A 57,671-nucleotide genomic window follows, 5' to 3' on the forward strand; every position below is an offset into this window, starting at 1 on the left:
CGCGGCCCGGTGGTCCGGGGGCCCGGTGGTCCGGGGGCCCGCGACCCGGGGGCTCAGCCCTCCGTGGCCCGGTGGCCCGGTGGTCCGAGGGCCCCGCGGCCCCGCGGCCCGGTGGTCCGGGGGCCCGGTGGTCCGGGGGCCCGCGACCCGGGGGCTCAGCCCTCCGTGGCCCGGCGCTCGGCGGCCGCGGACTCGACGTCCGTGGCCAGCGTGCCGAGGTAGAGCTCGATCACCTTCGGGTCGTGCATCAGCTCGCGCCCGGGGCCGGAGTAGGCGTTGGCGCCCTGGTCGAGGACGTAGGCCCGGTCGCAGATCTGCAGGCAGCGGCGGGCGTTCTGCTCGACGATCACCACCGAGACGCCGGCCTTGTTGATCCGCCGGGTGCGCAGGAAGGTCTCGTCCTGGCGCACGGGGGACAGTCCGGCGCTGGGCTCGTCCAGCAGCAGGACCTGGGGATCCATCATCAGCGCCCGGGCCATCGCGACCATCTGCCGCTCACCGCCGGACAGCGACCCGGCGCGTTGGCGTCGTCGTTCGCCGAGCACCGGGAACAGGTCGACGATGAACTCGAACCGCTCGGCGAACCGCTTCGGCGACTGGAACAGCCCCATCTCCAGGTTCTCCTGGATGGACAGCGACGGGAACACGTTGTTGGTCTGCGGCACGAAGCCGACACCCCGGCGGACCAGCGAGTCGGCGCGGTGGTTGGTGATGTCCTCCCCGGCGAGCACCACGCTGCCGGACCGGATGGTGACCAGGCCGAACAGTGCCTTGAGCAGCGTCGACTTGCCGGCACCGTTCGGGCCGATGATCCCGACCAGCTCGCCGGGGTGCACGACCAGGTTGCACTCGTTGAGGATGTTCACGCCGGGCAGGTACCCGGCGACCAGGTCGGTGGCGGCCAGCAGGGGTTCGCCCTCGGGCGCGCCGCGGTGCACGAGCTCGGTCATCACAGGCCCTCCAGCAGTGCGTCGTCGCCCAGGTCGGTGTCGTGGTGGGCGCCCAGGTAGGCGTCGATCACCGCCTGGTCGGCCATCACGTCCTCGGGTGGGCCCTCGGCGACGATCCGGCCCTCGGCCATCACCACCACCCAGTCGGAGATGTGCCGGACCATGTGCATGTCGTGCTCGACGAACAGCACCGTGGTGCCCTCCTCGCGCAGTGCCTGGATGTGGCCGAGCAGCGACTGGGTCAGTGCCGGGTTCACCCCGGCCATCGGCTCGTCCAGCATCACCATGGTCGGCCGGCTCATCAGTGCCCGGGCCATCTCCAGCAGCTTGCGCTGTCCGCCGGACAGCGACCCGGCGTAGTCGTCGCGCTTGGTCTCCAGCTTGAACCGGACCAGCAGTTCCTCGGCCTGCTCGGTGATCTCCCGCTCCCGGGCCCGCCACAGCGGGGGGACCAGCGCGGTGAACAGGTTCTCCCCGGGCTGCTGCCGCGCGCCGAGCCGCATGTTCTCGATCACGGTCATCCGGCTGAGCGCCTTGGTGAGCTGGAACGTCCGCACCATGCCCGAGCGCGCGACCCGGGCGGCGGACACCCCGGACAGTGACGTCCCGTCGAAGGACCAGGTGCCGGTCGAGGGCCGGTCGAAGCCGGTGAGCAGGTTGAACAGGGTGGTCTTGCCGGCACCGTTGGGTCCGATCAGTGCGGTGATCGCGCCGCGCTGGACCTCCAGGTGCCCGACGTCGACGGCGGTCATCCCACCGAAGTGCCGGGTGACCGAGTCGGCCACCACGATCGCGTCGGGTTTCGGCACCCCGGGGGTGTGCTCGACGAAGGCGAGATCGGCGGTGACCCGGTCCCGCCCGTTGGTGGTGGTCGCGAAGGGCACGGGCCGGTCAGCGGACATCGATCGCCAACTCCTTCTTGTCGCCGAGGATCCCTTGTGGCCGGAAGATCACCAGCAGCATCAGCGTCACGCCGACGATCACCCAGCCGAACTGCTCGATCTGCTCGGTGCGCATCACGGACTCGGGCACCCCGGCGCGCATCACCGACTTGATCAGCATCAGCGACACCCAGAAGATGATCGATCCGAGCACCGGCCCGAACACGGTGGCCGCCCCGCCGAGCAGCAGGATCGTCCAGACGAAGAACGTCATCGGCCGGCCCATCGAGTCGGGCTGCACGGCGCGGGGGAGCACGTACACGATCCCGGCCAGCGCGCCGATCACCCCGCCGAGCACCAGCGCCTGCATCTTGTACGAGTAGACGTTCTTGCCCAGCGACCGCACCGCGTCCTCGTCCTCCCGGATGCCCTTGAGCACCCGGCCCCAGGGCGAGCGGATCAGCAGCCAGACCAGCAGGCAGGCCAGGCCGACCAGCGCCCAGCCGACGATCCGGACCCACCACGAGTTCGACGAGTTCAGCGAGTACTCGAACGGCCCGATCGCCAGGTTGCCGTCCGGGAACGGCGAGGCGGCGGTGAAGGTGTGTTTGTAGCTGTTGCCGCGCAGCCCGGAGGACGCCCCGGTCAGGTCGGTGAGTGCGGTGGACCGGCCGACCAGCCGGACGATCTCCGCGGCGGCGATGGTGACGATCGCCAGGTAGTCGCCGCGCAGCTTGAGGGTCGGGATGCCGAGCAGCAGCCCGAACAGCGCCGCCGCGGCCAGCGCGACCAGCACCGCGGCCCACAGCGGCCAGCCGGCGATGGTCGAGATCGCGAAGCCGTAGGCGCCGATCAGCATGAAGCCGGCCTGGCCCATGTTGAGCAGCCCGGTCAGCCCGAAGTGCACGTTCAGCCCGATCGCGGCCAGGGCGTAGGCGGCGGTGGTCGGGGCGAAGATCTCGCCCGCGGTGTTCACCAGGATGCGTGTCCAGTCCATCGTCGGGCTCCTAACCGATCCGCTCGGCGCGGCCGAGGATGCCCTGCGGCCGCAGCAGCAGGACGAGGATGAGGATGAGCAGCGCGCCGGCGTAGCGCATGTCGCTCGGGATCACCAGGTTCGACAGTTCGACGACCAGCCCGATCACGATCGAGCCGACCAGGGCGCCGAAGGCCTGGCCCAGCCCGCCGAGGGTCACCGCCGCGAACATCAGCAGCAGCAGCGCCCCGCCCATGTTCCAGTTGGTCGCGTTCAGGTACAGGCCCATCAGGACGCCGCCGAGGGCCGCCAGCGCCCCGCCGAGCACCCAGACCAGCCGGATGATCCGGTTCACCGTGATGCCGGAGGCGGCGGCCAGCGCCGGGTTGTCCGACACCGCGCGGGTGGCCCGGCCGATCCGGGTGCCGAGCAGGAAGTACGCCACCGCCCCGAGCACCAGCACCGCGAGCAGCAGGGACACCAGGGAGGTCAGCGTCATCCGGACCGGCCCGAGGGTGAGCATGGTCGGGTTGGTGGTGACGATCCGCAGCTGCCCGCCGCCCAGGAAGAACTGGAAGGTGTACTGCAGCGCCATCGACAGCCCGATGGTGACGATCATCTGCTGGGTGGTGCCGACCCGGCGGCGGCGCAGCGGGGCCCAGAGCCCGGCGTCCTGCAACCAGCCCGAGGCGGCGCCGAGCAACACCGCGATCACCCCGGAGGCCAGCAGCGGCAGGTGCAGCAGCTGGCAGCCGACGTAGGCCAGGATCGCGCCCAGCGTGACCTGCTCGCCGTGGGCGAAGTTGCTCAGCCCGGTGGTGCCGTAGATCAGGGACAGCCCGACCGAGGCGAGGGCGAGCAGCAGGCCGAAGACCAGCCCGTTGGTCGCCTGCTGCGCCAGCCGGCTGCCGGAGAACGACGGGGTGGACGACTCCTCGGTGTCGTCCGGTGCTGCGGAGGCCGACGGTTCGGGCGAGGCGGTTGCCGGCTCACCGAGGGCGAACAGCGCGCCGGCCGAGGACCCGAGCGCCACGGTCACGGTGCGCGGGTTGCCGTCCGGGTCCCGGAGCTGTTCACCGGCCGGCAGGGTGGTCACGTCCAGGGTCACCGTGTACTGGCCCGGCTCGGTCACCGCGACGGACCACTTACCGTCCGGGCCGGTGGTGGCCTGCTGGGTGCCGCCCGGGCCGGCGACCTCCAGCACCACCCCGGCGGCCGGTTGCCGGTCGGCGGTGGTCAGCGTGCCGTTGACGCAGCCGGTGGCCGGGTCGGTCACGCAGCCGGCGGTGGCCGCGCGGGCGGTGCCGGGGGTCAGCAGGAGCAGGGCCACCAGGGTGAGGGCGAACAGCGACAGCGTGGCGAGGATGCGGTTCCGGGTCGCGGCTGGGCGCACCTGGTCCTCCGTCCGGTCGGGTCGGCCACGGTGGGCCTGTGAACCCGGCAGACGCTAGGGACGGTGTGTGTCCATGGCGTTTCCGTCGTGTTGAGGGCGATGAGTTTCTGGTCATGCCCGCGTTGACTCGTAGTGCACCCGGTTGAGTCCACTCAGGTGACTAGGCAGGGGGCCCCGACGTTTGTCATGATGCCGGGGCACCACGCGGGGGGATCCGTGGTGGACCCGGCCTGCCCCTGCTGCGCCGGTGTCCGCCCGCCGCATCGAGGAGGTCGTGGAACCGTGCGCTCTGCCGCCGTCGTTCGCCCCGCCCGTCCACAGGACGTGGACCAGGTGATCGACCTCTGTCTCGCCGCCCGCGCCGAGAACCTGCTCGGATCCCAGCTGTGCACCGACGACCCGGAACGGCTCCGGCACCAGGTCGGTGCGCTGGTCGCCGAACCGGGTGCGGTCGCCCTGGTCGGGGAGCTCGACGACCAGGTGCATGGCCTGATCCTGGCCCGGGTCACCGGCCCCAGTGTGTTCACCGACGAGGTGTCGGTGGCGATCGAGGCGGTGTACGTCGCGGAGACCGCGCGCCGCCGCGGGATCGGGCACGCACTGCTGGCCGGGATCGCCGAGCGGGCGGAGGAGGTCGGCGCGGTGGAGGTGTACGCGGTGCCGCTGCCGGGCGCCCGCGGGGTGCTGCGCTTCCTGTCCCGGCTCGGCTTCGCCCCGGCGGCCGCGCACCGGGTGGTCAGCGTGGAGACCCTGCAGCGCCGGCTCAGCGGTGAGCAGACCGGCCCGCGCACCCGGGGGATCGACGACCTGGTCGCCCGCCGCCGGGCCGCCCGGGCCGGCCGCGCGGAGTATCAGCTCTCCGGGCTGGCCTCGATCAGCATGCAGGTCAGCCGGGCGGTGCAGACCCGGCGGCCGCGCGGGTCCTCGACCACCACCTCGTAGGTCGCCAGCGACCGGCCGCGGTGCACGGCGGTGGCGGTGCCGATCACCTCGCCGTCGGTCGCCGACCGGTGGTGGGTGGCGCTCAGTTCGATCCCGACCGCACGGCGGCCGTACTGCTCGGCGTGCACATTGGCCGCGTAGGACCCGAGCGTCTCCGCCAGCGCGGCGCTCGCCCCACCGTGCAGCAGGCCGAAGGGCTGGGTGTTCCCGGCCACCGGCATCCGCCCGACCGTGCGGTCGGCGCCGACCTCGTCCAGCGTCATGCCCATCCGGGTCATCAGCGTGTGGTCGGGGAACGCGGGGGCGGGGGGCGTGGTGGGTGCGCTGTCAGCCATGGCGGATAGGTTGTCACCCGTGACTGCTGCGACGCGACCACGACTCCTGCTGGTGGACGGCCACTCGATGGCCTACCGCGCCTTCTTCGCCCTCCCGGTGGAGAACTTCGCCACCGTGACCGGACAGCCGACCAACGCGGTCTTCGGCTTCGCGTCCATGCTGGCGAACCTGCTGCGCGACGAGGAGCCCACCCACGTCGCGGTGGCCTTCGACCTGGGGCGGGTCACGTTCCGCACCGAGCGCTACCCCGAGTACAAGGCCACCCGGGACGCTTCTCCGGAGCCGTTCCGCGGCCAGGTCGACGTGATCCGGACCCTGCTGGACGCGATGCACATCCCGGTGCTGACCAAGCCCGACTACGAGGCCGACGACATCCTGGCCACGCTGTCCCGGCAGGGCGCGAACGCCGGGATGCAGGTGCTGGTCTGCACCGGCGACCGCGACGCGCTGCAGGTGGTCACCGAGGACGTCACCGTGCTCTACCCGGTGCGCGGCGTCTCCGAGCTGGCCCGGATGACCCCGGAGGCGGTGGAGGCCAAGTACGGCGTGCCGCCCGCGCGCTACCCGGACATCGCCGCCCTGGTCGGGGAGTCCTCGGACAACCTGCCGGGCGTGCCGGGGGTCGGCCCGAAGACCGCCGCGAAGTGGGTCACCGCCTACGACGGCCTGGACGGGGTGGTCGCGCACGCCGGTGACATCAAGGGCAAGGCGGGGGAGTCGCTGCGGGCGAACCTGGACCAGGTGGTGCTGAACCGGGAGCTGAACCGCCTGGTCGACGACCTGGAACTGCCGCTCGGCCCGGAGGACCTGATCCGCCGGCCCTGGGACCGGCCCGCCGTGCTGGAGCTGCTGGAGGAGCTGGAGTTCCGCGGTCAGCTGCGCGAGCGGCTGCTGGCGGTGGCCCCGGGCGACGACGGCGGACCGGCCGGGCCGGTGGACGAGCCGCTCGGCAGCGCGGGACCGGAGCTGGTCACCCCGGCCGACGGTGGCCTGGCGCAGTGGCTGGCCACACATGCCGGGCAGCGCACCGGTGTCGACGTCCAGGGCTCGCACGCCCCGGCCGGCGGCGACGCCTGGGGGATCGCGCTGTCCGCGGGCGGCGAGGCGGTGGCCTACGACCTGCTGCGGATCGACCCGGCGGACGAGTCGGCGCTCACCGCGTGGCTGGCGGACGAGGCCCAGCCGAAGGTGGTGCACGCCGCCAAGGAGGCCTGGCACGCGCTGATCTCGCGCGGCATGACGCTGTCCGGCGTGGTCTTCGACACCGAGCTCGGCGCGTACCTGTGCCAGCCGGAACGGCGCGGCTACGACCTGGCCGACTTGGCGATGGCCTACCTGCACCGCGAGCTGACCCCGGCGGAGAAGGACGAGCCGCAGGGCGCCCTGGACCTGGGCCTGGACGGCAACCAGGAGCACGAGCGCGGGGCGATCCGGGCCGCGGCGGTGCTCGACCTGGCCGAGGTGCTGCAGCGCGAGCTCGACGACCGCGGGGCCACCCACCTGCTTGCCGACGTCGAGCTGCCGCTGGAGCGGGTGCTGGCCGGGATGGAGCACGTCGGCATCGCGGTGGACACCGGCTACCTCGGCGAGCTGGAGCAGCAGTACGACGCGGTGGTCCAGCGCGCGGCCGGTGAGGCCTACGACGCGATCGGCCGTGAGGTGAACCTCGGTTCGCCCAAGCAGCTGCAGGAGGTCCTGTTCGAGCAGCTGGACATGCCGAAGACCAAGAAGACCAAGACCGGATACACCACCGACGCCGCTGCACTGGCCGACCTGTTCACCAAGACCCAGCACCCGTTCCTGGCCGCCCTGCTGGCGCACCGGGACGCGATCAAGCTGCGCCAGACGGTCGAGGGCCTGCTCCGCTCGGTCGCCCCGGACGGCCGGATCCACACCACCTTCCAGCAGACCATCGCCGCCACCGGCCGGTTGTCCTCCACCGACCCGAACCTGCAGAACATCCCGATCCGCACCGAGGCCGGCCGCCAGATCCGGCGGGCCTTCGTGGTCGGCGAGGGCTACGAGACGCTGCTCACCGCGGACTACTCGCAGATCGAGATGCGGATCATGGCGCACCTGTCCGGCGACGAGGGACTGATCGAGGCGTTCCGCGGCGGCGAGGACCTGCACAGCTACGTCGGCTCGCGGGTGTTCGGCGTCCCCACCGACCAGGTCACCAGCGCCCAGCGGTCCAAGATCAAGGCGATGAGCTATGGGCTGGCCTACGGGCTGTCGTCCTTCGGGCTGTCCCAGCAGCTCAACATCGCCGTCGGCGAGGCGGCGGCGTTGATGGAGGACTACTTCCACCGGTTCGGCGGCGTGCGCGACTACCTGGGCACCGTGGCGCAGGAGGCCCGTGGGGTCGGTTACACCGCCACCATCCTGGGCCGGCGCCGCTACCTGCCCGACCTGACCAGCGACAACCGGATCCGCCGCGAGTCCGCCGAGCGGATGGCGCTGAACGCCCCGATCCAGGGGTCGGCCGCCGACATCATCAAGCTCGCCATGCTCGGCGTGCAGCGTGAGCTCACCGAGCAGAAGCTGGCCAGCCGGATGCTGCTCCAGGTGCACGACGAGCTGGTGCTGGAGGTCGCCCCCGGCGAGCGGGACGCGGTCGAGGCGCTGGTCCGGGAACAGATGGGCAGCGCCTACCAGCTCGACGTGCCGTTGGACGTCTCGGTCGGCGTGGGGGACAGCTGGCACAGCGCCGGTCACTAGCCGGTCCCTAGCTGGTCACTAGCTGGTCACTAGGGGGAGTGCCGTCGGGCCCTGGCCCAGCTTGACACCGTCGTCGAGCCGGGCGGACCGTGTCCGGTATGCCCGTCGTCGCCCGCGCGTCCCGTCGTCGCCGCTGCGGCGTCGCCCTGACTGTCGGCGCGGCGGGGGTGCTGGCCGTGGCAGCGGCGCTCCCGGCATCGGCTGCCGTCGGTGACCTGGAGCTGGACTACGCGTTCACCGGCGCGGCCGAGGTGGTCGAAGTCCCGGCGGGCTACTGCTCCCTGAGCATCACCGCCGTGGGTGCGAGCGGCGGCGACGGTGTCGACCCGGACGTCAGCACCGGGGGACTGGGCGCCGTGGTCACCGCCACCGTCACCGTGGCCGAGGGTGACGTGCTCGGCATCGACGTCGGTGGGCAGGGCAGCCCGGCGAACGGCGACGGGGCCGGTGGCTACGGCGGCGGGGGCGATGCGGGCGCGTACGACCCCGGCGATCCCGACTCCCGAGGGAACGCGGCCGGTGCCGGTGGCGGCCGCACCACCGTCACCCTCAACGGTGCCGAGCTGGTGATCGCAGGCGGTGGCGGCGGGGCGGCCTTCTCCTTCTTCGACGACCCGGCCTCCGGTGGCGACGCGGGTCTGACCGGCGATCCGGGCGAGACCAGCCCGCTCTACGACGGCCTCTTTCCCGGCGGGGCCGGCGGGCTGTCCGGTGGTCAGGGCGGGCTCGGTGGTGTCAATGCCCCGGTGGTCACCGACCCCGGGCCGAACGGCGAGGACGGCGGCGACGCACAGGGCTCCGTGGGGGGTGCCGGCGGCGACACCACGGGTGACCCGCACGGCGGCTCCGGTGGTGGCGGCGGCGCGGGTGCGGTCGGCGGTGGCGGCGGAGCCGCCGCACCCCGAGAGGCGAATGGCGGCGGTGGGGGCGGTGGCGGTTCCAGCCTGACGCCCGCCGGTGGTGCGGTCAGCGTGGCGCAGGCCCCCGGCGACGGCTCGGCGCAGCTGGTGTTCGTCGCCGGTGGGTGCCCGACCCAGACCCCGACCCCGCCGGTGCCGGCCGACCCCGGTACGCCGGTGGTCCCTCAGGCCCCGGCAGCACCCGTCGCAGCGCCGGAGTCCACCGCCGGCGGCGCCCGCCTGGCAGACAGTGGCAGCAACTCCCGCCGCGGGCTGGCCCTCGCTCTGCTCATGCTCGGGACGGGCGGGTTGCTCGCGTTCGGCGCCCGGCGCGAACCGCGGGACCGGACCCGGTAGCGCCACCCTGCCCGCGGGTGCTCTGCCGGTCACCCCGGTTCCGCGCCGCACCCCCCACCGTGAGCGCCGCCCAGCGGTTCCCGCGGGTTACCCGGGCCGGTGCGCCACCAGGATCGCCGTGCCGGGAATCCGCTCGCCGCGGATCCGGCTCCAGCCGCCCCAGGTGCGGTCGTGCCCGGCCGGCCACTCGGGTTCCACCAGCCGGTCCAGCACGAAGCCCGCGCCGACCAGCTCGGCCACGTGGTCACCGAGCGTGCGGTGGTACTCGGCGTAGAGCACCCGGCCGGCCGCGTCCAGCTCGACGTACGGTCGCCGGTCGAAGTAGGACCGGTCGGCGGTCAGCCCACGCTCGGAGGGGTCGTCCGGGAAGGCCCACCGGATCGGGTGCGTCACCGAGCACACCCACACCCCGCCGGGCCGCAGCACCCGGAACGCCTCGGCGTGCACCCGGTCGGCATCCGGCACGAACGGGATCGCCCCGTAGGCGGTGAACACGGCGTCGAAGCTGCCGTCCGGGAACGGCAGCGCCCGGGCATCGGCCTGCACCAGCGGCACCACGTCGCCCGCACGCCCCGCGTCGATCCGGGCCGCGGCGGCCAGCATCGCCCCGGACACGTCCGTCGCCACGACCTGCGCCCCCCGCCCGGCCAGCCAGCGCGAGCACTGCGCGGCCCCCGAGCCGACCTCCAGCACCCGCCGCCCGCGCACCTCGCCGAGCAGCCGGGCGTCCGCCTCGCGCAGCCCCTCCGGGCACCAGCAGAAGTCGTCGTCGCCCAGGAACCCGCCGTGTTCGTCCAGGTAGTCGGCCGCGTTCGCGTCCCACCACAGCCGCCCGGCACCGGTGGCGGCGGAGTCGGGCACGTCGCGGTACCCGGCGTCGGCCATCGGTCCGGGCTGGTCGGGCGCAGAGGGATTCACCCGCCCGACGGTAGATCACGGCGCGCCGCGGGACCTCCGACTCAGCGCGTCCCGGGCCCCTGCGGATAGCCTGGTCATGCCCGCGCGCCGCAGCACGGGCATCCTCCCCCTGATGATGAAGGAGACTTCAGCGTGCGAGTCGGACTGCTCACCGGTGGCGGCGACGTCCCGGGCCTGAACGCCGCGATCCGTGCCGTGGTCAAGCGTGGGGAGGGCGAGTACGGCCACTCCATCATCGGGTTCCGGAACGGCTGGCGCGGCGTGGTCGACGGCGACATCTTCCCGCTGTCCCGCAACCACATCCGCAACGTGCTGCCGGTGGGCGGCACCCTGCTGGGCACGGCCCGGTTCCACCCGCACTCCTCGGACGGCGGCATCGACGCGGTGCTGTCCACCCTGGAGGCGGAGCGGATCGAGGCGCTGATCTGCATCGGTGGCGACGGCACGCTGCACGCGGCGTCCAAGGTCGCCGAGGCCGGCGTCAAGATCGTCGCGATCCCGAAGACGATCGACAACGACGTGTGGGGCACCGACCGCTCGATCGGCTTCGACACCGCGGTCGAGATCGCGACCGAGGCGATCGACCGGGTGCACACCACCGCCGAGTCGCACAACCGCGTGATGATCGTCGAGGTGATGGGCCGGTCCGCGGGCTGGATCGCGGTGACCGCCGGGATCGCCGGTGGCGCGGAGTTGGTACTGGCGCCGGAGGAGCCCTTCGACATCGACAAGGTGGTCAAGTTCCTCAAGCACCGCCACCGGGCGCACGCGAACTTCTCGATCGTGGTGGTCGCCGAGGGTGCGATCCCGGCCGAGGGCACCTCGATGTCCTACGAGGCGCCGGTGGGCAAGTTCGGTGAGATCGTGGCCGGTGCGATCGGCGAGCGGGTCAAGTACGAGATCGAGCAGCGCACCGGATTCGACACCCGGGTCACCGTGTTGGGTCACGTCCAGCGCGGTGGGTCCCCGGTGCCGGCCGACCGGATTCTCGGCAGCCGGTTCGGCGTGGCCGCCATCGACGCGATCAGCCGCGGCGAGACCAACGTGATGACCGCACTGCGCGGGGAGGACATCGCCCTGATCCCGCTCAGTGAGATCGCCGGCAAGGTCAAGCACGTGCCGACGGGTCTGCTGGATGTGGCCCGGGCCCTGGCCTGAGCGAACACGCCGTCAGCACACCCCGGACCCGCGGAGCACCGACCCGCGGGGCCGGGGTGTCCTGCTGTCCGCCGATCGCTTTGACCCCTTGTCAAACCGGCCGGTAGGATGGTCGACGGTGTCGCGTGCCCGCGCGGGTGAAACCGCACGGGGCCGCCCGCCGGCTCGACCAGTTGTACACCCGGTCACCGCCCTGGGGCGGGATGTCCGGTTTCCTGTCCGCACAACGTCTCTGTCCGCATCGGAGCCCACCCCTACATGAGCATCTCCACCCCCGCCAAGTCCGGCACGCCGCAGGTCGCGGTCAACGACATCGGCTCCGCCGAGGACTTCCTCGCCGCCGTCGACGCCACGATCAAGTACTTCAACGATGGCGACATCGTCGAGGGCACGATCGTCAAGGTCGACCGGGACGAGGTCCTGCTGGACATCGGCTACAAGACCGAGGGCGTCATCCCGTCCCGGGAGCTGTCGATCAAGCACGACGTCGACCCCGGTGAGGTCGTCCAGGTCGGCGACGAGGTCGAGGCCCTGGTCCTCCAGAAGGAGGACAAGGAGGGTCGCCTGATCCTGTCCAAGAAGCGCGCCCAGTACGAGCGCGCCTGGGGCACGATCGAGAAGATCAAGGAGGAGGACGGCGTCGTCACCGGCACCGTCATCGAGGTCGTCAAGGGCGGCCTCATCCTCGACATCGGCCTGCGCGGCTTCCTGCCCGCCTCGCTGGTGGAGATGCGTCGTGTCCGCGACCTCGCGCCCTACGTGGGCAAGGAGATCGAGGCCAAGATCATCGAGCTGGACAAGAACCGCAACAACGTGGTCCTGTCCCGCCGCGCCTGGCTCGAGCAGACCCAGTCCGAGGTCCGCTCCACCTTCCTGCAGACCCTGCAGAAGGGCCAGGTCCGCCCCGGTGTGGTCTCCTCCATCGTCAACTTCGGTGCCTTCGTGGACCTGGGTGGCGTCGACGGTCTGGTGCACGTCTCCGAGCTGTCCTGGAAGCACATCGACCACCCCTCCGAGGTCGTCGAGGTCGGCCAGGAGGTCACCGTCGAGGTGCTGGACGTCGACTTCGACCGCGAGCGGGTCTCGCTGTCGCTGAAGGCGACCCAGGAGGACCCGTGGCAGGCCTTCGCCCGGACCCACGCCATCGGCCAGGTCGTCCCGGGCAAGGTCACCAAGCTGGTGCCGTTCGGTGCGTTCGTGCGCGTCGAGGACGGCATCGAGGGCCTGGTGCACATCTCCGAGCTGGCCGTCCGCCACGTGGAGGTCCCGGAGCAGGTCGTGCAGGTCGGCGACGACGTGTTCGTCAAGGTCATCGACATCGACCTGGACCGCCGCCGGATCTCGCTGTCGCTGAAGCAGGCGAACGAGGGCTTCGACCCGACCTCCGAGGACTTCGACCCGGCGCTGTACGGCATGGCGGCCGAGTACGACGACGAGGGGAACTACAAGTACCCCGAGGGCTTCGACCCGACCACCAACGAGTGGCTCGAGGGCTTCGACGCGCAGCGTGAGGCCTGGGAGGCGCAGTACGCCGAGGCGCACGCTCGCTGGGAGGCCCACCGCAAGCAGGTCCTGGACGCGACCAAGGCTGACGCCGAGGCCGCCGCGGGTGAGGTGGCCGGCTCGTCCTCGAGCTCGTCCGCTTCCACCTCGTCCAGCTCCTACTCCTCGGCCCCGGCCCAGGAGGCCACCGGCACCCTCGCCTCCGACGAGGCGCTGGCGGCTCTCCGGGAGAAGCTGACCGGCAACTGACCGGAACGCACATCACGGTCCGAGGGGCCGGTCACCTGCGGGTGACCGGCCCCTCGGCCGTTCTCCGGACCACGGCGACCCGCTGTCCGACCTGCATGAGAAGATCCTGAGCCGTTCCCCGCTGCCGCAGAGAGGTCCGTCGTGCCCCCGCGCTCCACCCCGCGCCGCCCCGCCACCCTGACCGGTTCGGTGACCCGCCGGTCGGCCCTGCTGCTCGGCCGGGGCATTGCCTCGCAGCCCGGCACCTACGTCCTCGCGATCGGCACCTCGGCCGCGTTCGGCGCCTTCACCGTGGCGGTCAGCCGGGTGCTGGGCTGGGTGACCGACACCGTGGTGGTGCCCGCACTGGACGGCGACGCGGTGGCCCGGGGCCGGATCTGGTGGGCCGGTGGCGCGCTCGCCCTGGTCGCACTGTCCCTGGCGTTGTCGGTGGCCGGTCGCCGGGTGTTCGCCGGGATGGGCGTGTCCGACCAGCAGGCGATGTGGCGGCGGGGCGTGACCCGGCAGTACCTCGCGCTGCCGATGTCCTGGCACCGGCGGCACCCCACCGGCCAGCTGCTGTCGAATGCGTCCTCGGACGTCGAGGCGGCGACCAACGTGTTCAATCCGCTGCCGTTCGCGCTCGGCGTGGTGGTGATGATCGGCGTGGCCGCGGTGGCGCTGTTCACCACCGACCCGTATCTGGCGGTGGCGGCGCTGATCGTGCTGCCGCTGGCCGTGATCGCGAACGTGATCTTCCAGCGGAAGATGTCCCCGGCGGTCACCCGGGCCCAGGAGCTGCGGGCCGAGGTCGCCGACAACGCGCACGAGTCCTTCGAGGCCGCGCTGCTGGTCAAGTCGCTGGGCACCGAGGACCGGGAGGAGCACCGGTTCGCCGAGCACGCCGACCAGCTCCGGGCGGCGAACGTCCGGGTCGGGGTGGTGCGGGCGTACTTCGACCCGGTGATTGACATGCTGCCGAGTCTCGGCTCCCTGCTGGTGCTGGTGGTCGGGGTCTGGCGGGCCCGGACCGGTGCGGTGAACACCGGTGACATCGTGTCCGCGGCCTACCTGCTGACCCTGATGGCGGTGCCGGTGCGGGCCTTCGGCTGGGTGCTGGGCGATCTGCCACGCGCCCTGGTCGGCCAGGAGCGACTGGCCCGGGTGGTGGACGCCGAGGGCGAGCTGCCGCCGGGCACCGCGCCGCTGCCGCGCACCCCCGGCGGGGCCGCCCTGCGGATGACCGGGGTCGGGGTCCAGGTGCCGGGTCCGGCCGGTCCGGTGCCGATCCTGCGGGAGGTGGACGTCGACATCGCCCCGGGCCGGGTGGTTGCGGTGGTCGGGCCGACCGGTGCCGGCAAGACCACGCTGGTCTCCCTGGTGCCGCGGCTGTCCGATCCGACCACCGGCCGGATCGAGGTGGACGGCACCGACGTGCGCGAGCTGGACCCCGGCGACCTGACCGACCAGGTGGTGCTGGTCGGGCAGCAGACCTTCATCTTCGAGGACACCGTGCGCGGCAACGTCACGCTGGCCGACCCGGGCGACTCCGGAGCGCCGAGCGACGACGAGGTGTGGGACGCGCTGCGGCTGGCCCGGGTGGACGGCGTGGTCCGGGCGCTCCCCGGTGGCCTGGACGCGCCACTGGGGGAGCGCGGCTCCAACCTGTCCGGCGGGCAGAGGCAGCGGCTGGCGATCGCCCGGGCGCTGGTCCGCCGGCCCCGGCTGCTGATCCTGGACGACGCGACCAGCGCGGTGGACCCCCGGGTCGAGCGGGACATCCTCACCGGGTTGCGCGACCACACCGGCGGCGCCGGCCCGACCGTGCTGCTGGTGGCCTACCGGATGAGCTCGGTCGCCCTCGCCGACGAGGTGCTGCACCTGGAGTCCGGCCGGGTGGTCGACCACGGCACCCACGGTGAGCTGCTGGAACGTGACCCCGGCTACCGGGCGCTGGCGACCGCCTACGAGGCCGAGTCCGAGCGCCGTGCCCAGGCCCGGGCGGATGCCCTGGACGACGAGGCGACGACCGGAGGGAACCGATGAGCGCCCGGGAGCAGAGCCACACCCTCGGCGACACCGACCAGCTCGGGGTGCTCGGCACCCTGCGCCGCGGCGTGCAGGTCTCGCCGCAGCTGGTGCAGGGGATCGGGATCACCTTCCTGCTGGCGGTGCTGGCGGCCGGCGGCAAGGTCGTGGTGCCGATCGCGGTGCAGCAGACCATCGACACCGGGATCCTGGCCCGCGGTGGCCCGGACCTGGACCGGGTCCTGCTGCTGGCCACCGGGGCGGTGCTCGCGCTGGTGCTGGGCGGTCTGTGCTCGGCCGCGGTCAACATCCGGCTGTTCAAGGCGTCGGAGGCAGGGCTGGCCGAGCTGCGGGTGCGGGCGTTCCGGCACGTGCACGACCTGTCGGTGCTGACCCAGAACACCGAGCGGCGCGGGTCGCTGGTGTCCCGGGTGACCAGCGACGTCGACACCATCTCCCTGTTCGTGCAGTGGGGCGGCATCATGCTGGTCGTCTCGGTGCTGCAGGTCGGCGTCGCCACGGTGCTGATGGCGATCTACTCCTGGCAGCTCGCCCTGCTGGTCTGGCTGTGCTTCCTGCCGCTGGCGATCGCGCTGCACCCGCTGCAGAAGAAGGTGAATGCCGCCTACACCCGGGTCCGGGAACGGGTCGGCGCGATGCTGGGCGCGGTCTCCGAGGCGGTGGTCGGTGCCGAGACGATCCGCGCCTACGGTGTCCAGCGCCGGACCCAGCGCAAGATCGACGCCCGGGTGGCCGACACCCGCAATGCGCAGGTGCGGGCGCAGAACACCGTCTCGCTGGTGTTCTCCTCCGGCGTGCTGGTCGCGAACCTGGTGCTGGCCGCGGTGGTCGTGGTCGGCACCTACCTCGGGATCGGCGGCGGGCTGACCCCCGGCAAGCTGCTGGCCTTCCTGTTCCTGGTCCAGCTGTTCACCGGCCCGGTGCAGCAGGCCACCGAGGTGCTGAACGAACTGCAGAACGCGGTGGCGGGCTGGCGCCGGGTGCTCGGCATCATCGACACCCCGGTGCAGGTCGCCGATCCCGGCCCGGCCGGAGTGCCCTCGCCGCGCGGCCCGGCGCAGGTGGAACTGGACGGGGTGCGCTTCGCCTACCCCGGCGGGCCCACCGTGCTGCACGAGGTCGACCTCACCCTGCCCGCGGGCCGCTCGGTCGCCGTGGTCGGGGCGACCGGCTCCGGCAAGACCACGATCGCCAAGCTGGTCACCCGGCTGATGGACCCGGTGGACGGCAGCGTGCGGCTGGACGGCACCGACCTGCGCCGGATCCGGACCGAGGACCTGCGCCGCCGGGTGGTGATGGTGCCCCAGGAGGGCTTCCTGTTCGACGCGACCCTGGCCGAGAACCTGGCCTACGGGCTGCGCGACGGCGACCGGCCGGACCCAGAAACCCTGCGCTCGGCGCTGGCCGAACTGGGCCTGACCGGGTGGCTGGACGAGCTGTCGGCCGGGCTGGACACCCCGGTCGGCCAGCGCGGCGAGTCGCTGTCCGCGGGGGAGCGCCAGCTGGTCGCGCTGACCCGGGCCTACCTGGCCGACGCCGACCTGCTGGTCCTGGACGAGGCCACCTCCGCGGTGGACCCGGCCACCGAGGTCCGGATCGCCCGGGCGCTGGACTCGCTGACCACCGGCCGGTCCACCATCACCATCGCGCACCGGCTGTCCACCGCCGAGGCCGCCGACCTGGTGGTGGTGGTCGACGCCGGCCGGGTGGTCGAGTTCGGCCCACACGACGCCCTGGTCACCGGCGAGGGCGTCTACGCCTCGATGCACGCGGCCTGGGTCGCGCAGACCCGGTGAACCCGCATGGAAGGATCAGCCCCGTGACCGACAACTCCGCGACACTCGACCCGACCATCGCCGCGCGGCTCAAGCGCGACGACGCCGGACTGGTCGCCGCCGTGATCCAGCAGCACGACACCGGCGAGGTGCTGATGCTCGGCTGGATGGACGACGAGGCCCTGCGACGCACGCTGACCGGCGGGCGCGTGGTGTTCTGGAGCCGGTCGCGCCGGGAGTACTGGCGCAAGGGCGACACCTCGGGGCACGTGCAGTACGTGAAGTCCGTGCAGCTCGACTGCGACGGTGACGCACTGCTGGTGCGGGTGGACCAGGTCGGCGCCGCGTGCCACACCGGCACCCGGACCTGCTTCGAGGCCGGCGGCGACCTGGGCGCGACGATCGGGGAGCGGGCATGACCGCGGCGGAGCAGCCCGTGCAGGTGCCCTGGGGCGAGACCTGGCCGACCGTCGACGGCTTCCGCGGGCTGGCCGCCGAGCGCCGGGTGATCCCGGTGGTGCGCCGCCTGCTCGCCGACGACAGCACCCCGGTCGGGCTCTACCGCACCCTGGCGCAGGGCCGTCCGGGCACCTTCATCCTGGAGTCGGCCGAACAGGACGGGACCTGGTCGCACTGGTCCTTCGTCGGGGTCCGCTCCCGCGCCACCCTGACCGTCCGGGACGGCCGCGCCACCTGGCTGGGCGACGTGCCCGCCGGGGTGCCCACCGACGGTGACGTGCTGGATGTGCTCGGCCGGACGCTCGACGTGCTGCGCACTCCGGAGGTGCCCGGCCTGCCCCCGCTGACCGGCGGCCTGGTCGGCGCCCTGGGCTGGGACATCGTCCGGCACTGGGAGCCGACCCTGCCCGCCGAGGCGCCGGACGAGCTGGACGTGCCGGAGCTGTCGCTGCTGCTGGCCTCCGACCTGGCGGTGACCGATCACCGGGACGGCACCGTGTGGCTGGTGGCGAACGCGATCAACTTCGACGGCACCGACGAGCGGGTGGACGAGGCCTACGCCGACGCGGTCGCTCGGCTGGACGCGATGGAACAGCAGTTGCTGGCCGGGGCCTCCCCGTCGCTGGCCCGGCTGGACGACGACGCCCCGACCCCGGAGCTGGAGTTCCGCACCAGCCGGCCGGACTTCGAGGACGCCGTGCGCACCGGGCAGGTCGCGATCCGGGACGGCGAGGTGTTCCAGGTGGTGATCTCCCAGCGACTCGACCTGGACTGCCCCGCCGAGCCGCTGGACGTGTACCGGGTGCTGCGCACGATCAACCCCAGCCCGTACATGTACTACCTGCAGTTGCAGGACGCCGCCGGGCGGGACTTCGCCGTCGTCGGTTCCAGCCCGGAGACCCTGGTCAAGGTCGCCGACCGGCAGGTGACCACCTTCCCGATCGCCGGTTCCCGCCCGCGCGGTGGTTCGCCGGAGGAGGACCGGCGGCTGCACGACGAACTGCTGGCCGACCCCAAGGAGCGGGCCGAGCACCTGATGCTGGTCGACCTGTCCCGCAACGACCTGGTCAAGGTCTGCGAGCCGGCCACCGTGGAGGTGGCCGAGTTCATGCAGGTGCACCGGTACAGCCACATCATGCACATCTGCTCCACGGTCACCGGTGAGCTGCGCCCCGGGTCGACCGCGTTGCAGACCCTGACCGCGACCTTCCCGGCCGGTACGCTCTCCGGCGCTCCCAAGCCCCGGGCGATCGCCCTGATCGACCAGATCGAACCGGCCCGGCGCGGGATCTACGGCGGCACGGTCGGGTACTTCGACTTCGCCGGGAACATGGACATGGCGATCGCGATCCGGACCGCGCTGATCCGGGACGGCCGGGCCAGCGTCCAGGCCGGGGGCGGGATCGTCGCGGACTCGGTGCCCGCACTGGAGTACGAGGAGTCCCGGAACAAGGCGGCCGCCGCAGTCCGGGCGGTGCAGATCGCTGCCCGGCTGCGCCCGGTGCGCCGGTGAGCCCGGCCCGGCGCGGGCCCTGGGTGCTGCTGCTCCTGGTGCTCGCCGGCCTGACCGGGGCGGTCACGCTGCCCGCCTGGATCACCGGCACCGCCACCGGCCCGGTGATCGGCACCGTCGAGGTCCGGGTGACCGGTGCGGCTGCCGCCCCCGGGGTGATCGGTGCGTCCCTGGTGCTGGCGGCGGCCGCCCTGGCGCTCGGCCTGGTCGGCCGGATCGGTCGCTGGGTGGTCAGCCTGGTGGTCGCCGCAGCCGGGGTCCTGGTGATCGCCGGTGCGGTCACCGCGCGCTCCGGTGCCGAGGACCGGGCGACCCAGGCGGCGGCCGACCTGACCGGCGTCGGCGTGCTGGACGGTGCGGTCGTGGTCGCGCCGTGGCCGTGGGCGGCGGTGGGCCTGGGCGTGCTGACCGTGGTGGCGGCCGTCCTGCTGCTGCGCGCCTCCGCACACTGGGCGGCGCCCTCGTCCCGGCACGAGCGTTCCGGCGCCGAGACTCCGGCGCCGCGGGACGCCACCCCGCCCGACGACGAGCGCGCGACCTGGGACGCGCTGGGCCGGGGCGACGACCCGACCTGATCACCCGGACGGGTACTCCGATGTGCGCGGATGCGCCCGACCGGTAGCCTTGCGCGCAGCCGTGACCCCCATGACCACGACGAATCCTTGCGAGGAGAACCCATGTCGACCCCGAACCAGCCGCAGGACCCGTACCAGCCCGGCGAGGGCGGCGGCGACCAGTACGGTCAGCCCCCGCAGTACGGCGGCACCCCGCAGTACGGCGCCCCGCAGGACCCGGGCGCCGGCTACCCGAACTACCCGTCCGCCCCGACCGGGCAGCCCTACGCGCAGACCCCGATGTACGGCTACCCGAAGAACAACCTGGCCGTGATCTCGCTGGTGCTCGGCATCGTGGGCCTGGTGCTGTGCGGCTTCGTCGCCGGTATCCCCGCGGTGATCGTGGGCAACAACGCCAAGAAGGCCGTCGCCCGCGGCGAGGCGAACAACGGCGGGATGGCGACCGCCGGCATCGTGCTGGGCTGGATCTCGATCGCGTGGGGCATCATCGCCATCATCCTGGGGCTCACCGGGGCCTTCGCCGGGATCCTGGACAGCAGCAGCTACTGAGCCGGATGACGCTCGAGCCGCAGACGCGGGCGACGGCCCCCACCGGGGTCGTCGCCCGTCTGCGTGCTGCCCGGGTGCCGCTGCTGTCCGGCGCCGCGGTCGGCGCCGCCGGACTCGCCCTGGTGCTGCGCGACCCGCACCAGTCCGGCTCCTGGGGCGCCTGCCCGCTGTACCTGCTCACCGGCTGGTACTGCCCGGCCTGCGGTGGCCTGCGTGCCACCCACGACGTCCTCACCGGTGACCTGGCCGGTGCCTGGGCGATGAACCCGGTCTGGGTGCTGCTGATCCCCCTGGTGGTCGGCCTGTGGGCCCGCTGGACGGTGCGCGCCGCTCAGGGCCGTTCCGCGGCCCTCGGACTGCGCGACCGGTGGTACGTGCTCGGGCTGATCCTGCTCGTGCTCTACGGAATCGCCCGGAACGTCCCGGCCTGGGCCGGAGCGCTCGCCCCGCCGGTCTGACGTCCCGCCCGTGCAGGCTTGGCCGCACGCTACGGTGAGCCCCGATCGCGCACCCGGTAGGAGGAGCAGCATGTCCACGCCCCAGGACCCGCAGGACCCCGGAACCGACGGCCGCCCGGCCCCCGACCCGGCGTTCCCGTTCGCGCCGCCCGCGTGGAACCGCCCGGCCACGAGCGGGGACCAGCCGCCCGCCGACGGGGCATCGGACGAGCAGCCGCAGGACGCCGGGACGGCAGCGGATCACGCGCGGTTCGCCCCGCCGCAGGACCGCGCGGGGGAGCCCTCGGCCCCGAGCCCTTCCGCAGAAGCCGCCGCGCCGGCCCCGTACGACCCGCAGGCGCAGGACCCGTATCCCTACGGCCAGCAGCCGTACACCCCGGCACAGCCGGCATCGGACCCGTACGGCTCCTCCGACCCCTACAGCAGCACCGACCCTTACGCCGGCTCCGCCCCGTACGGCTCCACCGGCCCGTACGGCTCCGGGGCCGGGTACGGCGCCCCCGCCCCCTACGGCACGCCCACCCCGTACGGCGACCCGTCCGGCTACGGCCAGCCCGGGCCCCAGCAGCCCGCCTACGGCCAGCCCGGCTACCCCCCGCAGCCGGCGTACGGCCAGCCCGCCGGCTTCGGCCAGCAGCCCGGCTACCCGGCCCAGCCCTGGGCGCCGGTGGTGACCTACCCCCGCAACTCCCTCGGCATCTGGTCCCTGGTGCTCGGCGTGGTCGGTCTGGTGCTGTTCTGGGTGCTCTGCCCGGTGCTGGCCTCCGTCGGCGCGGTGATCACCGGCCATCTCAGCCGGCGGGAGGTGCGGCGGGGCACGGCGAACAACGGCGGGATGGCTCTGGCGGGTCTGATCACCGGGTACATCGGCCTGGGTCTGGGCCTGGTGCTGTTCGGGTACTACTTCATCCAGGGCTTCACGGAGGGCCTGTACGGCTACTGACCCCGGACGTCGGTTAGGGTTGGCGACATTCCGTCAGAAAGGTGCTGGAACACGATGGCCGGTCAGTCGCTGCGTACTGAGAGCCCCCGGGGCGGCGTCGCCGTCACCGCACAGGGTCCGCGGATGGAGGCGCTGCGCCTCCCGCCGGTGGCTCCGCCGACCAACCACGGGCGGACCATCGCCGCGTGGACCGTCACCGTCGTGGTGGTCGCCGGCTTCCTGGTCGCCGCCCTCGCGATGATCTTCTCCCTGGTCTGGCTGTTCTGGGCCGGCCTGGCGGTCTCGGTCGCCGGCGTGATCGCCGGGATCGTGCTGCGGGCGGCCGGGTTCGGCCAGGGCGGGAAGCACACCGGGACGCACGGGCACTGAGCGGCACTGAGCTGCCCACCTGGTGGGCGGCTGGTCGGGGCATTCATCCCGCGGCTCTACGATGGGCGAGCTGCCGAAGTGGGGAGACGTCCGATGGCAACTGTTCTCGACGACATCGTCGCCGGGGTCCGTGAGGATCTGGCCGTGCGCCAGACCGCGACCTCGCTCGACGAACTGAAGGAGCGCGCTTCCCACGTCCCCGGGGCGGTGGACTGTGTGTCCCGGCTGCGGCTGGAGGACGCGGTCACCGTGATCGCCGAGGTCAAGCGGTCCAGCCCGAGCAAGGGCGCGCTGGCCACGATCACCGACCCGGCCGCGCTGGCCGCCGAGTACGAGAAGGGCGGCGCCACCGCCATCTCCGTGCTCACCGAGCAGCGCCGGTTCAAGGGCACCCTGGCCGATCTGGACTCGGTGCGGGCCCGGGTGGACATCCCGGTGCTGCGCAAGGACTTCGTGGTCACGCCGTACCAGGTGTGGGAGGCGCGGGCGCACGGGGCCGACCTGGTGCTGCTGATCGTCGCCGCGCTGGAGCAGACCGTGCTCACCTCCCTGGTGGAGCGGGTGCACTCGCTGGGCATGACCGCCCTGGTCGAGGTGCACGACTCGGAGGAGGTGCTGCGCGCCGTGGACGCCGGTGCCCGGGTGATCGGCGTGAACGCCCGCAACCTCAAGACCCTCGAGGTCGACCGGAACACCTTCAACCAGGTCGCGCCGTCGATCCCGACCGACGTGGTGCGGATCGCCGAGTCCGGCGTGCGCGGCCCACACGACGTGATGGACTACGCCCGGGCCGGCGCCGATGCGGTGCTGGTGGGCGAGGCCCTGGTCACCGACGACGCCCCGCGCCAGTCGGTGGCGGACCTGGTCGCGGCCGGCGCCCATCCGTCGCTGCGTGCCGTCCGGCAGTGAGCCACCGACGCCAGCTCTGAGCACCCCCAGCGAGAGGAACGACGTGCCCGACGCCGCCCCCGGCCGCCCCGAGACCACCCGGACCCCGGCCACCGGCCCGCTCGCCCAGCACGAGGGTCCCTACTTCGGTGACTTCGGCGGGCGCTTTGTCCCGGAGGCGCTGATCGCCGCGCTGGACGAGCTGGAGGACGCCTTCGCCAAGGCCAAGGCCGACCCGGAGTTCGGCGCCGAGCTGGCCCGGCTGCACCGCACCTACACCGGCCGCCCCAGCCCGCTGACCGAGGTCCCGCGGTTCGCCGCGCACGTGGGTGAGGGCGTCCGGGTGTTCCTCAAGCGCGAGGACCTCAACCACACCGGCTCGCACAAGATCAACAACGTGCTGGGCCAGGCGCTGCTGGTGAAGCGGATGGGCAAGACCCGGGTGATCGCCGAGACCGGGGCCGGCCAGCACGGGGTGGCCACCGCCACCGCCGCCGCACTGCTCGGCCTGGACTGCACCGTGTACATGGGCGCGGTGGACGCCGAGCGCCAGGCGCTGAACGTGGCCCGGATGCGCCTGCTCGGCGCCGAGGTGATCCCGGTGGAGATCGGCACCCGCACGCTGAAGGACGCGATCAACGAGGCGCTGCGCGACTGGGTCGCCAACGTCGACACCACCCACTATCTGCTCGGCACCGCCACCGGTCCGCACCCGTTCCCGAGCCTGGTCCGCGACCTGCACTCGATCATCGGCGAGGAGGCCCGGGCCCAGCTCGCCGCGGAGATCGGCCGGCTGCCGGATGCCGCGGTGGCCTGTGTCGGTGGCGGGTCGAACGCGATCGGGCTGTTCAACGCCTTCCTGGACGAGCCGTCGGTCCGGCTCTACGGCTTCGAGGCCGGTGGCGAGGGCATTTCCTCCGGCCGGCACGCCGCGCGGTTCAGCGGCGGGTTCCCGGGCGTGCTGCAGGGCACCAAGTCGTACCTGCTGCAGGACGACGACGGCCAGACCCTGCCCAGCCACTCGGTGTCCGCCGGGCTGGACTACCCCAGCGTCGGCCCGGAGCACGCCTGGCTGCACGACACCGGCCGGGCCAGCTACCTGCCGGTCACCGACGACGAGGCGATGGACGCCTTCCGGATCCTGTGCCACACCGAGGGCATCATCCCGGCGATCGAGTCCTCGCACGCCCTGGCCGGTGCGATCAAGCTCGGCCGGGAGGCGGCGACCTGGCGCGACGACGGCCTGCCGCCGGTGATCCTGATCAACCTGTCCGGCCGTGGCGACAAGGACGTGGCCACCGCCGCCGCCTGGTTCGGTCTGGTGGACAAGAAGCCGGTGGTCGACGCCGACGAGGGAGAGCAGCTGTGACCCGCAGCCGGACCGGTCAGACCCTGGACCGCCTGAAGCAGGACGGCCGGGCCGCGCTGATCGGTTACCTGCCGCTCGGCTACCCGGATGTCGCCGGGTCGGTCGCCGCCGCCCGCACCCTGGTGGACAACGGCGTCGACATCATCGAGCTCGGTCTGCCGTACTCCGACCCGGTGATGGACGGCCCGACCATCCAGCACGCCGTGGACCGCTCGCTGGTGCAGGGCACCCGCGTCCGGGACGTGTTCGGCGCCGTGGAGCAGATCGCCGCCACCGGCGCGCCCACCCTGGTGATGACCTACTGGAACCCGGTGCTGCGCTACGGCGTCGACGCCTTCGCCCGCGACCTGGCGCAGGCCGGGGGAGCCGGGCTGATCACCCCCGACCTGATCCCGGACGAGGGCCAGGACTGGATCGACGCCTCGACCGCCCACGCCCTGGACCGGGTGTTCCTGGTCGCCCCGTCGTCCACCCCGGAACGCCTCGCCATGACCGCCGCGGCCTGCGACGGCTTCGTCTACGCCGCCTCCACGATGGGCGTCACCGGCGAGCGCACCAGTGTCGGCGCCAAGGCCGAGCAGTTGGTCGCCGACACCCGGGCCGCCGGGGCCGAGCGGGTCTGCGTCGGACTCGGCGTGTCCCGCCCGGAGCAGGCCGCCGACATCGCGCGCTACGCGGACGGCGTGATCGTGGGCTCGGCCTTCGTCCGGGCGCTGGACACCGGGCTGGCCGAGCTGGCCTCGGTCGCGGCGGGTCTGGCGGAGGGCGTCCGCGCGGCCCGGTGACCGCGTGACCGCGGTCATCAGGTCTGTGCCGTACAGCGCCCCCCACGCCCTCGCATAGGCTGCACCCCGTGATCCCCGCCGCCCTGCTGCCCGCCAGCATCCCCAGCCCGCCGAACTCGGTCTGGTACCTCGGACCCCTGCCGTTGCGCGCCTACGCCCTGGCGATCCTGGCCGGGATCGTGGTCGCCGCGGTGCTGACCCAGCGGCGGTGGAAGGACCGGGGCGGCGACCCGGACGAGGTGCTGGAGATCGCATTCTGGGCGGTGCCGTTCGGGATCGTCGGCGGGCGGCTGTACCACGTGATCACCAGCCCGGACGCGTACTTCGGTGCCGGCGGCGACCCGTGGAAGGCGTTCGCGATCTGGGAGGGCGGCCTCGGGATCTGGGGGGCGGTGGCCCTGGGTGCGGTGGGCGCGTACATCGGCTGCCGCCGGCTCGGGGTGAGTTTCCCGGTGTTCGCGGACGCGCTGGCGCCGGGGCTGCTGATCGCCCAGGCGATCGGCCGGCTGGGCAACTGGTTCAACCAGGAGCTGTTCGGCGGCCCGACCACGCTGCCGTGGGGGCTGGAGATCGACGCCGCCCACCTGCCCGCCGGGTTCGAGGCCGGGACGCTGTTCCACCCGACGTTCCTGTACGAGATGCTGTGGAACCTGGCCGGGGCGGCGCTGCTGATCTGGCTGGACCGGCGGTTCCGGCTGGGCCACGGCCGGGTGTTCTGGCTGTACGTGCTGATCTACACCAGTGGCCGGTTGTGGATCGAGCTGGTGCGGATCGACGAGGCGCACACCATCGCCGGTCTGCGGGTGAACGTCTGGATGTCGATCATCGTGGGCCTCGGGGCGCTGGTAGCGTTCCTGGTGGTCGGGCGTCGCCATCCCGGACGCGAGACCAGCACCCGCGCCGGGTCCTCGACACCGCAGGACGCCCCGGACGCGACACCAGTACCCGCCCAGGACACCGGGACCCCGGTGGACGAGGCGGACGAGGCACCCGCGGACTCGGAGAACGCGTCCGCCGCGGAGCAGTGATTTCCCCGATCTGAGACGATGTGAGAACTGCCGGTTTCCGGCATGTATCGTCACCCCACCCCGGGCCGATGACGTCCCACCCCCCACATGTTTCGACGTGGCCCGCCCCCGGGCCGTGAGGACGGTGCTGATGCCCGCGTCACCGAGGAACGCCCCGAGCGCAGCCACGGGTCTGTACGACCCCGCGGCAGAGCACGACGCGTGCGGATTCGCCTTCGTGGCGACGCTGCGTGGCACCCCCGGGCGTGACATCGTCGATGCCGGCCTGACCGCACTGCTGAACCTGGACCACCGCGGCGCGGTCGGCGCGGAGGAGAACAGCGGTGACGGCGCCGGCATCCTGACCCAGATCCCGGACGCCTTCCTGCGGGACGTGGTGGACGCGGAGCTGCCGCCGGCCGGCCGGTACGCGATCGGGATGGCCTTCCTGCCGATGGACGAGGCCGAGCGGGCCGCGACCGAGCGCGCGGTGGAGGCGGTCGCCGCCGAGGAGAAGCTGGACGTCCTGGCCTGGCGTGATGTCCAGGTGACCGCGGATCTGGTGGGTCCGAGCGCGCGGGCGTCGATGCCGTTCTTCCGCCAGCTGGTGGTGGCGGACCCGTCCCGGGAGCTGTCCGGGCTGGACCTGGACCGCCGGGCGTTCCGGCTGCGCAAGCGTGCCGAGCGGGAGCTGGGGCTGTACTTCGCCTCGCTGTCCGCCCGGACGCTGGCCTACAAGGGCATGCTGACCACCGGACAGCTGGAGCCGTTCTTCACCGACCTGTCCGACCCGCGGTACGCCAGCGAGATCGCACTGGTGCACTCGCGGTTCTCCACCAACACCTTCCCGTCCTGGCCGCTGGCCCAGCCGCTGCGCCTGATCGCGCACAACGGGGAGATCAACACGGTCAAGGGCAACCGGAACTGGGTCGCCGCCCGGGAGGGCACCCTGCGCAGCGAGGAGCTGGGCGACCTGAACCCGCTGCTGCCGGTGTGTACCCCCGGCGGGTCGGACTCCGCGTCCTTCGACGAGGTGCTGGAGCTGCTGCACCTGTCCGGCCGCAGCCTGCCGCACGCGGTGATGATGATGATCCCGGAGGCGTGGGAGAACCACGCCCAGATGGACCCGGCCCGCCGCGCGTTCTACGAGTACCACGCCACCCTGATGGAGCCCTGGGACGGCCCGGCGGCGATCACCTTCACCGACGGCACCCTGATCGGGTCGGTGCAGGACCGCAACGGCCTGCGCCCGGGCCGGTTCTGGGTGACCGAGGACGGCCTGGTCGTGATGGCCTCCGAGGCCGGGGTGCTGGACCTGGACCCGGCGAGTGTGGTCCGAAAGGGCCGCCTGGAGCCGGGCAAGATGTTCCTGGTCGACACCGGCAAGGGCCGGATCGTCGAGGACGACGAGGTCAAGGCCCAGCTCGCCGCGCAGAAGCCCTACGCGCAGTGGGTGGCGGAGAACTCGGTGTACCTGGACCAGCTGCCGGAGCGTGAGCACATCGCGCACTCGACGGCCAGTGTCCGCCGCCGCCAGCGCGCGTTCGGCTACACCGAGGAGGAGCTGAAGGTCATCCTCACCCCGATGGGGGCGACCGGCGCCGAGCCGCTGGGCGCGATGGGCTCGGACACCCCGGTGGCGGTGCTGTCCGCCCGGCCGCGGCTGCTGTTCGACTACTTCACCCAGATGTTCGCCCAGGTGACCAACCCGCCACTGGACGCGATCCGGGAGGAGTTGGTCACCAGCATCGGCGGGGCGATCGGCCCGGAGCCGAACCTGCTGGAGGATGGCCCGCAGCACGCCCGCAAGCTGGTGCTGGGCTTCCCGGTGCTGGACAACGACGGCCTGGCCAAGATCGTCAAGATCGACCGGGACCCGGCGATGCGCGGGGTGTTCAGCAGCGTGATCGTGCGCGGGCTGTACCCGGTCGCCGGTGGCGGCGAGGCGCTGGAGCACCGGCTGGAGGAGATCTTCGCCGAGGTCGACCAGGCGGTCACCGACGGCGTGAGCTTCATCGTGCTCTCCGACCGGGACGGCGATGCCGACCGGGCGCCGATCCCGTCGCTGCTGCTGTTGTCCGCGGTGCACCACCACCTGCTGCGCCGGCACACCCGCACCCAGGTGTCGCTGGTGGTCGAGGCCGGTGACGTGCGCGAGGTGCACCATGTGGCGCTGCTGATCGGCTACGGCGCGGCCGCGGTGAACCCGTACCTGGCGATGGAGACCGTCGAGGACCTGGCCCGTTCCGGCTTCCTGCCGGACGTCGCGCCGGAGAAGGCGGTCGCCAACCTGATCAAGGCGCTCGGCAAGGGCGTGCTCAAGGTGATGTCGAAGATGGGCATCTCCACGATCGCGTCCTACCGCGGGGCGCAGGTGTTCGAGGCGATCGGCCTGTCGCACGCGCTGGTCGACCGGTACTTCACCGGCACCACCAGCCGGCTGGGCGGGATCGGCCTGGACGTGATCGCCGCCGAGGTGGCCGCCCGGCACGCCGACGCCTACCCGGCCTCCGGCAACCGGCAGCCGCACCGCCGCCTGGCCACCGGTGGTGAGTACCAGTGGCGCCGTGACGGCGAGGACCACCTGTTCGACCCGGAGACGGTGTTCCGGCTGCAGCACTCCACCCGGACCCGGCAGATGGACGTGTTCCGGCAGTACACCCACCGGGTGAACGAGCAGTCCGAGCGGCTGATGACCCTGCGCGGGCTGCTGAAGTTCCGCGACGGGCAGCGGGCGCCGATCCCGGTGGAGGAGGTCGAGCCGGTCGCCGAGATCGTCAAGCGGTTCTCCACCGGCGCGATGTCCTACGGCTCGATCAGCCAGGAGGCGCACGAGACCCTGGCGATCGCGATGAACCAGCTCGGCGCCAAGTCGAACACCGGCGAGGGCGGCGAGGACCCGGAGCGGCTGCACGACCCGGTGCGGCGCTCGGCGATCAAGCAGATCGCCTCCGGGCGGTTCGGCGTGACCAGCGAATACCTGACCTTCGCCGACGACATCCAGATCAAGCTCGCCCAGGGCGCCAAGCCCGGCGAGGGCGGTCAGCTGCCCGGCCCGAAGGTCTACCCGTGGGTGGCGAAGACCCGGCACTCCACGCCGGGCGTGGGCCTGATCTCGCCGCCGCCGCACCACGACATCTACTCGATCGAGGACCTGGCGCAGCTGATCCACGACGCCAAGAACGCCAACCCCTCGGCCCGGATCCACACCAAGCTGGTCTCCGAGTTCGGGGTGGGCACCATCGCCGCCGGGGTGGCCAAGGCGCACTCGGACGTGGTGCTGATCTCCGGCCACGACGGTGGCACCGGCGCCAGCCCGCTGACCTCGCTCAAGCACGCGGGCACCCCGTGGGAGATCGGCCTGGCCGAGACCCAGCAGACCCTGGTGCTGAACGACCTGCGCGACCGGGTGGTGGTGCAGGTCGACGGCCAGCTCAAGACCGGCCGCGACGTGGTGATCGGAGCGCTGCTCGGCGCCGAGGAGTTCGGTTTCGCGACCGCGCCGCTGGTGGTCTCCGGCTGCATCATGATGCGGGTCTGCCACCAGGACACCTGCCCGGTGGGGGTCGCCACCCAGAACCCGGAGCTGCGGGCGCGGTTCACCGGCAAGGCCGAGTTCGTGGTGACCTTCTTCGAGTTCATCGCCCAGGAGGTGCGCGAGATCCTGGCCGAGCTGGGCTTCCGCAGCATCGAGGAGGCGGTGGGCCACGTCGAGCTGCTGGACACCCGCGATGCCGTGGACCACTGGAAGGCGCAGGGCCTGGACCTGGCGCCGGTGCTGGCGGTGCCCGATCCGCTGCCCGGCTCCGCGCTGCACCACGTGCAGGACCAGGACCACGGCCTGGACCGGGCGCTGGACAACCAGTTCATCGCGCTGGCCGGACCGGCGCTGGAGGACGCGCGCCCGGTGACCATCGAGCTGCCGGTGCGCAACGTGAACCGCACGGTCGGCACCATGCTCGGCCACGAGGTCACCAAGCGCTACGGCGGCGCGGGCCTTCCGGACGGCACGATCGACGTCCGGCTGACCGGGTCGGCCGGGCAGTCCTTCGGCGCGTTCCTGCCCAGCGGGATCACCCTGCGGCTGGAGGGCGACGCGAACGACTACGTCGGCAAGGGCCTGTCCGGCGGCCGGATCGTGCTGCGGCCGGACCGCTCGGCGGCGCTGGCCGGCGCGCACAACGTGATCGGCGGCAACGTGATCGGCTACGGCGCGACCTCGGGCGAACTGTTCGCCTCCGGTCTGACCGGTGAGCGGTTCGCGGTGCGCAACTCCGGGGCCACCCTGGTCACCGAAGGGGTCGGCGACCACGGCTGCGAGTACATGACCGGCGGCACCGTGGTGGTGCTCGGCGCCACCGGCCGGAACTTCGCCGCGGGCATGTCCGGCGGGTCGGCCTACGTGCTCGACCTCAAGCCGGAGCGGGTCAACGTGCAGTCGATGGCCGCGGGAGAGCTGGCCCTGGAGCCGCTCACCGACGAGGACGCCGCGCTGGTCGGCGACCTGGTCCGCCGTCATCTGGAGCTGACCGGCTCCCAGGTCGCCGGGGAACTGCTCGGCGGCGACCACACCCTGACCGACGAGGCCCGCGCCCGGTTCACCCGGGTGCAGCCGGTCGAGTACGCCCGGGTCCGGGCCGCGCTCGCCCGGGCGGAGGCCGATGGACTCGACCCCAGCGCCCCGGGCGTGTGGGAGGGCATCTTGGAGGTGGCACGTGGCTGACCCCCGTGGGTTCCTGAAGGTCCGGGAGCGCGAGCTGCCGCCGAACCGCCCGGTGGAGTTGCGCCTGCTGGACTGGCGGGAGGTGCACGAGCACCTGTCGGTCGCCGAGGACAAGCAGTCCGCCACCCTGATCCACCGGCAGGCCGGCCGCTGCATGGACTGTGGCGTGCCGTTCTGCCACAACGGCTGCCCGCTGGGCAACCTGATCCCGGAGTGGAACGACCTGGTCTGGCGCGGGCAGTGGGCGGAGGCGATCGAGCGGCTGCACGCCACCAACAACTTCCCGGAGTTCACCGGCCGGATCTGCCCGGCGCCGTGCGAGTCGGCCTGTGTGCTGGGGATCAACCAGCCGCCGGTGACGATCAAGAACGTCGAGGTCACGATCATCGACGAGGCCTTCGACCGGGGGCTGGTCACCCCGCAGGTGCCGCAGCGCCTGACCGGGCACACCGTCGCGGTGGTCGGCTCCGGCCCGGCCGGCCTGGCCGCCGCCCAGCAGCTGACCCGCGCCGGGCACACCGTCGCGGTCTACGAGCGGGACGACGAGATCGGCGGCCTGCTGCGCTACGGCGTGCCGGACTTCAAGCTGGAGAAGCGGCACATCGACCGCCGGCTGGAGCAGATGACCGCCGAGGGCACCCGGTTCCGGCCGGGCGTGGCGATCGGCACCGACATCACCTGGGCCCAGCTGCGGGCGCGCTACGACGCCGTGGTGGTCGCCACCGGGGCCACCGTCCCGCGCGAGTTGCCGCTGCCCGGTCGCGAGCTGGCCGGCATCCACCCGGCGATGGAGTACCTGCACCAGTCGAACGCACTGGTCGCGGGCAAGGTGGTGGCCGACCCGATCGACGCCGCCGGCAAGCACGTGATCATCATCGGCGGCGGCGACACCGGCTCGGACTGCCTGGGCACCGCCCTGCGGCAGGGGGCGGCCTCGGTCACCACGCTGGCGATCGGCAAGAAGCCGCCGGCCGAGCGCCCGGCGAACCAGCCCTGGCCGACCGACCCGGTGGTCTTCGAGGTGTCCAGCTCGCACGAGGAGGGCGGTGAGCGGGCCTACCTGGCCTCCACCGTCGGCTTCGAGGGCGAGGGCGGGCAGGTCCGGGCGCTGCGCCTGGCCACCACCGAGTACCTGCCGGACGGACGCCGGGTGCCGACCCCGGGCACCGAGCGGGTGATCCCTGCCGACCTGGTGCTGATCGCGATGGGCTTCACCGGCCCGGAGACCGAGCACCTGGTCGAGCAGACCGGGGTCGACCTGACCGCCCGGGGCACCATCCAGCGTGCCGCCGACTTCGCCACCAGCGAGCCGGGGGTGTTCGTGGCCGGGGACGCCGGTCGCGGCCAGTCGCTGATCGTGTGGGCGATCGCCGAGGGCCGGGCCGCCGCCGCCGCGGTCGACCGCTACCTCACCGGTGCCACCGAGCTGCCGGCGCCGGTCACGGCCGGGACGACGGCGCTGCGGGCCTGAGCGGTTCCGCCTGGGGTGCGGGACGTCCGGCCCATCCCGTCGTCCGGTGCGGCACCTAGCGTCACCGTGCATGGCTGACCCGAAGGGCTTCCTCGCCCACCGTGCGCGCGAGACTCCGCCGAACCGGCCCGTGCCGGTGCGGCTGCTGGACTGGGCGGAGGTGCACGGACACCGGGCCGGCCACCCGGACGACGTGGCGCGGGTGCAACGGCAGGCCTCCCGGTGCATGGACTGCGGCGTGCCGTTCTGCCACCACGCCTGCCCGCTCGGTGCGCTGGCGCCGGAGTGGAACGACCTGGCCTGGCGTGGGCAGTGGTCCGAGGCCGCCGAGCGCCTGCACGTCACGCACTCGTTCCCGGAGATCACCGGACGGGTCTGCCCGGCCCTGTGCGAGGCGTCCTGCGTGCTCGGCCTGCACGATGAGGCGGTGACCATCCGCGAGGTGGAGCTGGCGGTCGCCGAGGAGGCGTTCGACCGCGAGCTCGTCGTCCCGCACGTGCCGCAGCGGCTCACCGGGCAGGCCGTCGCCGTGGTCGGCTCCGGGCCGGCCGGGCTCGCGGCCGCGCAGCAGCTGACCCGGGCGGGCCACACGGTGGTGGTGCACGAGCGCGCCGACGCGCCCGGCGGGCTGCTCCGGTACGGCATCCCGGAGTACAAGCTGGAGAAGCGCGTCCTGGACCGCCGGCTGGCGCAGATGCGCGCGGAGGGCACCCGGTTCCGGTGCGGCGTCGAGGTCGGTACGGACCTGACGGGGGAGGAGCTGCGGGCACGGTTCGACGCGGTCCTGGTCTGCGTCGGGTCGACCGTGCCCCGGGACCTGCCGGTGCCGGGCCGTGGCCTGGCGGGTGTGCTCCCGGCGATGGACTACCTGGTGCCGGCCAACCGGGCCGCGCTGGCCGGGGGGACGCCGGTGCCCGGCCAGCCGCTGGCATCCGGGCTGGACGTGGTCGTGATCGGCGGCGGCGACACCGGGGCGGACTGCCTCGGCACCGCGCTGCGCCAGGGTGCCCGGTCCGTCACGCAGCTGGAGATCATGCCCGAGCCCCCGGCGGCGCGGCGCGCGGCCGATCCGTGGCCGGTCTGGCCGCTGCTGCTGCGGGTCTCCTCCGCACACGAGGAGGGTGGTGAGCGGGCGTACGCGGTCACCACCGAGGAGGTGCTCGGCGACGCGGACGGCCGGGTGCGGGCGCTGCGGGTGCGCGACGTCCGGCTGGTGGACGGCCGGCCCGAACCGGTGCCGGGCACGGACCGCGAGCTGCCCGCGCAGCTGGTGCTGCTGGCCCTCGGGTTCACCGGGCCGGAGCCGTCGCCGTTGCTCGAGCAGCTCGGGCTGGTGATCGGCGGGCGCCGCACGGTCGAACGTCACGAGGACTTTGGGACCGAGGTCCCGGGTGTCTACGTCGCGGGGGACGCCGGCCGGGGGCAGTCGCTGGTGGTCTGGGCGGTCGCGGAGGGTCGGGCGGCTGCGTCGGCCGTAGACTCGTACCTGTCTGGCAGCACCGCCCTGCCTGCTCCGGTCACCGCGAGCACCGTGGCGATGCGTCCGTAGACCATCAACCGCGAGCGTTCCAGCAGGCCAGGCCCGCCAGGACGTTCGGTCCGAACCGTCTGTCACGAAAGGCCTAGGCTTCCCCCCATGCGTAGAGCGAAGATCGTCTGCACCATCGGCCCCGCCACGGAGTCCGCCGAGCAGATCCAGGCCCTTGTCGACGCCGGTATGGACGTCGCCCGTATCAACCGGAGCCACGGCGACGCCGAGGCCCACGCGAAGGTGTACGAGAACGTCCGGGCCGCCGCCCAGGCCTCCGGGCGCTCGGTCGCCGTCCTGGTCGACCTGCAGGGCCCGAAGATCCGGCTCGGCCGGTTCGTCGAGGGCAAGCACTACCTCGCCGAGGGCGACACCTTCACCATCACCACCGAGGACGTGCCGGGCACCAAGGAGCTGGTCTCCACCACGCACAAGGGCCTGCCGAACGACGCGCGGGTCGGTGACCCGCTGCTGATCGACGACGGCCGGGTGCTGGTCCGGGTCACCGCGGTCGAGGGCCCCCGGGTCGTCACCCGGGTCGAGGTCGCCGGCCCGGTCTCCAACAACAAGGGCATCAACCTGCCCGGCGTGGCGGTCTCCGTGCCGGCCATGTCCGAGAAGGACACCGAGGACCTGCGCTGGGCGCTGCGGATCGGCGCCGACATCATCGCGCTGTCCTTCGTCCGGAACGCCGCGGACTACGACGACGTCCGCCGGATCATGGAGGAGGAGGGCCGGGTCGTCCCGGTCATCGCCAAGATCGAGAAGCCGCAGGCGGTCGAGAACCTGCCGGAGATCGTCGACGCCTTCGACGGCATCATGGTCGCCCGTGGTGACCTGGGCGTGGAGCTGCCGCTGGAGCAGGTGCCGCTGGTGCAGAAGCGCGCGGTCGAGCTGGCCCGGCGCAACGCCAAGCCGGTCATCGTCGCCACCCAGGTGCTCGAGTCCATGACCAACAACCCGCGACCGACCCGCGCCGAGACCTCCGACTGCGCGAACGCGGTGCTGGACGGTGCCGACGCGGTGATGCTGTCCGGTGAGACCTCGGTCGGCGAGTACCCGATCGAGACCGTGCGCACCATGGCGCGGATCATCGAGGCCACCGAGGAGCTCGGCCGCGAGCGGATCGCCCCGCTGGGCTCGACCCCGCACACCCGCGGTGGCGCGATCACCCGGGCCGCCGCCGAGGTCGGCGAGGTGCTGGGTGTGAAGTACATGGTGACCTTCACCCAGTCCGGTGACTCCGCCCGCCGGATGTCCCGGCTGCGCAGCTCGATCCCGCTGCTGGCCTTCACCCCGGACGAGGCGGTCCGCAACCGGCTGTCGCTGACCTGGGGCACCCAGACCTACCAGGTCCCGCAGGTCCAGCACACCGACGACATGGTGCTTCAGGTCGAGCAGACCCTGCGCGCGCAGGGCCTGGCCGAGCCCGGGGACTACGTCGTGGTCGTGGCCGGTACCCCGGTCGGCGTGGTGGGCTCCACCAACACCGTCGTCGTGCACAAGATCGGCGACGAGCCCTCGGGCCGCATCGCCTGATCCCCGTTCGGTACGAGGGCCCCGTGGCAGTCGCCGCGGGGCCCTCGCCCGTTCCGGGACCACCGGCCCATGGCGCCGGGCGCGGTGAGGTGATGGGGTGGGACCCATGGCCTCCACCACCCGCGCGCTGCGCGTCCTGACCCTCGGCGCGGCCCTGACCGCCGGTTACCTCGTCGCCCGGCAGTGCGCGATCCGGCTCGGCGCCACCCAGGTCGAGCGCTCGGTGGGCCTGCCCGGCGACGAGCTGCTGCCGGAGGCCGACCTGGTGGTGACCCGGGCGATCACGATCCAGGCGCCGGCCGCCGCGGTGTACCCGTGGCTGTTGCAGCTCGGGAAGGGCCGGGCCGGGTTCTACAGCTTCGACGCGCTGGAGAACCTGATCGGCCTGGACATCCACTCCGCGGACCAGATCGTGCCCGAGTGGCAGCAGGTGCAGGTCGGGGACGACGTGCACCTGGCCGACGACCTGGCCCTGGCGATCCGGCGACTGGAGCCGGACTACGCCTTCGTGCTGCACGGCGAGGGACCGGTGCTGCCGGACGAGGACACCCCGCCCTTCGACTTCGTCTGGTCCTTCGTGCTGCGCCCGGGCCCGCTGCCCGGGACCACCCGGCTGGTGGTGCGCGAGCGCTACGGCTACCAGGAGTCCTGGGCCCGGCCGATGGTGGAGGCGACGATCCCGGTCAGCACCCTGATGACCGCCAAGATGCTGCGCGGCATCCGGGACCGGGCCGAGCGGGTCGGCTGACGCGCGCGCTGTCGGGGGTCGGGCCTAGCGTGGTCGGCATGAACGGGATCGACGTGCTGACCGAGGGCTTCGGCCGACTGGACGACCTGGTGCGGACGGCGGTGTCCGGGCTGGGTGACCAGCAGCTCACCGAGCGGATCGGGCCGCAGGCCAACACGGTCGCCTGGCTGGTGTGGCACCTGGCCCGGGAACAGGACGCGCAGGTGGCCGCCCTACGCGGCACCGAGGAGGTCTGGACCGCCGAGGGCTGGGCCGACCGGTTCGGGCTGCCGCTGGACCCGGCGGACAACGGCTACGGCAACACCACGCAGCAGGTCGCCGCGGTCCGCGCACCGGCGGAGCTGCTGATCGGCTACGCCCACGCGGCGACTGCGGCCTCGATCGCCTACCTCGGCACGCTGACCGACGACCAGCTGGACGAGGTGATCGACCCGGGCTGGGACCCGCCGGTGACCCGCGGTGTGCGCCTGGTCAGCGTGCTGGACGACGCCGTGCAGCACGCCGGGCAGGCCGCCTTCGTCCGCGGGGTGCTGCTGAGCGCCTGACGGACGGCAGACTGTCCGGGTGCGCGTCGAACCGGTCAGCCCCGAACAGGTCCGCTCCCGGCTGGTCGACCGGGTGCTCGGCCTCGGTCCGCGCCCGCGGGTGCTGATCGACGGCTGGGCGGTCACCGGCCCGGAGCGGTGGGCGGCCGATCTGGTCGAACCCCTGCGCGCCCTCGGCCGCCCGGTGGTGCTGGTCCGGTCCGCCGACTTCCTGCGCCCGGCCTCGGTGCGCTGGGAGTACGGCCGGGACGACCCGGACGCCCTGCTCGACCTCGCCCTGGACGCCGGCGCCCTGATCCGGGAGGTGCTGGACCCGTGGGAGGCCGGCACCGCCTACCTGCCCGCGCTGTGGGACGCCGAACAGGACCGCTCCGCGCGTCGTCGCCGCGAGCCGGTGCCGGCGGACGGGGTGCTGCTGCTGGCCGGGGAACTGCTGCTCGGCCGCTGGCTGCCCGCCGACCTGAGCGTGCACCTGGCGCTGCGCCCGGACATGCTGGCCCGCCGGCTGCCGCAGCCCGAGCAGTGGCGGCTGGACACCGATCGCCGGTACCGCGCCGAGACCGACCCGGAGGCGGTGGCGGACGTGGTGGTCCGGGTCGATCACCCGGACCGCCCGGGCTGGGTGGTCGAGCGCTGAGTCATCCGGCGCGGGTGAGGCGGCGACCCCCGGTGGCTGGTGCACTCGGCGGACAGCCACCCCAGCGAGTCCGGAGGTTCCGCAATGAGTGCAGTCGACGGCCTGACCACGGTCGAGCAGTGGGAGCAGTACTTCGCCTCGTTCCACGAGCACCTGGCGCCGGTGGCGCACGAGGCCGGGCCCAGCATCACGGTCACCGAGCCGGCCGACACGGTCCATCCGGAGCAGACCGCCTGGGCCCGGCAGATGCCCCGGCGGATCTACGAGCCGGTGCCGGGACGGGTGTACGTCGCACACGGCTTCCAGCTCTGCTCCACCACCATGATCGTCGGCGAGGACGGCGTGATCATCGTGGACCCGGGGGAGTCGGACACCGCGTCGGCGGAGCTGATGGCCGAGTTCCGCCGGTTCACCGACCTGCCGGTCCGGGCGGTGGTCTTCACCCACCGGCACCCCGATCACTGCTACGCGTTGAACGGGCTCGGGATCACCGGCGCGGACGTCGACTCCGGCGCCGTGGAGGTGATCGCGCACGAGTCCTTCGAGCGCTGGCTGATCAACGACGCCGGTCTGGTCGGGCCGATCCTGACCGCGCGGACCAGCCTGGTCACCTACGCCGGCTTCGGCCCGGCCGGGGTGGTGCACGGCGGCCTGGGTCCGGTCGCGCCGCCCGGACCGCGCAGCACCCACCTGCCGACCCGCACGGTCGGGGACACCGCGGAGCTGACCATCGCCGGGGTCCGGATCGTGGCCTTCCACGCCTATGGCGACGCACAGGACGAGATCGACCTGTGGTTGCCCGACCTCCGGCACGTGCACGGCTCGGAGACCATCCAGGGCGAGACCTTCCCGAATCTGTACACCCTGCGCGGCACCGCCTACCGCGACGTGGAGGCGTGGCGGGCCGGGGTGGACACCCTGCTGTCCTATGCCCGCGGCGCCGACACGTACTCCGGGTCGCACATGCGCCCGTGGCGGGGCAACGCCTTCATCGTCGAGCGGATCACCCACTACCGGGACGCGATCCAGTTCCTGCACGACCAGTGCATCCGGCAGATGAACCGCGGTGCCACCCCGGAGGAACTGGTCGAGCTGGTCGCCCGGCGGCTGCCGGACCATCTGCGGGACGACCCGTGGCTGCAGCCCTACTACGGCGCGCCGGAACACTGCGTCCGCGCGATCTATACCGGCACGCTCGGCTGGTTCACCGGTGATGCCACCGAGCTGGCCGCCCCGTTGCACACCGAGCGCGCCCGGCGCTACGTCCAGGCGATCGGTGGGCGGGACGCCGTGCTCGAGCGGGCACGCGAGGCACTGGCCGCCGACGACCCGGGCTGGGCCGCCGAGCTGCTGAGCCACGTGATCCGGGTCGACCGCGAGGACACCGAGGCCCGCGGGCTCAAGGCCGAGGCGCTGCGGACCTGGGGCTACCGGCAGAAGAACATCTACTGGCGCACGATGGCGCTCAGCGGGGCGAACGAGCTGGACGGGACGGTCGACTACTCCCGGAGCTTCGAGTTCCAGCCGCCGGAGGTGCTGCGGGCGATCCCGGCCGCGACCATCGTGGCCGGTCTGCGGGTGCGACTCGATGCCGAGCGTGCCGCCACCGTGCACCGGGTGCTGGCCTGGCGGTTCCCGGACACCGGTGGGTCGGTGGCCCTGGAACTCCGTCGCGGCGTCGCGGTGGTGCACGAACCGGCGCCGGAGCAGGCGGATGCCGAGATCAGCATCGACGCGGCCGCCGTGCAGGACCTGGGCGCGGGGGTGGGCGACCCGGAGCAGGTGCTGCCCCGGGCCGTGCGGGTGAGCGACCCGGACGCGGTGCGCGAGCTGCTCGGCCTGTTCGACCCGGTCGCCACCAGCACCCCGCAGTTGTTGCTGCGCTGAGCTCAGTACAGCTCGACGATGGTCACCACGTCGTCGTCGGCCTCGTACTCGCCGGCCTCGATCAGCTCGTTGGCCCGGGCCAGGTAGCCGCCCAGGCTGTCGGCCAGCGGCGGGTCGAGCTCCGGGTCCTCCGGCCGGACAAACACCTGGCCGGCGGTCCCGGACTCGCCGGGGTCCAGGTCGATCATCAGCGCGTCGCCGTCGGCGGTCATCACCGGGATCCAGTCCGGCGACCAGGTCGCCCACCGGTAGGCCGAGGGCTGCGGGGCCGGGGTGCGGCGGTTGCCGGCGGCCAGCTCGCGGTGGAACCGGATCAGCTCGTCCACCGAGCAGAAGCTCAGGTGGTTGAGCATGCCGTGCACGCCGGAAGGGTCGTCCTGGCCGTTGGCGACCAGCAGCAGCTCGCGCAGCTCCGGCGGGGTGCGGCCGTCCAGCACCTCGTCCAGCCGCTCCAGCTCCTCGGCGGTGGCGGGCGGGTTGAAGGTGGTGGCCGAACCCGGGGCCAGGCGCTCCAGGTGGGCGCGCAGCCGGCGGAACTCGGTGCTGACGTCAGGGGTGCTCACGCCGGGTGAGTATGCCAGCCGGGAACGACGAAGGCGCCCACCCCGCGCGGGGGAGAGCGCCTTCGTGCACCGAGCGGATGACGGGACTCGAACCCGCGACCCTCACCTTGGCAAGGTGATGCTCTACCAACTGAGCCACATCCGCATGTGAACAGCAAAGCCGTTCCGGTCGGAACCGGAACGGCCCTGGCTGGTGGGCGATACTGGGATCGAACCAGTGACCTCTTCCGTGTCAGGGAAGCGCGCTACCGCTGCGCCAATCGCCCAGTGGAACCACTGGAAATACGAGGTGGAGACGGGATTCGAACCCGTGTATACGGCTTTGCAGGCCGCTGCCTCGCCTCTCGGCCACTCCACCCTGAGACCTCAGTCCTCAGCGATCGAGACCGATCGACCAGGAGTGTCTGCCTCCGAGCGGATGACGGGACTCGAACCCGCGACCCTCACCTTGGCAAGGTGATGCTCTACCAACTGAGCCACATCCGCATGCGCCTGCCGTCCGGCCGTTCTGGCCGGGCTGCCCGGTGCGTCCTGAACTGTACGCGAACTTTTGAGTCGTCGTCCAATCCGTCCTGCTCGGGCGGTGTGTCCCGCGTGTTCACCGGGGTGACCGGGGCGTTCGGGCGATCTGGGTCGATACCGTGTGCCGGTGCGAGACGGCGGCTGGGCGCGGATGGGCGGACGGGAACTGCGGGACGTGTGCGAGCACGTGCCGGACGTCGCCGCGGAGCCCGCGCGCCTGCGCACGCCGGGGCACTGGGTGCTGGTCGGCGACTTCGACGGGCCGGTGCGTGCCTGGCGGTTCGCCCGGGCCGGGCAGGTGCGGCCGGCCGCGCACCCCTGGCGCGGGCCGGGGGAGTGGCACAGCTCGCTGGACCGGGAGGCCTACCTCGCGGGGGTGCGGCGGATCCGGGCGGAGATCCGCGCCGGGGAGGTCTACCAGGCGAACCTCTGCCGGGTGCTGTCCGCCGCGCTGCCGCAGGAGCCGGACGCCGCCGCCCTGGCCGACCGGCTGGCCGCGGGCAACCCGGCGCCGTTCGCCGGTGCGATCCAGGTGCCCGGGCAGTGGGTGGTCAGCGCGTCGCCGGAACTGTTCCTGCGGATCGCCGACGGCCGGATCAGCTCGGCGCCGATCAAGGGCACCGCCCGCACCCCGGACGGCCTGACCGACAAGGACCGGTCGGAGAACGTGATGATCGCCGACCTGGTCCGCAACGACCTGCAACGGATCTGCCGGCCGGGCACCGTCACCGTGGAGGACCTGCTCGCGATCGAGCACCACCCCGGACTGGTGCACCTGGTCACCACGGTGTCCGGCGTGCTGGACACCACCGACTGGCGTGCGGTGCTGGCGGCGACCTTCCCGCCCGGATCGGTCTCCGGGGCGCCCAAGTCGTCGGCGCTGCGGATCATCGCCGAGCTGGAGACGGCGCCGCGCGGCCCGTACTGCGGTCTGGTCGGCTGGGCCGAGGTCGGCGAGGACGGGGCGCTCACCGCGGAACTGGCGGTCGGCATCCGGACGTTCTGGTGGGAGGACGGCGTGCTGCGGTTCGGCACCGGCGCCGGGATCACCTGGGGCAGCGAGCCGGAGGCGGAGTGGGCGGAGACCGAGCTCAAGGCGGAACGGCTGATCGGCCTGGCGACGGGGGAACCGGCATGAGGGTGTGGGCGGACGGACGGCTGATCGACCCCGGCGACCCTGTCTACCCGGCGACCGACCCGGTGCCGGTGCACGGCCTGGGCCTGTTCGAGACCTGCGCGGTGGTCGACGGGGTGGTGCTGGACCTGGACCGGCACCTGGCCCGGCTGGCCCGCTCGGCCGACGCCCTCGGGCTGACCGTCGGCGACGTGCGCAGCGGGGTGGACGCGGTGCTCGGTCCCGGGATCGGCCGGGTGCGGATCACGGTGGGATCGCCGCGCGGGCCGGTGGTGGTCGGCGCCGCCCTCGACCCGCGACCGGACCCGGCCGCCCACCGCAGCCGGTGGGTGCGCAACGAGCGGTCGCCGCTGACCGGGCACAAGTCGACCGCCTATGCCGCCGACGCGCTGGCCCTGGCCGACGCCCGGGCGCACGGCGCGGACGAGGCGCTGCTGGCGGACACCCGCGGCCGGCTGTCCGAGGGTGCGACCTCGAACGTCTGGGTGGAGGTGGACGGCGAGGTGCTGACCCCCTCGCTCGCCTGCGGCTGCCTGCCCGGGATCATGCGCGCCCGGGTGCTGGAGTGGTCCGCGGCGGCGGGCCTGCCGGTCCGGGAGGCGGAACTGCCCTGGTCGGTGCTGGACCGGGTGAGCGCGGGCGAGGCCGGCCTGGCGGTCAGCAATGCGCTGCGCGGGCTGGTGCCGGTGGTGGCGCTGGACGGCGTGCCGGTGGCCGGCACACCGGTGCTGGCGCGGGTGCGAGAACTGGTGGAGCGGAGCCGGGTCAGGCGGTGAGCAGGGCCGCGATCAGCGCGGTCAGCTCGCCCTCCATCCGCTCGCTCTCGGTGCCGAGCGGCACCAGGTCCTCGGTCCGGGTCAGGAAGTGCTCCACCGCGTCCGCCGGGGCGGCCAGCAGCGCGGAGCCCTCGATGCCGGTCAGTGAGATCAGCACGAACAGCGGGTCCTCGTCCCGCCAGACCTGCACGTCGCCGTTGCCGGCCGGGTCGTCGGAGTCGGCGAGCATGCCCTGCACCAGCAGGTCACGGCCGATCAGCCACACGGAGGTGGACTGCGGGCTGCTGAACACGGCGCGAACCGTGTAGGGGTCGCCCGCGCGGTAGGACAGCTCGGCGGTCACGGGCAGCACGCTCGCGTCCGAGCTGATCAACTGCATTGCGACCGACTCGACGACGTCGTCACTGTGCTGGGCCATGGCGTCACCCCCCTTCGGTGTTGTTCCATCATTGCAGCCTCGACCGTGCCAGGCCGAGCGCCAGGATGCACTTTCACCCGCTGTGACCTGCGCTTCACCCGGGCCGGTTCCTCAGCCGGTTCCGCGGCCTGCGGATCGGGCGCGAGCGCGGTGAGCTGCGGCGTCGTGACCGGCGGCGCGACCCGATTTGGCGGAAACGGCCACCGGTTCTGTATGGTGGTCCCAGCACCGGGCGATTGGCGCAGTGGTAGCGCGCTTCGTTCACACCGAAGAGGTCACTGGTTCGAACCCAGTATCGCCCACCCGTGCACGACGGCCCCGATCCCGCCCGGATCGGGGCCGTCGTCGTGTCGGCGGCCTCCGGGCCCTGATCGGCCCACCGGTCGGTAGCATCGGGGGTGGCCAGGCGCGCGAGGCGCCCGGTGTACCGATCCCGAGGAGACCCACCCGTGTCCGAGAACCTCACCCTCACCGTCGACGGCAGCCCCACCACCGCCGCGACCGGGACCACGGGGGCTGACCTGTTCTCCGACCGCAAGGACGTGGTGGTGGTGCGGGTCGACGGTGAGCTGTGGGACCTGTCCCGGGTGCTGCCCGACGGCGCCGTGGTCGAGTCGGTGACCATCGACTCCCCGGACGGGCTGGCGGTGCTGCGGCACTCGGCCGCGCATGTGCTCGCCCAGGCGGTGCAGGAGGTCAACCCGAGCGCCAAGCTGGGGATCGGCCCGCCGGTGACCGACGGCTTCTACTACGACTTCGACGTGGAGACCCCGTTCACCCCGGAGGACCTGCGCAAGCTCGAGAAGGTGATGAGCCGGATCGTCAAGGAGGGCCAGACCTTCCGCCGGGTCGAGGTCACCGACGACCAGGCCCGCGAGCTGGAGGCCGGTGAGCCGTACAAGCTGGAGCTGATCGGACTGAAGTCCACCGCGGGCGAGGCTGCCGAGGGCGCGTCGGTCGAGGTCGGCGACGGTGGCCTGACCTTCTACCAGAACGTGCGCGGCGCCGGCCGGGAGTCGGAGACCGTGGTCTGGCAGGACCTGTGCCGAGGCCCGCACCTGCCCAGCACCAAGCTGCTCGGCAACGGCTACCAGCTGACCCGTTCGGCGGCGGCGTACTGGCGCGGCTCGGAGAAGAACCCGCAGCTGCAGCGGATCTACGGCACCGCCTGGCCGACGAAGGACGAGCTCAAGGCGTACCTGGACCGGATCGCCGAGGCCGAGCGCCGCGACCACCGCCGGCTGGGCAACGAGCTGGACCTGTTCTCCTTCCCGGACGAGATCGGTTCCGGCCTGGCGGTGTTCCACCCCAAGGGCGGCATCATCCGGATGGAGATGGAGGAGTACTCCCGGCGCAAGCACGTCGAGGCCGGCTACTCCTTCGTCAACTCCCCGCACATCACCAAGCAGCAGCTGTTCGAGATCTCCGGGCACCTGGACTGGTACGCCGACGGCATGTACCCCCCGATGCAGCTGGACGAGGAGCGGGACGCCGACGGGAACGTCACCAAGCAGGGGCAGAACTACTACCTCAAGCCGATGAACTGCCCGATGCACAACCTGATCTTCGACTCCCGGGGCCGGTCCTACCGGGAGCTGCCGCTGCGGCTGTTCGAGTTCGGCACCGTGTACCGGTACGAGAAGTCCGGTGTGGTGCACGGCATGACCCGGGCCCGCGGCTTCACCCAGGACGACGCGCACATCTACTGCACCCGGGACCAGATGAAGGACGAGCTGACCAGCCTGCTCACCTTCGTGCTGGACCTGCTCAAGGACTACGGCCTGGACGACTTCTACCTGGAGCTGTCCACCAAGAATCCGGAGAAGTTCGTCGGCGACGACGCCACCTGGGAGGAGGCCACCGAGACGCTGCGCCAGGTGGCCACCGAGTCCGGGCTGGACCTGGTGCCGGACCCGGGCGGCGCCGCGTTCTACGGGCCGAAGATCTCGGTGCAGGCCAAGGACGCGATCGGCCGGACCTGGCAGATGTCCACCATCCAGCTCGACTTCAACCTGCCGGAGCGGTTCCAGCTGGAGTACACCGCCCCGGACGGCACCCGGCAGCGGCCGGTGATGATCCACCGGGCGCTGTTCGGGTCGATCGAGCGGTTCTTCGCCGTGCTGACCGAGCACTACGCCGGGGCGTTCCCGGCCTGGCTGGCGCCGGTGCAGGTGCTGGCGGTGCCGGTGGCCGAGGCCTTCGACGACTACCTCGGTGACGTGGTCGCCCAGCTGCGGGCCCAGGGCATCCGCGCCGAGCTGGACCGCTCCGACGACCGGTTCGGCAAGAAGATCCGCAACGCGGCGACCCAGAAGATCCCGTTCGTGCTGATCGCCGGGGGCGAGGACGCCGAGGCCGGGGCGGTGTCCTTCCGGTTCCGGGACGGCTCGCAGGAGAACGGCGTGCCGGTGGCCGACGCGGTGCAGCGGATCGTCACCGCGGTGCGCGAGCACGCCCAGGTCTGATGACGGTCGAGGATGCGGGGGATCTCGCGGGGGTCCCGGACGGCTTCGGCCGGTTGTGGGTGCCGCACCGGATGGCGTACATCGGCGGGGAGAACAAGCCCGCCGATGCCGCCGCCGGTCACGGCTGCCCGTTCTGCCGCGCGCCCGAGCTGTCGGACGAGGACGGCCTGATCGTCGCCCGGGGCCGGACCTCCTACGTGCTGCTCAACCTGTACCCGTACAACGGCGGCCACCTGCTGGTCTGCCCGTACCGGCACGTGGCGGACTACACCGAGCTGGAGCAGGCCGAGGTCGTGGAGATCGCCGATCTGACCCGCACCGCGATGACCGTCCTGCGCGCGGTCTCCGGCCCGGACGGCTTCAACCTGGGCATGAACCAGGGGGCGGTCGCCGGGGCCGGGATCGCCGCGCACCTGCACCAGCACGTCGTCCCGCGCTGGGGCGGCGACGCGAACTTCCTGCCGATCGTCGGCCGGACCCGGGCACTGCCCGAACTGCTCGCGGACACACGGACCCGCCTCGCGGCTGCGTGGCCGGGGGAGGACCACTGATGGACCGCCTGCGGGGCTTCGCCACCCGGATCTTCACCCCGGTGGCCGACCGACTGCTGCGCTGGGGAGTCTCCCCGGACGCGGTGACCATCACCGGCACCGTGATCGTGGTGCTGGCCGCCCTGATCCTGCTGCCCACCGGCCACCTGCTGGCCGGGGGCCTGGTGATCACCGCCTTCGTGCTGACCGACTCCCTGGACGGGGTGATGGCCCGCCGGGCCGGACGGTCGGGCAACTGGGGTGCGTTCCTGGACTCCACCCTGGACCGGTTCGCCGACGCGGCGATCTTCACCGGCCTGGTGCTGTGGTTCGCCGGGCAGGACGGTGCGATCGCCGACTGGGGGCTCGCCCTGGCGCTGGCCTGCCTGGTGCTCGGCTCGATCGTGCCCTACGCCCGCGCCCGGGCCGAGGGGCTGGGGATGACCGCCAAGGTGGGCATCGCCGAACGCGCCGACCGGCTGGTCGCGGTGCTGGTCGCCACGCTGGCGGTCGGTGCCGGGCTGCCGCCGGTGGTGCTGGTCGTGGTGCTCGGGCTGCTGGCGGTCGCCTCCTTCATCACCGTGGTGCAGCGGATGGCCACGGTCCGGCGCCAGGCGGTGTCCGAGTGAAGATCGACGTCGCCCGGCTCTACGCCACCGCCTGGCGGATCACCGGCAAGCTGCCCGACGGCCTGGTGCGCGGGGTGTTCCGGCTGGTCGCGGACGTGGCCTGGCTGCGCCGCGGCGAGGGGGTGCGCCGGCTGGAGGGCAACCTGCGCCGGGTCCGTCCCGAGCTGGACGAGCGCGCGCTGCGCCGGCTGTCGCTGGCCGGGATGCGGTCCTACATGCGGTACTTCGGCGAGGCATTCGCCCTGGTCGGGCTGAGCGAGGACCGGATCGACGCGCGGGTCCGGCTGGCCGGCGACCTGTCCGTGGTGGACCGGATGCGGGACGGGCAGATGGTGGTGATGGCACTCGGGCACCTGGGCAACTGGGACCTGGCCGGCGCCTGGGCCACCCGCAACCTGGGCCGCACGCTCACCGTCGCCGAACGGCTCAAGCCCGAGGCCCTGTTCCAGGAGTTCCTGGCGTTCCGCGAGCGACTCGGGCTGGAGATCATCCCGCTGTCCGGTGGCGGTGGCGGGGTGTTCCGGGAGCTGGTCCGCGGCATCCGGCGGCCCGGCGGCGGGCTGGTGCCGCTGCTGGCCGACCGTGACCTGACCTCCCGCGGTGTGGAGGTGGACCTGTTCGGCGAACGTGCCCGGGTCGCCGCCGGACCGGCCGCACTGGCGATCTCCACCGGTGCGCCGCTGTGCGCCACCTCGATCTGGTACGAGCGGCTGCACGGCGAGCGGCGCCGGGCTGCGGGCGCCGGCTGGGGCATCGTGGTCGAGTTCTCCCCGGTGCTCACCCCCGACCCCGATCTGCCCAAGCCCGAGCGGATCCCGGCCCTGACCCAGCAGTGGGTGGACCAGCTGGCCGAGGGCATCCGCCGGCACCCGCAGGACTGGCACATGCTGCAGCGGGTCTTCATCGCCGACCTGGACCCCGAGCGCTACGCCCGGACCCTGGCGGAGGCGGGGGAGTGAGCGCCCTGGAGGCGCTGCGCAGCGCCGGGCGCCCGCTGCGGGTCGGGATCGTCTGCCCGTACTCCTTCGACGCGCCGGGCGGGGTGCAGTTCCACATCCGGGACCTGGCCGAGGCACTGATCGCCCGCGGGCACACCGTCGGGGTGCTGGCCCCGGCCGACGACGACACTCCGATCCCGGAGTACATGACCTCCGCCGGGCGGGCGGTGCCGGTCCGGTACAACGGGTCGGTCGCCCGGCTGGCCTTCGGGCCGGTCACCGCCGCCCGGGTCCGGCGCTGGCTGGAGGCCGGGCAGTACGACGTGCTGCACCTGCACGAGCCGATGAGCCCGTCGCTGGCCATGCTCGCGCTGTGGATCGCCGACGGGCCGGTGGTGGCGACCTTCCACTCCTCGCAGCAACGGTCCCGGTCGCTGCAGGTGGCCTACCCGCTGGTCCGGCAGTCGCTGGAGAAGATCAGCGCCCGGATCGCGGTGTCCGAGGACGCCCGCCGCACGCTGGTGGACCACCTCGGCGGCGACGCGGTGGTGATCCCGAACGGCGTCTACGTCCAGCACTTCGCCCAGGCGCAGGCCGACCCGCGCTGGACCGGCACCCCGGAGCGGCCGACCGTGGCCTTCCTCGGCCGGCTGGACGAGCCGCGCAAGGGCCTGCCGGTGCTGCTGGCCGCGGTGCCCGCCGTGCGCCGGGCGATCCCGGGAGTCCGGTTCCTGATCGCCGGGCGGGGCGACACCGGCCCCGAGGAGGTCCGCGAGCTGATCGGGGACGACGCCGACGCGGTCGAGTTTCTCGGCGGGGTCAGTGACCAGGAGAAGGCCGCACTGTTCCGCTCGGTGGACGCCTACGTCGCGCCGCAGACCGGTGGGGAGTCCTTCGGGATCGTGCTGGTCGAGGCGATGAGCGCGCACACCCCGGTGGTGGCCAGCGACCTGGGGGCGTTCCGCCGGGTGCTGGACGAGGGCCGGGCCGGTGAGCTGTTCCGCACCGGCGACGGTGACGACCTGGCCCGGGTGCTGACCGCGCTGCTCGGCGACCCCGGGCGGCGGGCCGAGCTGGCTGACCTGGGCTCGGCGGCGGTGATGCGCTACGACTGGTCGACGGTGACGCACCAGATCCTCACCGTGTACGAGATGGCGGTGGAGAGCGGGCACGCGCCGGTGGGCGAGGACCCGTCGTCGGTGCGTGGGCGGTTGCGCCGCTGGCGGGGGGACGAGTCGTGACGACACCCGACGCCCTCGCCCGCTGCGCTCGCGAGCGGGAGGGGACCCCGAGATGACCTGGAGCGAGATCGCCGTCATCGTGGTGGCGGTGGTGCTGCTGATCGTGTGGTGGCTGTGGGTCACCGCGAACCGGATCGACCGGCTGCACCGCAAGGTCGCCGCCTCCCGCGCGGTGGTGGACACCCAGCTGCTGCGGCGGGCGTCGGCCGCCTCCACCCTGTCCGCCTCCGGGCTGCTGGACCCGGTCAGCTCGGTGCTGGTCGGCGAGGCCGCGTGGGCGTCCATCCGGGCCGGCCGGCCGGACACCGAGGGGATCGCCCCGCTGCCCGCTGGGATCGCCGCGCCCGCCCCGGAAGCCGACCGCGGCTCGGTGGAGAGTGAACTGTCCGCCACCCTGCGCGAGGTGCTGGACGACCCGGCCGAGGTCGCCGAGGTGCGCGAGGAACCGGGCGGTGCCGAACTGCTCGATGCCCTGGCCGACGCCTGGTACCGGGTGCAGCTGGCCCGCCGGTTCCACAACGAGGCCGTCGCCCAGGCCCAGCGGATGCGCCGCGGCTTCGCGGTGCGCACCCTGCGACTGGCCGGCCGGGCGCCGATGCCGCAGACCCTGGAACTGGACGACGCCTGGCCGAGCGCGCTGGGCGCCGCCGGGACCCCGCCGGAGTCGTCGGCCGGCTGACGTGCGGACAGCGGCACGGCGCGGACCCGGGCAGGATTACGATGGCCGGACGCAAGCCGCTGACACCCCGATGAACTGCGAGGGCACCGTGACCGACAGCACCACCACCCCCACCAGCAGCGACGCCGTGGTCGGCACCGCCCGGGTGAAGCGCGGCATGGCCGAGATGCTCAAGGGCGGCGTGATCATGGACGTAGTCACCGCCGAGCAGGCCAAGATCGCCGAGGATGCCGGTGCCGTCGCGGTGATGGCCCTGGAGCGGGTGCCGGCCGACATCCGCGCCCAGGGTGGCGTGGCCCGGATGAGCGACCCGGACCTGATCGACGGCATCGTGAACGCGGTGTCCATCCCGGTGATGGCCAAGGCCCGGATCGGGCACTTCGTCGAGGCCCAGGTACTGCAGGCGCTCGGGGTGGACTACATCGACGAGTCCGAGGTGCTCACCCCAGCCGACTACGCCCACCACATCGACAAGTGGCAGTTCACCGTCCCGTTCGTCTGCGGGGCGACCAACCTGGGCGAGGCGCTGCGCCGGATCACCGAGGGCGCGGCGATGATCCGCTCCAAGGGCGAGGCCGGCACCGGTGACGTGTCGAACGCGACCACCCACATGCGCACCCTGCGGGACGAGATCCGCCGGCTGTCCTCGCTGCCGGAGGACGAGCTGTTCCTGGCCGCCAAGGAGCTGCAGGCGCCCTACGAGCTGGTCGCCGAGGTCGCGAAGAACGGCAAGCTCCCGGTGGTGCTGTTCACCGCCGGCGGCATCGCCACCCCCGCGGACGCCGCGATGATGATGCAGCTCGGCGCCGAGGGCGTGTTCGTCGGCTCCGGCATCTTCAAGTCCGGCAACCCGGCCGAGCGTGCCGCCGCGATCGTCAAGGCCACCACCTTCTACGACGACCCGGACGTGATCGCCAACGTCTCCCGCGGCCTGGGCGAGGCGATGGTCGGGATCAACGTCGACGACGTGCCGGTGCCGCACCGCCTGGCCGAGCGCGGCTGGTGAGCCTGCCCGACCCCGGCACCGGCCCGTCGATCCCCGCGGGGACCGGCGGGCCGGTGCCGTTCCCGGGCCTGGGTCCGGAGTGGCTGCCGGGGCCGGGCGGTCTGCCGTTCCGCACCGCCGCCCGGGTGCTGCTGCTGGACGAGGCGGACCGGGTACTGCTGGTCCGCGGGCACGACGTCGACCAGCCGGAGCGCTCCTGGTGGTTCACCGTCGGCGGCGGGCTGGAACCGCAGGAGTCGCCGCGGGACGGCGCGATCCGCGAGGTCCGGGAGGAGACCGGCCTGACCCTGGACCCGTCGGCGCTGGTGGGGCCGGTGCTGACCCGGTCGGCGATCTTCGACTTCGTCGCGCACCGGTGCCGGCAGGACGAGGAGTTCTTCCTGGCCCGGATCCCCGGCGACTCGGTGCTGGCCAGCGACGGCTGGACCGCGCTGGAGGCCTCGGTGCTGGACGAGATGCGCTGGTGGGACCTGGACGAGCTCGCAGGGGTCCGGATCGAGGTGTTCCCGGAAGGACTGCCCGACCTGGTGCGGCCGCTGCTGCGCGGGTGGGACGGTGTGACCCGGCACCTGGGGCTACAGGTGGACTGACCGTACCGGACGGTAACAACAGGAGGTATCGTCGCCGGGTGCCGATCTCGACCTCCCCTGTCACCCGTATGCACCGCTCCGGAATCCGGACCCTGATGGAGCTCGCCATGCGCGACCCGCAGGCGATCCGGCTGGAGATCGGCGAACCCGACGCCACCACCCCGGCGCATGTGGTCGCCGCCGCCTCCCGGGACGCCGCCGCCGGGCACACCGCCTACACCTCCAGCACCGGCGAGCCCGAGCTGCGCGCCGCCCTGGCCGAGAAGGTCTCCCGGGTGAACGGCCTGACCGTCACCCCCGACCAGATCGTGGTCTCGCACGGGGCGATGCACGGCCTGGCGATGGCGATCAACGCGCTGGCCGGACCGGGGGAGCAGATCCTGCTGCCGGACCCGGAATTCCCGAACTGGCGGATGGCCGCGGTCGCCGCCGGGGTCGAGGTCGGCACCTACCCGGCCCGGGCGGAGAACGGCTTCGTGCCGACCCTGGCCGACATCGAGGCGTCGATCACCCCGGCGACCCGGATCATCGTGGTCTGCTCCCCGAACAACCCCACCGGCGCGATGTACCCCGCCGAGCTGTTGGCCGGCGTGGTCGAGCTCGCCCGCCGGCACGACCTGTGGGTGTTCTCCGACGAGTGCTACGAGGCGATCACCTTCGGCGCCCCGCACGTCAGCCCGGCCACCTTCGACACCGACGACCGGGTGGTCACCTTCTTCAGCTTCTCCAAGACCTACGCCATGACCGGCTGGCGGATCGGCTACGCGGTCTCCCGCAACGAGCAGGTGATCGACCTGCTGGGTCAGGTCGCCGAGGCCACGGTCGCCTGCCCGTCCTCGGTCGGTCAGCGGGCCGCCCTGGCCGCGGTCACCGGCCCGCAGGACGAGGTTGCCGCCGCCGTGGACTCCTACCGCGAACGCCGGGACGCCGCCGTCGAGCTGCTCACCACCCGCGGCATCGGCTGCGTCCGGCCCGAGGGTGCGTTCTACCTGATGGTCGACGTCTCCGCCGCCACCACCGACTCCGAGGCCTTCGCCCTGCGCCTGCTGGACGAGCGGCACGTGTCGGTGTCGCCCGGCAGCGCGTTCGGCCCGGGCGGCGAGGGCATGGTCCGGGTGTCGCTGGCGAGCGAGCGCTCGGCGCTGCTGGCCGGGCTCGACCGGCTCGCCGACCTGATCGTGACCTGGTCCGATGTCACGGTCCCGGACGCGGACCTGGCCCCGGGCGCCGGCCCGGACCTGGCCCCGGCCACGGCCTGACCTCACCGCACGAGATCGAGCCAGCGGTGGGTGTGGTTGCGGGGATTCGTAGGATGTCCGGGTGACCGTGACGATCGGCGTGCTGGCCCTGCAGGGCGACGTGCGCGAACACCTGGCCGCCCTGACCGCCTCCGGAGCCGCTGCCGTCCCGGTGCGCCGCCGGGCCGAGTTGGACGCGGTGGACGCCCTGGTGCTGCCGGGCGGGGAGTCGACCACCATCGACAAGCTGCTGCGCGCCTTCGACCTGGACGGGCCGGTGCGGGAGCGACTGGCCGCGGGGATGCCGGCCTACGGTTCCTGCGCCGGGATGATCCTGCTGGCCGACCGGATCGAGGGCGGGATCGACGGTCAGCGCACCCTCGGCGGCCTGGACGTGACCGTCCGGCGGAACGCCTTCGGCCGGCAGGTGGACTCCTTCGAGACCGACGTGCGGATCGACGGGATCCCGGAGTCCGAGGACCGGCCGGTGCACGCGGTGTTCATCCGGGCGCCCTGGGTGCAGGAGGTCGGTCCGGCCGCCACCGCGCTCGCCCGCGTCGAATCCGGGCCGGCCGCCGGTAGGATTGTCGCGGTGCGCCAGGGCTCGTTGCTCGCCACGTCCTTCCATCCGGAGGTGACCGGCGACACGCGGGTGCACCGCTTGTTCGTGGAGATGGTCCGCGAAGCGGCTGCGTCGGTGCGCCCCTGAGGGGACGGTTGCGCGGCAGCGTCGCAGGCGCGGATCCTCAACTCAGACCAGGGATCGAAGGGGTAGGTAACCGATGTCGGGGCACTCCAAGTGGGCCACCACCAAGCACAAGAAGGCGGCAATCGACGCCAAGCGCGGCAAGCTGTTCGCCAAGCTGATCAAGAACATCGAGGTGGCCGCCCGCGTCGGCGGCGGTGACCCCGCGGGCAACCCGACCCTGGTCGACGCCATCCAGAAGGCGAAGAAGTCCTCGGTCCCGAACGACAACATCGACCGCGCGGTCAAGCGTGGCTCCGGTCTGGAGGCCGGCGGCGCCGACTACCAGACGATCATGTACGAGGGCTACGGCCCCGGCGGCATCGCCGTGCTGGTCGAGTGCCTGACCGACAACCGGAACCGTGCCGCCTCCGACGTCCGGGTGGCCTTCACCCGCAACGGTGGCCAGATGGCCGACCCCGGTTCGGTCGCCTACGTGTTCTCCCGCAAGGGTGTCGTGATGGTGCCGGCCGAGGGCACCGACGAGGACACGATCATGGAGGCCGTCCTGGAGGCCGGCGCCGAGGAGGTCACCGCGATGGGTGACTCCTTCGAGGTGCTGAGCGAGGCGACCGACCTGGTCGCGGTGCGCACCGCGCTGCAGGAGGCCGGCATCGACTACGACTCCGCCGACTCGGTGTTCTACCCCTCCACCCAGGTCGAGGTGGACGAGGAGGGCGCCCGCAAGATCCTGCGCCTGATCGACGCGCTCGAGGACTCCGACGACGTGCAGAACGTCTACACCAACTTCGACGCCTCCGACGAGGTGATGGCCGCCCTCGACGAGGAGTGAGCCGCCGACGACGCCCCGCCGCACCCGGTCTGCGGCGGGGCGTCGTCGTGTGTGGGCACCCGGCTGCGACACTGGGCGCATGCGTGTCCTCGGCATCGACCCCGGTCTGACCCGATGCGGCCTGGGCGTCGTGGACGGTCTGTCCGGGCGGCGGGTCCGGATGGTCGCGGTCGGGGTTGCACGCTCCGGGCCGGAGGAGGACATCGACCAGCGGCTGCTGCGGATCGGCGACCAGATCGAGGTGTGGCTGGAGGAGCACGCCCCGGACACGGTCGCGATCGAGCGGATCTTCGCCCACGACAACCTGGACTCGGTGATCGGGGTCGCCCAGGTCACCGGGATCGCGATGCTGGCGGCCGCGCGGCGGCGGATCCCGGTCGCCCTGCACTCGCCGAGCGAGGTGAAGGCGGCGGTCACCGGGAACGGCCGGGCGGACAAGCCCCAGGTGCAGCACATGGTCACCCGCCTGCTCCAGCTCGCCGAGACCCCCAAGCCCGCCGACGCGGCCGACGCCCTGGCGATCGCGATCACGCACCTGTGGCGGCCGGCGGGCGCGGTGGGCGGTCCGCAGCGGGCGCCCGGGTCGATGACCGCCGCCCAGCGCGCCTGGGCCGAGGCCGAGCAGAAGGCCCGCCGGGTGCGCGCCTGACGCTGCGTGTCGTTCGTACACCTGTTCGCACCCGTGGCAGACTGCCCGGCAGTTGTCGATCGTCGAACGGAAGGACCCGGTGTGATCGCCTCGGTGCGCGGGACGGTGCTGACGGTGCGGTTGGATGCCGCGGTGGTCGAGGTCGGTGGGGTCGGGATGCTGGTGCAGGCGACTCCCACGACGCTGGCCGGGCTGCGGGTCGGGCAGGAGACCCGGTTGGCCACCTCGATGGTGGTCCGGGAGGACTCGCTGACCCTGTTCGGCTTCGCGGACGACGACGAGCGCGATGTGTTCGAGGTGGTGCAGTCGGTGTCCGGCGTCGGCCCGCGGCTGGCGCTGGCGATGCTGGCGGTGCACACGCCGGACGGGCTGCGGCGCGCGGTGGCCACCGAGGACCTGGCGGCGCTGAAGCGGGTGCCGGGGATCGGGCAGAAGGGCGCCCAGCGGATCGTGCTGGAGCTCGGTGACCGGCTGGGTGTGCCGGTGAGCGACGGGATCGGCGCCGGCCGGGCCCAGGCGGCGCCGGCGGACCGACGGGACGAGGTGGTCGAGGCACTGGTCGGCCTGGGCTGGAACGTCAAGGTGGCCCAGGACGCGGTGGCCGGGGTGCTCGCCGACACCGAGGGGCCGATCGGCGCCGACGAGGTCGCGGGCGTGCTGCGGGCGGCGCTGCGTGGGTTGGGTGCCGGCCGTGGCTGACGTCGAGCTGCCCGAGGACGACGGGGGAGAGTCCCTGGTCCGGGCGGGCGCGGACGAGCTGGAGCGGGCGGCCGAGGCGGCACTGCGGCCCCGGCACCTGGACGAGTTCGTCGGCCAGGCGGTGGTGCGCGAGCAACTGTCGCTGGTGCTGCAGTCGGCGCTGGCACGCGGGCGCACCCCGGACCACGTGCTGCTGTCCGGTCCGCCCGGACTGGGCAAGACCACGTTGGCGATGATCATCGCGGCCGAGTTGGGCACCTCGCTGCGGGTGACCAGCGGCCCGGCGATCCAGCACGCCGGCGACCTGGCGGCGATCCTGTCCTCCCTGGAGGAGGGCGAGGTGCTGTTCCTGGACGAGATCCACCGGCTGGCCCGTCCGGCGGAGGAACTGCTCTACGTCGCGATGGAGGACTTCCGGGTCGACGTCGTGGTCGGCAAGGGCGCCGGGGCGAGTGCGATCCCGCTGGCGCTGCCACCGTTCACCGTGGTCGGCGCGACCACCCGGGCCGGGCTGCTGCCCGCCCCGCTGCGGGACCGGTTCGGCTTCACCGGGCACCTGGACTTCTACGCCGACCACGAGCTGGAGCGGGTGCTGCTGCGCTCGGCCGGACTGCTCGGCGTGCCGCTGGACGTGGAGGCCGCGTCCGAGATCGCCTCCCGGTCGCGCGGGACCCCGCGGATCGCGAACCGGTTGCTGCGCCGGGTCCGGGACTGGGCGGAGGTGCGCGGCACCGGCGAACTGACGTTGGATGCCGCCCGGGCCGCGCTGGAGGTCTACGAGGTCGACGTGCGCGGCCTGGACCGGCTGGACCGGGCGGTGCTGACCGCGCTGTGCACCCGGTTCGGCGGCGGGCCGGTGGGCCTGACCACCCTCGCGGTGGCGGTCGGCGAGGAGCCAGAGACGGTCGAGACGGTGGCCGAGCCGTTCCTGGTCCGCGAAGGGCTGATCGGTCGCACCCCGCGCGGCCGGGTGGCCACCGCCGAGGGCTGGGCGCACCTGGGGCTGTCCGCGCCGGCGCCCACCGGGACCCTCTTCGGCTGAGCACGGCCCCGCGAGCCGTCCGCCGGGAACCTCGCCCGTCCCGCACTCGTTAGGAGCCCCGGAGCCGTGGCGCCTAGACTGCGGCGGACGTCATTCGTAGGGAGCACCGTGGATCCTCTGATCATCATCCTCGTCATCGGCGTCGCCGCCATGTGGTTCATGTCGCGCCGGGCGCGCAAGCAGCAGCAGGCGGCGGCCAGTTTCCGCGACAACCTGCAGCCCGGCCAGGAGGTCATGACCGGCTCGGGTCTGTTCGGGACCGTCGTGGGCGTCGAGGGTGACGTGGTGACCCTGGAGTCGACCCCGGGCACCGAGACCCGGTGGCTGAAGGCCGCGATCGCCAAGGTCGTGGAGCCGCCGGTCGAGGACGAGGACGAGGACATCGAGGACCCCGAGGATTCGGAGACCGACGAGTTCGACGTCACCGACCGTCCGCTGACCGACGAGGGCACCACCATCGAGCCCTTCGGTGACGAGGACGGCAAGAACAAGAACTGATCCGACCGGGCAAGATCCCGGCGTTCAGCCGGCCGGGGCCCTACCATCCGTACCGCCCGCATTCCGCGGGCGGTACGCGCACGAGAGAAGAAGAGCGTTGGCCCCTCCCACACGCCGCCGGCACAGCCCGGCGCGCCCGCTGATCACGCTGGTGGTCTTGATCGTCGCCGTCTTCGCCGCGCTCTTCGCCGGGACGAAGTGGTCCGACGCGACCTGGACCCCGAAGCTCGCCCTCGACCTCGAGGGTGGCACCCAGCTGATCCTGGCGCCCCGGACCGAGGACAACTCGGCGGTCAGCCAGGCCACGATCCAGCAGGCGATCGAGGTCATCCGGCAGCGGGTGGACTCCTCCGGTGTCGCCGAGGCGGAGATCAGCAGCCAGGGCGGGTCCAACATCGTCGTGGCGCTGCCCGGCAAGCCCAGTGAGGCCACGCTCGACCTGGTGCGCACCTCCGCCCAGATGGAGTTCCGGCCGGTGCTGACCTACGCCGACCCGACGCCGACCGATGACTCCACCGCGGACGCGTCCGCCACCGCCGACCCGTCGGCCGAGGAGACGGTGAGCCCGGACGACGCCGCCACCGCCGAGCCCACCGACGGCGCCACCGCGGAGAACTCGTCGGCCTCCACCGACGCGGTGTTCCAGAACGCGGTCGCCACCTCGCAGGACCAGGCCGTGGTGCGCAACGCCGCCGCCACCGACGACCCGAGCGCCGAGCCGACCGCCGAGGCCACCGACGGCACCGACGCGACCGGCCCCGAGTCGCCGAGCGACACCGACTACTACGTCACCCAGGAGGTGCTGGACGAGTTCAACGCGCTCGACTGCACCGACCCGGACAACCTCACCGGTGGTCAGGACTCCGACCCGGACGCCGCGATGGTCACCTGTGACCCGTCCGGCACGGTGAAGTACATCCTGGGCCCGGTCGAGATCACCGGCGACCACATCTCCAACGCCTCCTCCGGCATGGGCGTGAACTCCCAGGGCGTGTCCACCGGTCAGTGGGTGGTCAACCTGGAGTTCGACAAGACCGGCACCGAGCAGTTCACCGAGGTCACCACCCGGCTGCAGGGCCTGACCTCGCCGCAGAACCAGTTCGCCATCGTGCTGGACGGCCTGGTCATCTCCGCGCCGTCGCTGTCCTCCGGGACGATCATCTCCGACGGCAAGGCGGAGATCTCCGGCTCCTTCACCCGGGAGACGGCGACCACGCTGGCGAACCAGCTGAAGTTCGGCGCGCTGCCGATCTCCTTCGAGGTGCAGTCCGAGGAGCAGATCTCCGCGACCCTGGGCTCCGAGCAGTTGGAGAAGGGCCTGATCGCGGGCCTGATCGGCCTGCTGCTGGTCGTGCTCTACTCGCTGTTCCAGTACCGGGCGCTCGGCTTCGTCACCGTGCTGTCCCTGGTGATCGCGGCGGTGATGACCTACGGGGTGA

At 72.8% G+C, this 57,671-nt stretch carries 52 protein-coding genes and 5 tRNA genes (1 of these 57 running past the window's edge); 45 read left to right on the plus strand and 12 right to left on the minus strand.

Going from position 1 to position 57,671, the window contains the following annotated elements; genetic code table 11:
* Positions 1-155 precede the first annotated feature (155 nt).
* From HGA03_RS03815 to HGA03_RS03830, 4 genes are read right to left on the minus strand one after another with little or no spacing between them, the layout of a single operon-like run.
* Positions 156-950 (minus strand): ABC transporter ATP-binding protein, encoded by a 795-nt coding sequence (locus HGA03_RS03815; RefSeq protein WP_168628929.1) that lies wholly within the window; start codon positions 948-950, stop codon positions 156-158.
* Positions 950-1,852 carry an ABC transporter ATP-binding protein gene (locus HGA03_RS03820; protein WP_168628930.1) on the minus strand — a complete coding sequence of 301 codons (903 nt, stop codon included), beginning with the start codon at positions 1,850-1,852 and terminating at the stop codon, positions 950-952. Before HGA03_RS03820 ends, HGA03_RS03815 begins: the two co-directional genes overlap by 1 nt.
* A complete protein-coding gene (locus HGA03_RS03825; protein ID WP_168628931.1) occupies positions 1,842-2,828 on the minus strand; it encodes a branched-chain amino acid ABC transporter permease in 987 nt (328 codons plus the stop codon). Before HGA03_RS03825 ends, HGA03_RS03820 begins: the two co-directional genes overlap by 11 nt.
* A 10-nt stretch (positions 2,829-2,838) precedes the next feature.
* Positions 2,839-4,200 (minus strand): branched-chain amino acid ABC transporter permease, encoded by a 1,362-nt coding sequence (locus HGA03_RS03830; protein ID WP_168628932.1) that lies wholly within the window; start codon positions 4,198-4,200, stop codon positions 2,839-2,841.
* A gap of 333 nt (positions 4,201-4,533) precedes the next feature.
* On the opposite strand from HGA03_RS03830, the gene HGA03_RS03835 reads away from it, so the two are divergent.
* Positions 4,534-5,142, plus strand: coding sequence for a GNAT family N-acetyltransferase (locus tag HGA03_RS03835; protein ID WP_239073455.1), 609 nt, complete (start codon positions 4,534-4,536; stop codon positions 5,140-5,142).
* Here the strand turns inward: HGA03_RS03835 and HGA03_RS03840 are convergent.
* Positions 5,052-5,477, minus strand: a complete 426-nt coding sequence (locus HGA03_RS03840) for a PaaI family thioesterase (protein ID WP_168628934.1) — start codon at positions 5,475-5,477, stop codon at positions 5,052-5,054. The two genes, HGA03_RS03835 and HGA03_RS03840, sit on opposite strands and share 91 nt — an antisense overlap.
* On the opposite strand from HGA03_RS03840, the gene polA reads away from it, so the two are divergent.
* Both polA and HGA03_RS03850 read left to right on the plus strand, forming a co-directional pair.
* Positions 5,476-8,196, plus strand: a complete 2,721-nt coding sequence (gene polA / locus HGA03_RS03845) for a DNA polymerase I (protein WP_168628935.1) — start codon at positions 5,476-5,478, stop codon at positions 8,194-8,196. The two genes, HGA03_RS03840 and polA, sit on opposite strands and share 2 nt — an antisense overlap.
* A gap of 98 nt (positions 8,197-8,294) precedes the next feature.
* Entirely contained in the window at positions 8,295-9,452 is a 1,158-nt protein-coding gene (locus HGA03_RS03850) for a glycine-rich protein (RefSeq protein ID WP_168628936.1), read from the plus strand.
* 87 nt (positions 9,453-9,539) lie between these two features.
* Here the strand turns inward: HGA03_RS03850 and HGA03_RS03855 are convergent, their stop codons facing one another.
* Positions 9,540-10,337 (minus strand): class I SAM-dependent methyltransferase, encoded by a 798-nt coding sequence (locus HGA03_RS03855; protein WP_168629470.1) that lies wholly within the window; start codon positions 10,335-10,337, stop codon positions 9,540-9,542.
* Positions 10,338-10,502: 165 nt separating this feature from the next.
* Between HGA03_RS03855 and HGA03_RS03860 the strand changes: the two genes are divergently transcribed.
* The 23 genes from HGA03_RS03860 to HGA03_RS03970 all read left to right on the plus strand — a co-directional run bounded on the left by HGA03_RS03860 (position 10,503) and on the right by HGA03_RS03970 (position 39,076).
* Positions 10,503-11,528, plus strand: a complete 1,026-nt coding sequence (locus HGA03_RS03860; RefSeq protein WP_168628937.1) for a 6-phosphofructokinase — start codon at positions 10,503-10,505, stop codon at positions 11,526-11,528.
* Between the two features lie 258 nt (positions 11,529-11,786).
* A complete protein-coding gene (gene rpsA, locus HGA03_RS03865) occupies positions 11,787-13,280 on the plus strand; it encodes a 30S ribosomal protein S1 (RefSeq protein ID WP_168628938.1) in 1,494 nt (497 codons plus the stop codon).
* A 141-nt stretch (positions 13,281-13,421) separates the two neighbouring features.
* On the plus strand, positions 13,422-15,305 hold the full coding sequence (locus HGA03_RS03870; protein WP_168628939.1) for an ABC transporter ATP-binding protein: 1,884 nt from the start codon (positions 13,422-13,424) through the stop codon (positions 15,303-15,305).
* Entirely contained in the window at positions 15,302-17,104 is a 1,803-nt protein-coding gene (locus HGA03_RS03875; RefSeq protein ID WP_168628940.1) for an ABC transporter ATP-binding protein, read from the plus strand. Before HGA03_RS03870 ends, HGA03_RS03875 begins: the two co-directional genes overlap by 4 nt.
* A 23-nt stretch (positions 17,105-17,127) precedes the next feature.
* Positions 17,128-17,502, plus strand: a complete 375-nt coding sequence (hisI, locus tag HGA03_RS03880) for a phosphoribosyl-AMP cyclohydrolase (RefSeq protein WP_203767100.1) — start codon at positions 17,128-17,130, stop codon at positions 17,500-17,502.
* On the plus strand, positions 17,499-19,055 hold the full coding sequence (locus HGA03_RS03885; protein ID WP_168628941.1) for an anthranilate synthase component I: 1,557 nt from the start codon (positions 17,499-17,501) through the stop codon (positions 19,053-19,055). Before hisI ends, HGA03_RS03885 begins: the two co-directional genes overlap by 4 nt.
* Positions 19,052-19,630, plus strand: coding sequence for a Trp biosynthesis-associated membrane protein (locus tag HGA03_RS03890; RefSeq protein WP_168628942.1), 579 nt, complete (start codon positions 19,052-19,054; stop codon positions 19,628-19,630). The genes HGA03_RS03885 and HGA03_RS03890 overlap by 4 nt, the downstream gene beginning before the upstream one ends.
* Before the next feature lie 102 nt (positions 19,631-19,732).
* Entirely contained in the window at positions 19,733-20,179 is a 447-nt protein-coding gene (locus tag HGA03_RS03895) for a DUF4190 domain-containing protein (protein ID WP_168628943.1), read from the plus strand.
* A 5-nt stretch (positions 20,180-20,184) separates the two neighbouring features.
* The gene (locus tag HGA03_RS03900) at positions 20,185-20,637 is read left to right on the plus strand and encodes a DUF2752 domain-containing protein (protein ID WP_168628944.1); all 453 of its coding nucleotides are present in this window, start codon (positions 20,185-20,187) and stop codon (positions 20,635-20,637) included.
* Between the two features lie 70 nt (positions 20,638-20,707).
* Positions 20,708-21,580, plus strand: a complete 873-nt coding sequence (locus HGA03_RS03905; RefSeq protein ID WP_168628945.1) for a DUF4190 domain-containing protein — start codon at positions 20,708-20,710, stop codon at positions 21,578-21,580.
* Between the two features lie 123 nt (positions 21,581-21,703).
* On the plus strand, positions 21,704-21,949 hold the full coding sequence (locus HGA03_RS03910) for an HGxxPAAW family protein (protein WP_168628946.1): 246 nt from the start codon (positions 21,704-21,706) through the stop codon (positions 21,947-21,949).
* A 93-nt stretch (positions 21,950-22,042) separates the two neighbouring features.
* Positions 22,043-22,858, plus strand: a complete 816-nt coding sequence (gene trpC, locus HGA03_RS03915) for an indole-3-glycerol phosphate synthase TrpC (protein WP_168628947.1) — start codon at positions 22,043-22,045, stop codon at positions 22,856-22,858.
* A 43-nt stretch (positions 22,859-22,901) separates the two neighbouring features.
* Complete coding sequence (gene trpB / locus HGA03_RS03920; RefSeq protein ID WP_203767097.1) at positions 22,902-24,206, plus strand: tryptophan synthase subunit beta; 1,305 nt, start codon at positions 22,902-22,904, stop codon at positions 24,204-24,206.
* Positions 24,203-24,991, plus strand: a complete 789-nt coding sequence (gene trpA / locus HGA03_RS03925; protein ID WP_168628949.1) for a tryptophan synthase subunit alpha — start codon at positions 24,203-24,205, stop codon at positions 24,989-24,991. Before trpB ends, trpA begins: the two co-directional genes overlap by 4 nt.
* Positions 24,992-25,059: 68 nt before the next feature.
* Positions 25,060-26,019: a prolipoprotein diacylglyceryl transferase gene (lgt, locus tag HGA03_RS03930; protein WP_168628950.1), complete on the plus strand. Its 960-nt coding sequence runs from the start codon at positions 25,060-25,062 to the stop codon at positions 26,017-26,019.
* Positions 26,020-26,149: 130 nt separating this feature from the next.
* The gene (gene gltB, locus HGA03_RS03935; protein WP_168628951.1) at positions 26,150-30,721 is read left to right on the plus strand and encodes a glutamate synthase large subunit; all 4,572 of its coding nucleotides are present in this window, start codon (positions 26,150-26,152) and stop codon (positions 30,719-30,721) included.
* Positions 30,714-32,192, plus strand: a complete 1,479-nt coding sequence (locus HGA03_RS03940) for a glutamate synthase subunit beta (protein ID WP_168628952.1) — start codon at positions 30,714-30,716, stop codon at positions 32,190-32,192. The genes gltB and HGA03_RS03940 overlap by 8 nt, the downstream gene beginning before the upstream one ends.
* A 70-nt stretch (positions 32,193-32,262) precedes the next feature.
* On the plus strand, positions 32,263-33,741 hold the full coding sequence (locus HGA03_RS03945) for a glutamate synthase subunit beta (protein ID WP_168628953.1): 1,479 nt from the start codon (positions 32,263-32,265) through the stop codon (positions 33,739-33,741).
* Positions 33,742-33,828: 87 nt separating this feature from the next.
* Positions 33,829-35,259: a pyruvate kinase gene (gene pyk / locus HGA03_RS03950; protein WP_168628954.1), complete on the plus strand. Its 1,431-nt coding sequence runs from the start codon at positions 33,829-33,831 to the stop codon at positions 35,257-35,259.
* Between the two features lie 106 nt (positions 35,260-35,365).
* Positions 35,366-36,007: an SRPBCC family protein gene (locus HGA03_RS03955; protein WP_168628955.1), complete on the plus strand. Its 642-nt coding sequence runs from the start codon at positions 35,366-35,368 to the stop codon at positions 36,005-36,007.
* 38 nt (positions 36,008-36,045) lie between these two features.
* Entirely contained in the window at positions 36,046-36,552 is a 507-nt protein-coding gene (locus tag HGA03_RS03960) for a mycothiol transferase (protein WP_203767094.1), read from the plus strand.
* Positions 36,553-36,571: 19 nt separating this feature from the next.
* Complete coding sequence (locus tag HGA03_RS03965) at positions 36,572-37,189, plus strand: nucleoside/nucleotide kinase family protein (RefSeq protein ID WP_168628956.1); 618 nt, start codon at positions 36,572-36,574, stop codon at positions 37,187-37,189.
* A gap of 84 nt (positions 37,190-37,273) precedes the next feature.
* Positions 37,274-39,076: an alkyl sulfatase dimerization domain-containing protein gene (locus tag HGA03_RS03970; protein ID WP_168628957.1), complete on the plus strand. Its 1,803-nt coding sequence runs from the start codon at positions 37,274-37,276 to the stop codon at positions 39,074-39,076.
* A gap of 2 nt (positions 39,077-39,078) precedes the next feature.
* Here HGA03_RS03970 and HGA03_RS03975 read toward each other — a convergent pair whose 3' ends face one another.
* The 5 genes from HGA03_RS03975 to HGA03_RS03995 form a co-directional block, all read right to left on the minus strand.
* Complete coding sequence (locus HGA03_RS03975; RefSeq protein WP_168628958.1) at positions 39,079-39,639, minus strand: SMI1/KNR4 family protein; 561 nt, start codon at positions 39,637-39,639, stop codon at positions 39,079-39,081.
* A gap of 72 nt (positions 39,640-39,711) precedes the next feature.
* Positions 39,712-39,784: transfer RNA gene (locus tag HGA03_RS03980), tRNA-Gly, on the minus strand.
* A 46-nt stretch (positions 39,785-39,830) separates the two neighbouring features.
* Positions 39,831-39,905: transfer RNA gene (locus HGA03_RS03985), tRNA-Val, on the minus strand.
* A 21-nt stretch (positions 39,906-39,926) separates the two neighbouring features.
* A tRNA-Cys gene (locus HGA03_RS03990) sits at positions 39,927-39,997 on the minus strand.
* A gap of 55 nt (positions 39,998-40,052) precedes the next feature.
* Positions 40,053-40,125 (minus strand) — tRNA-Gly (locus HGA03_RS03995).
* A gap of 187 nt (positions 40,126-40,312) precedes the next feature.
* Here HGA03_RS03995 and HGA03_RS04000 point away from each other — a divergent pair.
* Both HGA03_RS04000 and HGA03_RS04005 read left to right on the plus strand, forming a co-directional pair.
* Entirely contained in the window at positions 40,313-41,299 is a 987-nt protein-coding gene (locus tag HGA03_RS04000) for a chorismate-binding protein (RefSeq protein ID WP_168629473.1), read from the plus strand.
* A complete protein-coding gene (locus tag HGA03_RS04005) occupies positions 41,296-42,072 on the plus strand; it encodes an aminotransferase class IV (RefSeq protein ID WP_168628959.1) in 777 nt (258 codons plus the stop codon). Before HGA03_RS04000 ends, HGA03_RS04005 begins: the two co-directional genes overlap by 4 nt.
* On the opposite strand, the gene HGA03_RS04010 is transcribed toward HGA03_RS04005, so the two are convergent.
* On the minus strand, positions 42,062-42,490 hold the full coding sequence (locus HGA03_RS04010; protein ID WP_168628960.1) for an SsgA family sporulation/cell division regulator: 429 nt from the start codon (positions 42,488-42,490) through the stop codon (positions 42,062-42,064). The two genes, HGA03_RS04005 and HGA03_RS04010, sit on opposite strands and share 11 nt — an antisense overlap.
* Before the next feature lie 230 nt (positions 42,491-42,720).
* Between HGA03_RS04010 and HGA03_RS04015 the strand changes: the two genes are divergently transcribed.
* The 17 genes from HGA03_RS04015 to secD all read left to right on the plus strand — a co-directional run.
* Positions 42,721-42,792: transfer RNA gene (locus HGA03_RS04015), tRNA-Val, on the plus strand.
* 147 nt (positions 42,793-42,939) lie between these two features.
* A complete protein-coding gene (thrS, locus tag HGA03_RS04020) occupies positions 42,940-44,955 on the plus strand; it encodes a threonine--tRNA ligase (protein WP_168628961.1) in 2,016 nt (671 codons plus the stop codon).
* A complete protein-coding gene (locus HGA03_RS04025; protein WP_168628962.1) occupies positions 44,955-45,506 on the plus strand; it encodes an HIT family protein in 552 nt (183 codons plus the stop codon). The genes thrS and HGA03_RS04025 overlap by 1 nt, the downstream gene beginning before the upstream one ends.
* The gene (gene pgsA, locus HGA03_RS04030) at positions 45,503-46,114 is read left to right on the plus strand and encodes a phosphatidylinositol phosphate synthase (RefSeq protein WP_275407570.1); all 612 of its coding nucleotides are present in this window, start codon (positions 45,503-45,505) and stop codon (positions 46,112-46,114) included. The genes HGA03_RS04025 and pgsA overlap by 4 nt, the downstream gene beginning before the upstream one ends.
* Positions 46,111-47,073, plus strand: coding sequence for a phosphatidylinositol mannoside acyltransferase (locus HGA03_RS04035; protein WP_168628964.1), 963 nt, complete (start codon positions 46,111-46,113; stop codon positions 47,071-47,073). The genes pgsA and HGA03_RS04035 overlap by 4 nt, the downstream gene beginning before the upstream one ends.
* A 35-nt stretch (positions 47,074-47,108) precedes the next feature.
* Positions 47,109-48,293 carry a glycosyltransferase family 4 protein gene (locus tag HGA03_RS04040; protein WP_168629474.1) on the plus strand — a complete coding sequence of 395 codons (1,185 nt, stop codon included), beginning with the start codon at positions 47,109-47,111 and terminating at the stop codon, positions 48,291-48,293.
* A gap of 52 nt (positions 48,294-48,345) precedes the next feature.
* Positions 48,346-48,972 carry a hypothetical protein gene (locus HGA03_RS04045; RefSeq protein WP_168628965.1) on the plus strand — a complete coding sequence of 209 codons (627 nt, stop codon included), beginning with the start codon at positions 48,346-48,348 and terminating at the stop codon, positions 48,970-48,972.
* Positions 48,973-49,042: 70 nt separating this feature from the next.
* Positions 49,043-49,978, plus strand: a complete 936-nt coding sequence (gene pdxS, locus HGA03_RS04050; RefSeq protein ID WP_168628966.1) for a pyridoxal 5'-phosphate synthase lyase subunit PdxS — start codon at positions 49,043-49,045, stop codon at positions 49,976-49,978.
* Entirely contained in the window at positions 49,975-50,568 is a 594-nt protein-coding gene (locus HGA03_RS04055; RefSeq protein WP_308439730.1) for an NUDIX hydrolase, read from the plus strand. The genes pdxS and HGA03_RS04055 overlap by 4 nt, the downstream gene beginning before the upstream one ends.
* 107 nt (positions 50,569-50,675) lie before the next feature.
* Complete coding sequence (locus tag HGA03_RS04060; RefSeq protein ID WP_239073454.1) at positions 50,676-51,827, plus strand: pyridoxal phosphate-dependent aminotransferase; 1,152 nt, start codon at positions 50,676-50,678, stop codon at positions 51,825-51,827.
* 61 nt (positions 51,828-51,888) lie between these two features.
* Positions 51,889-52,515, plus strand: a complete 627-nt coding sequence (gene pdxT, locus HGA03_RS04065; protein ID WP_168628968.1) for a pyridoxal 5'-phosphate synthase glutaminase subunit PdxT — start codon at positions 51,889-51,891, stop codon at positions 52,513-52,515.
* A gap of 73 nt (positions 52,516-52,588) precedes the next feature.
* The gene (locus tag HGA03_RS04070; protein WP_168628969.1) at positions 52,589-53,344 is read left to right on the plus strand and encodes a YebC/PmpR family DNA-binding transcriptional regulator; all 756 of its coding nucleotides are present in this window, start codon (positions 52,589-52,591) and stop codon (positions 53,342-53,344) included.
* Between the two features lie 79 nt (positions 53,345-53,423).
* Positions 53,424-53,993, plus strand: a complete 570-nt coding sequence (ruvC, locus tag HGA03_RS04075) for a crossover junction endodeoxyribonuclease RuvC (RefSeq protein WP_168628970.1) — start codon at positions 53,424-53,426, stop codon at positions 53,991-53,993.
* 81 nt (positions 53,994-54,074) lie between these two features.
* Entirely contained in the window at positions 54,075-54,692 is a 618-nt protein-coding gene (gene ruvA, locus HGA03_RS04080; protein WP_168628971.1) for a Holliday junction branch migration protein RuvA, read from the plus strand.
* Complete coding sequence (gene ruvB, locus HGA03_RS04085; protein WP_168628972.1) at positions 54,685-55,734, plus strand: Holliday junction branch migration DNA helicase RuvB; 1,050 nt, start codon at positions 54,685-54,687, stop codon at positions 55,732-55,734. The genes ruvA and ruvB overlap by 8 nt, the downstream gene beginning before the upstream one ends.
* 108 nt (positions 55,735-55,842) lie before the next feature.
* Positions 55,843-56,232 (plus strand): preprotein translocase subunit YajC, encoded by a 390-nt coding sequence (yajC, locus tag HGA03_RS04090; protein WP_168628973.1) that lies wholly within the window; start codon positions 55,843-55,845, stop codon positions 56,230-56,232.
* Positions 56,233-56,329: 97 nt separating this feature from the next.
* Positions 56,330-57,671: the 5' portion of a protein translocase subunit SecD gene (gene secD / locus HGA03_RS04095; protein ID WP_168628974.1), read on the plus strand. 734 nt of this gene lie beyond the right edge of the window; the window shows 1,342 of its 2,076 coding nt (coding positions 1-1,342); it begins with the start codon at positions 56,330-56,332; its stop codon lies off the right edge, out of view.

The sequence above is a fragment of the Cellulomonas denverensis genome (assembly GCF_012396125.1).
Lineage (GTDB): Bacteria > Actinomycetota > Actinomycetes > Actinomycetales > Cellulomonadaceae > Cellulomonas > Cellulomonas denverensis.

Excerpts from the sequence above, each read along its gene's own strand:
- HGA03_RS03875 (WP_168628940.1), top strand. The coding sequence starts at position 15,302 with ATGAGCGCCCGGGAGCAGAGCCACACCCTCGGCGACACCGACCAGCTC.
- HGA03_RS03885 (WP_168628941.1), top strand. The coding sequence starts at position 17,499 with ATGACCGCGGCGGAGCAGCCCGTGCAGGTGCCCTGGGGCGAGACCTGG.
- HGA03_RS03850 (WP_168628936.1), top strand. The coding sequence starts at position 8,295 with ATGCCCGTCGTCGCCCGCGCGTCCCGTCGTCGCCGCTGCGGCGTCGCC.
- trpC (WP_168628947.1), top strand. The coding sequence starts at position 22,043 with ATGGCAACTGTTCTCGACGACATCGTCGCCGGGGTCCGTGAGGATCTG.
- HGA03_RS03895 (WP_168628943.1), top strand. The coding sequence starts at position 19,733 with ATGTCGACCCCGAACCAGCCGCAGGACCCGTACCAGCCCGGCGAGGGC.
- HGA03_RS04070 (WP_168628969.1), top strand. The coding sequence starts at position 52,589 with ATGTCGGGGCACTCCAAGTGGGCCACCACCAAGCACAAGAAGGCGGCA.
- HGA03_RS04010 (WP_168628960.1), bottom strand. The coding sequence starts at position 42,490 with ATGGCCCAGCACAGTGACGACGTCGTCGAGTCGGTCGCAATGCAGTTG.
- HGA03_RS03960 (WP_203767094.1), top strand. The coding sequence starts at position 36,046 with ATGAACGGGATCGACGTGCTGACCGAGGGCTTCGGCCGACTGGACGAC.
- HGA03_RS03970 (WP_168628957.1), top strand. The coding sequence starts at position 37,274 with ATGAGTGCAGTCGACGGCCTGACCACGGTCGAGCAGTGGGAGCAGTAC.
- HGA03_RS03825 (WP_168628931.1), bottom strand. The coding sequence starts at position 2,828 with ATGGACTGGACACGCATCCTGGTGAACACCGCGGGCGAGATCTTCGCC.
- gltB (WP_168628951.1), top strand. The coding sequence starts at position 26,150 with ATGCCCGCGTCACCGAGGAACGCCCCGAGCGCAGCCACGGGTCTGTAC.
- HGA03_RS03900 (WP_168628944.1), top strand. The coding sequence starts at position 20,185 with ATGACGCTCGAGCCGCAGACGCGGGCGACGGCCCCCACCGGGGTCGTC.
- HGA03_RS03910 (WP_168628946.1), top strand. The coding sequence starts at position 21,704 with ATGGAGGCGCTGCGCCTCCCGCCGGTGGCTCCGCCGACCAACCACGGG.
- HGA03_RS03905 (WP_168628945.1), top strand. The coding sequence starts at position 20,708 with ATGTCCACGCCCCAGGACCCGCAGGACCCCGGAACCGACGGCCGCCCG.
- polA (WP_168628935.1), top strand. The coding sequence starts at position 5,476 with ATGGCGGATAGGTTGTCACCCGTGACTGCTGCGACGCGACCACGACTC.
- rpsA (WP_168628938.1), top strand. The coding sequence starts at position 11,787 with ATGAGCATCTCCACCCCCGCCAAGTCCGGCACGCCGCAGGTCGCGGTC.
- HGA03_RS03820 (WP_168628930.1), bottom strand. The coding sequence starts at position 1,852 with ATGTCCGCTGACCGGCCCGTGCCCTTCGCGACCACCACCAACGGGCGG.
- HGA03_RS04060 (WP_239073454.1), top strand. The coding sequence starts at position 50,676 with ATGCGCGACCCGCAGGCGATCCGGCTGGAGATCGGCGAACCCGACGCC.
- ruvC (WP_168628970.1), top strand. The coding sequence starts at position 53,424 with ATGCGTGTCCTCGGCATCGACCCCGGTCTGACCCGATGCGGCCTGGGC.
- pyk (WP_168628954.1), top strand. The coding sequence starts at position 33,829 with ATGCGTAGAGCGAAGATCGTCTGCACCATCGGCCCCGCCACGGAGTCC.
- pdxS (WP_168628966.1), top strand. The coding sequence starts at position 49,043 with ATGAACTGCGAGGGCACCGTGACCGACAGCACCACCACCCCCACCAGC.
- HGA03_RS03840 (WP_168628934.1), bottom strand. The coding sequence starts at position 5,477 with ATGGCTGACAGCGCACCCACCACGCCCCCCGCCCCCGCGTTCCCCGAC.
- HGA03_RS04000 (WP_168629473.1), top strand. The coding sequence starts at position 40,313 with ATGGGCGGACGGGAACTGCGGGACGTGTGCGAGCACGTGCCGGACGTC.
- HGA03_RS04005 (WP_168628959.1), top strand. The coding sequence starts at position 41,296 with ATGAGGGTGTGGGCGGACGGACGGCTGATCGACCCCGGCGACCCTGTC.
- HGA03_RS03955 (WP_168628955.1), top strand. The coding sequence starts at position 35,366 with ATGGCCTCCACCACCCGCGCGCTGCGCGTCCTGACCCTCGGCGCGGCC.
- HGA03_RS04045 (WP_168628965.1), top strand. The coding sequence starts at position 48,346 with ATGACCTGGAGCGAGATCGCCGTCATCGTGGTGGCGGTGGTGCTGCTG.
- HGA03_RS03945 (WP_168628953.1), top strand. The coding sequence starts at position 32,263 with ATGGCTGACCCGAAGGGCTTCCTCGCCCACCGTGCGCGCGAGACTCCG.
- HGA03_RS03855 (WP_168629470.1), bottom strand. The coding sequence starts at position 10,337 with ATGGCCGACGCCGGGTACCGCGACGTGCCCGACTCCGCCGCCACCGGT.
- HGA03_RS03815 (WP_168628929.1), bottom strand. The coding sequence starts at position 950 with ATGACCGAGCTCGTGCACCGCGGCGCGCCCGAGGGCGAACCCCTGCTG.
- HGA03_RS04025 (WP_168628962.1), top strand. The coding sequence starts at position 44,955 with ATGACGGTCGAGGATGCGGGGGATCTCGCGGGGGTCCCGGACGGCTTC.